Source organism: Algoriphagus algorifonticola (assembly GCF_007655305.1).
GTDB classification, from domain to species: Bacteria; Bacteroidota; Bacteroidia; order Cytophagales; family Cyclobacteriaceae; genus Algoriphagus; species Algoriphagus algorifonticola.
This window is the reverse complement of the sequence record NZ_VLOG01000020.1, coordinates 1-57,671: the sequence shown is the minus strand read 5'-3', so window position 1 is coordinate 57,671 and position 57,671 is coordinate 1. Positions and strand designations below refer to the sequence as shown.

General features: G+C 41.9%; 45 protein-coding genes (1 of these 45 running past the window's edge). 29 read left to right on the top strand and 16 right to left on the bottom strand.

The annotated features are described in order from the left end of the window. The 6 genes from FL972_RS04895 to FL972_RS04870 form a co-directional block, all read left to right on the top strand. Positions 1 to 220, top strand: the 3' end of a protein-coding gene (locus FL972_RS04895) for a hypothetical protein (RefSeq protein ID WP_144603971.1). 434 nt of this gene lie to the left of the window's left edge; only the last 220 of its 654 coding nucleotides appear in the window; its start codon lies off the left edge, out of view; the stop codon is at positions 218 to 220. Continuing rightward, the gene (locus tag FL972_RS04890; RefSeq protein WP_144603970.1) at positions 210 to 1,007 is read left to right on the top strand and encodes a sensor histidine kinase; all 798 of its coding nucleotides are present in this window, start codon (positions 210 to 212) and stop codon (positions 1,005 to 1,007) included. The genes FL972_RS04895 and FL972_RS04890 overlap by 11 nt, the downstream gene beginning before the upstream one ends. 11 nt (positions 1,008 to 1,018) lie before the next feature. Continuing rightward, positions 1,019 to 1,969 carry a helix-turn-helix domain-containing protein gene (locus FL972_RS04885; protein WP_144603969.1) on the top strand — a complete coding sequence of 317 codons (951 nt, stop codon included), beginning with the start codon at positions 1,019 to 1,021 and terminating at the stop codon, positions 1,967 to 1,969. A 109-nt stretch (positions 1,970 to 2,078) separates the two neighbouring features. Next, a complete protein-coding gene (locus FL972_RS04880; protein ID WP_144603968.1) occupies positions 2,079 to 2,519 on the top strand; it encodes a MauE/DoxX family redox-associated membrane protein in 441 nt (146 codons plus the stop codon). Between the two features lie 225 nt (positions 2,520 to 2,744). Continuing rightward, positions 2,745 to 2,960, top strand: a complete 216-nt coding sequence (locus FL972_RS04875) for a hypothetical protein (RefSeq protein ID WP_144603967.1) — start codon at positions 2,745 to 2,747, stop codon at positions 2,958 to 2,960. Positions 2,961 to 3,095: 135 nt separating this feature from the next. Continuing rightward, on the top strand, positions 3,096 to 4,055 hold the full coding sequence (locus tag FL972_RS04870) for a hypothetical protein (RefSeq protein WP_144603966.1): 960 nt from the start codon (positions 3,096 to 3,098) through the stop codon (positions 4,053 to 4,055). On the opposite strand, the gene FL972_RS04865 is transcribed toward FL972_RS04870, so the two are convergent. The 4 genes from FL972_RS04865 to FL972_RS04850 all read right to left on the bottom strand — a co-directional run bounded on the left by FL972_RS04865 (position 4,052) and on the right by FL972_RS04850 (position 11,165). After that, positions 4,052 to 4,879: a trypsin-like serine protease gene (locus FL972_RS04865; RefSeq protein ID WP_144603965.1), complete on the bottom strand. Its 828-nt coding sequence runs from the start codon at positions 4,877 to 4,879 to the stop codon at positions 4,052 to 4,054. The genes FL972_RS04870 and FL972_RS04865 overlap by 4 nt on opposite strands. An 8-nt stretch (positions 4,880 to 4,887) precedes the next feature. Continuing rightward, positions 4,888 to 6,249, bottom strand: a complete 1,362-nt coding sequence (locus tag FL972_RS04860) for a RagB/SusD family nutrient uptake outer membrane protein (protein ID WP_144603964.1) — start codon at positions 6,247 to 6,249, stop codon at positions 4,888 to 4,890. A gap of 19 nt (positions 6,250 to 6,268) precedes the next feature. Beyond that, positions 6,269 to 9,967, bottom strand: a complete 3,699-nt coding sequence (locus tag FL972_RS04855; protein ID WP_144603963.1) for a SusC/RagA family TonB-linked outer membrane protein — start codon at positions 9,965 to 9,967, stop codon at positions 6,269 to 6,271. Positions 9,968 to 10,226: 259 nt separating this feature from the next. Next, positions 10,227 to 11,165: a FecR family protein gene (locus tag FL972_RS04850; protein ID WP_144603962.1), complete on the bottom strand. Its 939-nt coding sequence runs from the start codon at positions 11,163 to 11,165 to the stop codon at positions 10,227 to 10,229. 132 nt (positions 11,166 to 11,297) lie between these two features. Here FL972_RS04850 and FL972_RS04845 point away from each other — a divergent pair, with 132 nt between their 5' ends. Further along, positions 11,298 to 12,527: a Shedu immune nuclease family protein gene (locus FL972_RS04845; RefSeq protein WP_144603961.1), complete on the top strand. Its 1,230-nt coding sequence runs from the start codon at positions 11,298 to 11,300 to the stop codon at positions 12,525 to 12,527. Here FL972_RS04845 and FL972_RS04840 read toward each other — a convergent pair. Together FL972_RS04840 and FL972_RS04835 are read right to left on the bottom strand one after the other, a co-directional pair. Further along, the gene (locus FL972_RS04840; RefSeq protein WP_144603960.1) at positions 12,514 to 13,119 is read right to left on the bottom strand and encodes an RNA polymerase sigma-70 factor; all 606 of its coding nucleotides are present in this window, start codon (positions 13,117 to 13,119) and stop codon (positions 12,514 to 12,516) included. The two genes, FL972_RS04845 and FL972_RS04840, sit on opposite strands and share 14 nt — an antisense overlap. 40 nt (positions 13,120 to 13,159) lie before the next feature. Continuing rightward, positions 13,160 to 13,549, bottom strand: a complete 390-nt coding sequence (locus FL972_RS04835) for a hypothetical protein (RefSeq protein WP_144603959.1) — start codon at positions 13,547 to 13,549, stop codon at positions 13,160 to 13,162. A 106-nt stretch (positions 13,550 to 13,655) separates the two neighbouring features. On the opposite strand from FL972_RS04835, the gene FL972_RS04830 reads away from it, so the two are divergent. Continuing rightward, positions 13,656 to 14,471: a LytR/AlgR family response regulator transcription factor gene (locus FL972_RS04830; RefSeq protein ID WP_144603958.1), complete on the top strand. Its 816-nt coding sequence runs from the start codon at positions 13,656 to 13,658 to the stop codon at positions 14,469 to 14,471. 8 nt (positions 14,472 to 14,479) lie between these two features. Here the strand turns inward: FL972_RS04830 and FL972_RS04825 are convergent, their stop codons facing one another. From FL972_RS04825 to FL972_RS04790, 8 genes are all read right to left on the bottom strand, one after another. Further along, on the bottom strand, positions 14,480 to 15,082 hold the full coding sequence (locus tag FL972_RS04825; protein WP_144603957.1) for a hypothetical protein: 603 nt from the start codon (positions 15,080 to 15,082) through the stop codon (positions 14,480 to 14,482). 110 nt (positions 15,083 to 15,192) lie between these two features. Then, positions 15,193 to 15,870, bottom strand: a complete 678-nt coding sequence (locus tag FL972_RS04820) for a DUF6904 family protein (protein WP_144603956.1) — start codon at positions 15,868 to 15,870, stop codon at positions 15,193 to 15,195. A gap of 145 nt (positions 15,871 to 16,015) precedes the next feature. Beyond that, positions 16,016 to 17,149 carry an ATP-binding protein gene (locus FL972_RS04815; protein WP_144603955.1) on the bottom strand — a complete coding sequence of 378 codons (1,134 nt, stop codon included), beginning with the start codon at positions 17,147 to 17,149 and terminating at the stop codon, positions 16,016 to 16,018. 40 nt (positions 17,150 to 17,189) lie between these two features. Next, positions 17,190 to 18,245, bottom strand: a complete 1,056-nt coding sequence (locus FL972_RS04810) for a DUF4917 family protein (RefSeq protein WP_144603954.1) — start codon at positions 18,243 to 18,245, stop codon at positions 17,190 to 17,192. A gap of 87 nt (positions 18,246 to 18,332) precedes the next feature. Further along, the gene (locus FL972_RS04805; RefSeq protein ID WP_222116003.1) at positions 18,333 to 19,352 is read right to left on the bottom strand and encodes a nucleotidyl transferase AbiEii/AbiGii toxin family protein; all 1,020 of its coding nucleotides are present in this window, start codon (positions 19,350 to 19,352) and stop codon (positions 18,333 to 18,335) included. 89 nt (positions 19,353 to 19,441) lie between these two features. Then, on the bottom strand, positions 19,442 to 20,206 hold the full coding sequence (locus FL972_RS04800) for a DUF6577 family protein (RefSeq protein ID WP_144603952.1): 765 nt from the start codon (positions 20,204 to 20,206) through the stop codon (positions 19,442 to 19,444). 502 nt (positions 20,207 to 20,708) lie between these two features. Next, positions 20,709 to 21,206, bottom strand: coding sequence for a hypothetical protein (locus FL972_RS04795; RefSeq protein ID WP_144603951.1), 498 nt, complete (start codon positions 21,204 to 21,206; stop codon positions 20,709 to 20,711). Next, a complete protein-coding gene (locus FL972_RS04790; RefSeq protein WP_144603950.1) occupies positions 21,181 to 24,693 on the bottom strand; it encodes a DEAD/DEAH box helicase in 3,513 nt (1,170 codons plus the stop codon). The genes FL972_RS04795 and FL972_RS04790 overlap by 26 nt, the downstream gene beginning before the upstream one ends. A 332-nt stretch (positions 24,694 to 25,025) precedes the next feature. On the opposite strand from FL972_RS04790, the gene FL972_RS04785 reads away from it, so the two are divergent. The 12 genes from FL972_RS04785 (at position 25,026) to FL972_RS04730 (ending at position 36,205) form a co-directional block, all read left to right on the top strand. Further along, a complete protein-coding gene (locus tag FL972_RS04785) occupies positions 25,026 to 25,601 on the top strand; it encodes a single-stranded DNA-binding protein (RefSeq protein WP_144603949.1) in 576 nt (191 codons plus the stop codon). A 47-nt stretch (positions 25,602 to 25,648) separates the two neighbouring features. Further along, entirely contained in the window at positions 25,649 to 26,716 is a 1,068-nt protein-coding gene (locus FL972_RS04780) for a DUF932 domain-containing protein (RefSeq protein ID WP_144603948.1), read from the top strand. A 65-nt stretch (positions 26,717 to 26,781) separates the two neighbouring features. Then, complete coding sequence (locus tag FL972_RS04775; RefSeq protein ID WP_144603947.1) at positions 26,782 to 27,171, top strand: hypothetical protein; 390 nt, start codon at positions 26,782 to 26,784, stop codon at positions 27,169 to 27,171. Between the two features lie 20 nt (positions 27,172 to 27,191). Continuing rightward, positions 27,192 to 27,737 carry a prtrc system protein e gene (locus tag FL972_RS04770; RefSeq protein WP_144603946.1) on the top strand — a complete coding sequence of 182 codons (546 nt, stop codon included), beginning with the start codon at positions 27,192 to 27,194 and terminating at the stop codon, positions 27,735 to 27,737. Between the two features lie 29 nt (positions 27,738 to 27,766). Beyond that, complete coding sequence (locus tag FL972_RS04765; protein ID WP_144603945.1) at positions 27,767 to 27,985, top strand: PRTRC system protein C; 219 nt, start codon at positions 27,767 to 27,769, stop codon at positions 27,983 to 27,985. A gap of 76 nt (positions 27,986 to 28,061) precedes the next feature. Further along, a complete protein-coding gene (locus FL972_RS04760) occupies positions 28,062 to 29,147 on the top strand; it encodes a hypothetical protein (protein ID WP_144603944.1) in 1,086 nt (361 codons plus the stop codon). After that, positions 29,144 to 29,857, top strand: coding sequence for a PRTRC system protein B (locus tag FL972_RS04755; RefSeq protein ID WP_144603943.1), 714 nt, complete (start codon positions 29,144 to 29,146; stop codon positions 29,855 to 29,857). Before FL972_RS04760 ends, FL972_RS04755 begins: the two co-directional genes overlap by 4 nt. Further along, the gene (locus tag FL972_RS04750; protein WP_144603942.1) at positions 29,854 to 30,657 is read left to right on the top strand and encodes a PRTRC system ThiF family protein; all 804 of its coding nucleotides are present in this window, start codon (positions 29,854 to 29,856) and stop codon (positions 30,655 to 30,657) included. The genes FL972_RS04755 and FL972_RS04750 overlap by 4 nt, the downstream gene beginning before the upstream one ends. Before the next feature lie 19 nt (positions 30,658 to 30,676). After that, entirely contained in the window at positions 30,677 to 30,964 is a 288-nt protein-coding gene (locus FL972_RS04745; RefSeq protein WP_144603941.1) for a hypothetical protein, read from the top strand. Between the two features lie 350 nt (positions 30,965 to 31,314). Continuing rightward, a complete protein-coding gene (locus FL972_RS04740) occupies positions 31,315 to 32,226 on the top strand; it encodes a HamA C-terminal domain-containing protein (protein WP_144603940.1) in 912 nt (303 codons plus the stop codon). Beyond that, positions 32,223 to 34,796, top strand: coding sequence for a DEAD/DEAH box helicase (locus FL972_RS04735; protein ID WP_144603939.1), 2,574 nt, complete (start codon positions 32,223 to 32,225; stop codon positions 34,794 to 34,796). Before FL972_RS04740 ends, FL972_RS04735 begins: the two co-directional genes overlap by 4 nt. A gap of 482 nt (positions 34,797 to 35,278) precedes the next feature. After that, positions 35,279 to 36,205: an abortive infection family protein gene (locus tag FL972_RS04730; RefSeq protein ID WP_144603938.1), complete on the top strand. Its 927-nt coding sequence runs from the start codon at positions 35,279 to 35,281 to the stop codon at positions 36,203 to 36,205. 9 nt (positions 36,206 to 36,214) lie between these two features. Here the strand turns inward: FL972_RS04730 and FL972_RS04725 are convergent, their stop codons facing one another. Further along, on the bottom strand, positions 36,215 to 36,511 hold the full coding sequence (locus FL972_RS04725) for a hypothetical protein (protein WP_144603937.1): 297 nt from the start codon (positions 36,509 to 36,511) through the stop codon (positions 36,215 to 36,217). Positions 36,512 to 36,647: 136 nt separating this feature from the next. On the opposite strand from FL972_RS04725, the gene FL972_RS04720 reads away from it, so the two are divergent. The 4 genes from FL972_RS04720 to mobC all read left to right on the top strand — a co-directional run bounded on the left by FL972_RS04720 (position 36,648) and on the right by mobC (position 42,328). Then, the gene (locus FL972_RS04720; RefSeq protein ID WP_144603936.1) at positions 36,648 to 38,318 is read left to right on the top strand and encodes a DUF6035 family protein; all 1,671 of its coding nucleotides are present in this window, start codon (positions 36,648 to 36,650) and stop codon (positions 38,316 to 38,318) included. A 347-nt stretch (positions 38,319 to 38,665) separates the two neighbouring features. Further along, positions 38,666 to 39,055: a plasmid mobilization protein gene (locus FL972_RS04715; RefSeq protein WP_144603935.1), complete on the top strand. Its 390-nt coding sequence runs from the start codon at positions 38,666 to 38,668 to the stop codon at positions 39,053 to 39,055. Beyond that, complete coding sequence (locus tag FL972_RS04710; RefSeq protein WP_144603934.1) at positions 39,040 to 40,314, top strand: relaxase/mobilization nuclease domain-containing protein; 1,275 nt, start codon at positions 39,040 to 39,042, stop codon at positions 40,312 to 40,314. Before FL972_RS04715 ends, FL972_RS04710 begins: the two co-directional genes overlap by 16 nt. Before the next feature lie 70 nt (positions 40,315 to 40,384). Continuing rightward, positions 40,385 to 42,328 carry a conjugal transfer protein MobC gene (gene mobC, locus FL972_RS04705; protein WP_250161285.1) on the top strand — a complete coding sequence of 648 codons (1,944 nt, stop codon included), beginning with the start codon at positions 40,385 to 40,387 and terminating at the stop codon, positions 42,326 to 42,328. An 80-nt stretch (positions 42,329 to 42,408) separates the two neighbouring features. Here the strand turns inward: mobC and FL972_RS04700 are convergent, their stop codons facing one another. Continuing rightward, positions 42,409 to 42,822, bottom strand: coding sequence for a helix-turn-helix domain-containing protein (locus FL972_RS04700; protein WP_144603932.1), 414 nt, complete (start codon positions 42,820 to 42,822; stop codon positions 42,409 to 42,411). A 281-nt stretch (positions 42,823 to 43,103) separates the two neighbouring features. Between FL972_RS04700 and FL972_RS04695 the strand changes: the two genes are divergently transcribed. From FL972_RS04695 to FL972_RS04675, 5 genes are all read left to right on the top strand, one after another. Further along, positions 43,104 to 44,690, top strand: a complete 1,587-nt coding sequence (locus tag FL972_RS04695) for a T9SS type A sorting domain-containing protein (RefSeq protein ID WP_144603931.1) — start codon at positions 43,104 to 43,106, stop codon at positions 44,688 to 44,690. Next, on the top strand, positions 44,690 to 46,192 hold the full coding sequence (locus tag FL972_RS04690; RefSeq protein WP_144603930.1) for a T9SS type A sorting domain-containing protein: 1,503 nt from the start codon (positions 44,690 to 44,692) through the stop codon (positions 46,190 to 46,192). The genes FL972_RS04695 and FL972_RS04690 overlap by 1 nt, the downstream gene beginning before the upstream one ends. 10 nt (positions 46,193 to 46,202) lie before the next feature. Next, a complete protein-coding gene (locus tag FL972_RS04685; RefSeq protein ID WP_186299998.1) occupies positions 46,203 to 49,952 on the top strand; it encodes a S8 family serine peptidase in 3,750 nt (1,249 codons plus the stop codon). A gap of 231 nt (positions 49,953 to 50,183) precedes the next feature. Further along, the gene (locus FL972_RS04680; RefSeq protein ID WP_144603928.1) at positions 50,184 to 51,737 is read left to right on the top strand and encodes a T9SS type A sorting domain-containing protein; all 1,554 of its coding nucleotides are present in this window, start codon (positions 50,184 to 50,186) and stop codon (positions 51,735 to 51,737) included. A gap of 24 nt (positions 51,738 to 51,761) precedes the next feature. Next, positions 51,762 to 57,035: a T9SS type A sorting domain-containing protein gene (locus FL972_RS04675; protein ID WP_144603927.1), complete on the top strand. Its 5,274-nt coding sequence runs from the start codon at positions 51,762 to 51,764 to the stop codon at positions 57,033 to 57,035. The last annotated feature ends 636 nt before the right edge of the window (positions 57,036 to 57,671 follow it).

The following is a 57,671-nucleotide window of genomic DNA, read 5'->3' as shown; positions in this document are numbered from 1 at the left end:
CACCTACAGATCAGTACATTTCTGGCTGGTGCTGATCCTGGTACTGTTTAACAGCCTGACTTTAGTCAATTTTTCCCTTTATGATTTTTTAGCAGACCTATTAAGCGGAAGCGTGTATTTGCTGGCGGTATATATATGGATATGTGGGGTGCTGGCCAACCTCGGCTTCACATTGGTATTTATTTTTTATAACCGGTTAAACCCAACTTATGGAAAGTAAAGGAATATTAGCACTTGCCGTAGGTTTAAGTATCCTCTTTACGGCATTCGTCATGATGGCTATAGGAATTGTTGTTGCTGCCCGAAAAAGGCTAAACAACTATTACCTGGAGCGAGAGCAATTATTAGCGGCCAACCTGGAGGAAGGAGAACGTACTATGAGCCAGATTGCAAAAGAAGTCCATGATAATATCGGTCAATTGACTTACCTGTTGAATATGACGATTCAAAGGGCCAGGAAAGTAACCAATGAAGTAGAACGGGAACAACTGCTCTTCTCCGCAGGCCAGCTTTCTGAAAAAGTCCTGTTCTATACCCATAATATCAGTAACTCCCTGAACAGTGAGTATATCAAGAGGCATGGCTTATACTTTAAGATCCAGGAGGATATCGAGCATATTCGGAACTCGGGAGAGATCGAAGTGAACCTGGATATTACGGGAAGCGGCAAGCCTGCGGACCCCAATAAGGAATTAGTCGTATACCGGATTGCCCAGGAAGCAGTGCATAATATATTAAAACATGCTTCAGCCAAACGGATTGATATCAGTCTTCATGTGTCGTTAGTGGAGTTTACATTAATCATTCGAGATAATGGAAAAGGGTTTGAACTCAATGAAGCTTTAGCCTTGGAGCGAAACGGGCTTAAAAATATGATGAGCAGGGCCAATTCCCTGAAAGGCGAACTTCAGATAATTACCCATATGGGTGAGGGGTGCGAAATCTTATTCAATACCCGGGAATTGAATATACAACCCACTAAAAAACTGAAAAGTCCAATGACGTAAACATCCACACTATGCTATTTTATATTGGTTCACCTGGTGAAGTGTTTGAGGCGAAGCATATGGACCTGCCCCAGGAAAGCAGGTACCTGCTACTGCCTTCGGCCAAGGCCTATATAACTAAAGGGAAGTTTGGGTGGATACTGTCCCAGTATATCGGGGAAAAGGATATCGTGGTATGGCAGCATCATTTTTTTATCCATGAAGCCTGCAATCTGATATTGGAAAATTTACGACCAACTATCCTACTGAATTTTATGATTAAAGGCAACCCATCCGGCAAAATCCCGGGGTTTCGTGGAGATCCTGTGGAAGAAGGGAATTACAGGCTTTTTTATATTTCCCGGTTGAGACATCCGGTTTCATTTATCCCCGGAACCTATCATAACATACACCTTAACTTTGATCCTGACTACCTCAAAACAATCATCGGGAACAAACTGAGATTAAAGCAATTGCTGGCTAGTATTGTTCCAAAAAAATCTCAAATATCACTTTACATAGCAGGCCAAATAACACAGGATGACCGGGCGGACCTGATGGAATTACTTTGGTCTGAAAAAGATACAGCGGCTTCTCAAAGGCACTTCAGCCATATTGCCGGAAGGCTTCTGTTAAGATACCTTCGGAAACATCATGAAATCAAAGACGATATTTCCATACTTGTAAAGTTCATAGTAAGCCATATTGACCAGCCGTTGAACATTGAATTACTGGCGAGGTACTGTCATAAAAGTAAAAGTGAAGTACACCGCCTATTTAAACAGCAATTGGGTATGAGCCCTTATCAATTTATTCAGCATAAGCGGGTGGAAATAGCAAAGGAGTATTTGTTGAAATCAAATTCCAGGATTGGCACTATAGCCTTGGCATTGGGGTTTGAGGACTTATCCGGTTTTTTAAAGGTCTTCAAAAAGCATACTGGTTCAACACCAACTGAATTCAGGAAGTCGTTTAATTGCTAAAAATGGACACATGAAAAATACAGGAATGGCCATCTGATTTTGAGAGGAATGGCAATACGGGCTGGAAAAGGCTGGATTTAGATTTGCAATAGCAACTTAAAAAAATTGTATGCCTGTCCGTAATAGAATAATTGAAGTAATCGTAGCCTTGTATATCCTTCTTTGGATCTATGCCGCTGTGAGCAAATTACTCGACTTCGAGGTTTTCAGCGTCCAGTTGACAAAATCCCCTGTACTTGGAGACAATGCAGCTTTACTTGCAGTTTTGGTTCCTGGCGTGGAAATTATCCTGGCTGTTTTACTCACGGTTCCGGTATTCAGGTTGATGGGTTTAATCGGCTCATTTCTCCTGATGTCTGCTTTCACTATATACTTATTTGTAATCACCCGGCATAGCAGTTATGTTCCTTGTAGTTGTGGAGGGATACTGGAAGGGTTATCCTGGGACAGCCATATAATATTTAACCTCTTCTTTATAGGCTTGTCCGTTTGGGGTATCCGAATGACACTTATTAACAAAGAATTTTTTTTAAACAGGAAAAAGGAATAGAAGTGCTTAGCACTATAAAAACATATTTCATCTTAATGGAAGAGTAACCCAGGGCGGGTGCTGCCCAGTAACTACGCGATCCTTCTAAAAGATGAAAACCAGTCACTGATGAACTTCCTGCCATCTTCTGACTGAAAATATAAGCAGGCATGGTTTAACCGCTCTGAAGTTTTAAAATAGAAACCAAGGGTAGTATTTATTTTCAAACATTCTAAACTTTTAAGTATGAAAAAGACTGCTTTAAAATCCCGTTTTTCTTTGATGGTATTCGCATTGCTAATGGGTATCGGAACTGCTGTGGCAACCAGCCCTGTGGTTGCAGGACCTACAGATCCTTGTACCAGTCAAACATTATGCGACTTCAATCCTGACGAAATCTGCTGTGCGGTTATAGTAGGTGGACAGGTTGTGGACTACCAACAAGGGGACCTGCGTCCTTAATTATTTTTTTCACTGCGGTGCTTCGGAAATCCGAAGCACCGCTATTATTTTTTTATGACCAGATCCACAAAATTATTTGCAATTGCTACAATAGGTTGCCTGTTGTTCTTTCTCATCTTTTATTTCCTGCTGAAAATGAAATTGAGTGCTGAGCCCGTTGAAGCTTTTACCAGGTATCCTGCAAAGGCCTACCCTGAGTTGTTGTTTCAACATGATGTAACTGAGGATATTTTTGATATTTCTGGGTGTGACAGCACGGGGATATACCTCAGGACATCGAAACCGGGTAAATTCATAAAAGCTCCCTTTCAAGGAGATTCGATAGAGATAATTGATTGCGCAACAGTGAATCCATATTTCAGTACCAATAAATTCCATTCACATTACCTCGAGGGTGAAATGTTCTTCATCGCGACTAAGGCCCATAACGACTTTAACCATGTCCTTATTAACAATGAGCCAATTTGCCATGAGGTAACTTTACCTAATGCCATTTCTCGTACCCTGTTACTCAAAAATGACATTTTGATTGCCCGGGGGATCAGCGGGGCGGGTAAAACCCAAACACTACAGAAAATTAACCTGAAGGACGGAGCCGCCCTTCAGGAATACAGTTTTCACGATGATTACCAGGATGCCGGCTTATTACAGGATGGCGTATTTTCCTATGACCCTTATACCTCGACCATAACTTATGCCTTTCTTTATCAAAATGGGTTTCTTTCCCTGGATACTAACCTGAAATTAAAATATGCAGCCAAGACAATTGACCAAAGGGAAGGTATAGGCGCCCGGGTCACTAAAACAGGAAGCGCATATACCTATGAAGGAGTGCCGGAAAGAGTAACTTCCATGACTACAGCTTTTAAAGGGACACTATATATCGGTTCCAATATTTATGCTTCTAACGACAGCCTGGCATCCGGTTCAGGAATGCTCCCAATTGACACCTATGCCCTGACTACAGGTCAATACAAAGGTAGCTTTTATCTGAAGCAGGATAAAGGTGAAAGGATCAGGAAAATATTGATCCACTCCGACCTGCTCCTGGCCTGCACCAGAACAAAGATCATCATGTATAGACTTGTACATTAAGCGCCCGGGTTAATGATACTTTGTATCCAGTCGTAATAGACGGATACCCTCATCCAGCCCGCAGATGTACCGTACCTGTCTTCAGCCCTGAGCTTGTCATATCCTGAAGAACTACAAACACCCGCCAGTAGGTACTCATCATTTTTAATAATAAACATGCCTCCGCCGCTGTCCCCTCCGGTAGGTGTGTATTCGAGAGGTAAGGGCTCTTTGTCTCCCATAATATTACAAGAATCCGGATCATGGGGACTGTCAAAATCTGTCCAGAATGCCAGAAAGGCTCCTGTATCAGGGTCCCTGTTTTCGCTAAGGGTATCAATCATGTTCATTCCGGCGATTTTCTTATCATAAAACTCAACCAGCCCTCTTGGTTTAGCAGGGCCGGACGCTCCGAACCCGACCCCGTAACCGATGTTTCCTACTTCTTGTAAACTTTGATTTAATTTTGGAATGGCGATGCCTTTCACGGGGTGGCAAAGCCTGAGTACCGCTAAATCCGTCCTGATGGAGTCTATATGAAAGTAAGGGTGTATAAAAATTTCAGCTACGGCGTATTTCTCTTCATTAAATTCTATGAAAATTTCGGTTTCACCGCTTCTGACCTTTTCATCCTTGAAAAGTGCAATATGCCCCGCTGTCAAGACATAATCTTCTTTTATCAGGGTACAGGAACCACCTCTTTTTCCTGTTGAGCTTACAATACGCCCCACACAATCGAATTGAGGCTCTTTAGCAAGTTTTAAATACTCCCGCTCATTTACATCATCTCTGAATATACCTGCCATAACCAAAGGCAGGCAAAGTAATAAAAGGTATTTTTTCATAAGTACGATTATCTTGGATTTTGAACCATATCTGTTGCTGAAATAACTTCATCGGGGATAGGTAAGGTGTACCGGAAGTCATTGGGGGGTAATTCATATACCTGATCTTCAAAATACCTGAAAATGGATACTGCAAAATCAGGCTCCTGGTTGAACCTGCGTAAATCGGAGAAACGAAGGCCTCGGAACGCCAGCTCTTTTCTTCTTTGATCTATGACCATCAGAATGGCATCTTTGACGGTTTCTGCTTTTAAAGGCTTGAATTCTTCATACCGGTAACGGTTGACAACCAAAGCGTTTAGTACAGCTATTCCGGATTCAAGGTTTCCGGTCCTTATCTCACATTCGGCTTTTACCAGGTACATTTCAGCGGTGGTGATGCCACCAAACAAGCTTCCGGGCCCTCTATTGCCATTATAAGTCCCTTTAAACATCATGCCCATCGGGCCCAATCTGAAAAAAGCCTCTTTCCTGATATCGCCATCTTCATAAGATTGATACAGTGATGTATCCACCAGGCTAAATGAGCTGGATAAAATAGAATAGTTGGCCAGTGCAGCATCAAAATAGACTTCATCATTAAATCTCGTGAAAGGAGCGTTTCCCCCACTGTTGATCAGGTTGTAATCCAGTAAGGTGCTATTAACTTCCAGGGCATTGTTCGCTGCTTCCAAGGCTGAATGATAATCCCCTAATACCAGGTAATACCTGGCCGCCAATCCATAGGCTGCGGCTTTTGAAGGCCTGGTTTTAATAGAAACACTTGTTGGTAGCAGAGCAATGGCAATTTCCAGGTCTTCACCAATCTGATCGTATGTCCTTTCCATAGTTGCCCGGCTTGAAACCTCGCTAACTTCCGGATTAAGCCTGAGCGGAATGCCGGGAGTAATTGCTGCTTCGGATGACTTATATGGAGGTGCAAATAAATCAGCGGCCTGTAGAAAGGCCCTTGCCCTATGAAAATGGGCCGCACCTTTTATCTGGTTCCAGTTTTCGGCCTCGGATTCTGTGAAATTTTCTTCCACACCTCCAATAATTGTATTGGCGACAAAAACCGTTCTGTACAGCACGTACCAGTCATTTGAAGGCCTGCCGGCATATACATCTTCTTTTACCCAGAGATATAGATTTCTTTCAAATTGGTTACTCACTGAAGAAAAAGCCTCGTCCGGTATGTAATAATCGTCAGAAGATATTTGTCCGAAGGAAGGAAATAAATTAAAGTTGTTCGGATTGTTTAGCAGTAATTCATAATCTGCTATATCCTCAGGTACCACCAATGCCTTGTTGGGGCGTTCCTCCAGCCATTCCCCGGAACAGGAGAACAGAATGATAACCGTCATGTATATTAGGATTCTGTGAGTTTTCATGATATTAGGTTTAAGTTGATCAGAAAGCTATTCTAAAGCCTGCTGCGATAGTGCGTGGTAATGGTAATGCTGTAGCATTGTTTACAGGCACATAGTCCGGGTCAATCTTTTCCCGGTTCGCCCTCCATATAATACCGACATTGTTCATATAGAGGTATAATTCCACAGGCATTTGCCCGGTTCCGGCGGTTAAACCAGACGGGAAGCGATAGCTAATGCGAATGTCTTGTAACCTGGCGTGAGAGGCATTAAGAACTGTAATGTCTGTGTACTGGTAAAAATCATTCCTGGCAGTGTTAGCCAACATGGGAAGGGAAGGTATATTAGTGGTCGTTTCATCGCCGGGTTGAAGCCAACGACGCTCAAAATCTACATGTCCATTCCAGTTTCTGCTGATTGCTGTGAAATCAACTGTACCCTTTCGGAAGAAATATCCCAGCTTATAAATTACATTCATAGATAGACTGAATTGTTTCCAACTGACATCATTCATGATAGAGCCGAAATAGGTGGGCCTGGCGCTGCCGTGGAAAATAAGGTTGGAAAGGTCCGTTGTGCTCCTGAGTGCACTGTAATTATCCGTTATCATACCATCCAGGTAGCCAAGCGGGTTGCCGTTTTCGGCGTCAAGCCCCGCGAATTGATAACTATACATCCCGTACACGGGTCGTCCCTGGACAGGAATAATATTAATTGGAGAACCGGCAAATGCCGCCTGTTGCTGTGTGATAGTATTGCCTCTGAGGATGCTGCCGAGATTGATATCCGTTACCTCGTCTTTTACGTAACTGAATAGGAGCCTGGTATTCCATTGCACGCTTTTATTGATGTTCACCGTTTGCACCTGGACGTCCCATCCATTTCCTTTGATTGAAGCCACATTTCCCTTATACCGCAATACACCGGTGGTTGGGTCCGCTTCAATAAACCCGAGCAGGTCACTACCCTTTTTTTGGTACCATTCCAGGCTGCCTGAAATCCTACCATTAAAAATACTAAAATCAGTTCCTATGTTGAAGATCGCTATCCGTTCCCATTTGAGATCGGGGTTGGGTGGATTAATGATATCGGAAGTGGGCAATAAGGTACTAAAATCAATAGAGCTGTTGGCTGTTGTATATGCGGTTACTGATTTGTCAATATTGCCGTTGATCCCGTAGGTGCTTCGCAATACTAATTGATCTATTACATCTGAATTCAGAAATGGTTCTCCTGTGATAAGCCATTTAAATCCCGAAGACCAGAGCGGAACCCTTCTCTGGTTGGCTGCAACCCCGAATAAATTGGATTCATCCATTCTGGCACTGGCGGAGAAAGTGTATTTTCCAAGGTAGGTGTAAGAAGCATTACTGTAATAAGACCTGAACCTGTCAGTGAGATCAGTAATCGTCCGTAGACTGGGAATATTGTCGGTAAAAATGGTTGAATTGTATAACTTATAAAGAGTATTATGGTTAACAGCCTGGCTGGTCAGCCTGGAAGGATTGTAACCGTAAAGAGTGAATGTATCTCCGTTTCTTTGAGTTTCCTTAACTTCAAAACCTCCTAACGCCGTTATTTCATGGCGCTGATTGATGTTTTTATAAAAATCCAATTGAACCCGGCTTGTATGTCCCATCAAGGTGTTTGTAAAAGTGGACAATATTTCCCCTTCCGGAACAGGCCTGGACAATGTGCCATCTTCATTGGTTTGGGTAAACCTGTTGATCAGGTTCCTGGTTTCATACATCTGTTGGTTCCTGAGATCAGTATTACGGTCAACACTACTCTCCATTTGGTAACTGGCCATAATTTTCAGCCCGGGAAGAATCTGGTAATTGAGCCCGGTATTAACCCTGATGTAATCAGCTTTCTGCCTATTATTGGATTGTTGTAAATCACCTAGAGGATAATAGGACCAGTCGAGTAAACCCGCGCTTTCCGCTTCTTCGGTAAAAGGGGTTCTGTATCCCCATGCCACAGGCAATGCCTGGCCGTCATTATCGGCTAATCTCGCATATGGATATAAACCCTTTGTCCCGGTAGAAGAATTGAGCATTCCGTAACCAGGGTTATTAATCGCCCCTTTGTTCTGAATATACATCAGTCCTGTTTGCAGGGATAATCCCTTGAATAAGGAAAAGGTATTTTGGGAGCTGAGTGTCAACCTTTCCGAATGATTGCCAACAAGGTTTGACAGGTTCCGGTCGTATCCCGCTGAAAAGTAGTAACGCACGGCAGCACTGCCCCCCGACGCATTAAAAGCATATTGCTGTGATAAACTGTTTCTCTGGAAGTACCTGTCGAACTCTTCCCGGACATCAATTTCCTGGAACTGGCTCAATTGTGTATTCACCTCACTCTCGCTTATTAGCCCATCTCTTTGAGCAATTAATAATTCTACAACAGGAGAAAGCGGCGGCCGGGTGAACGTATTTGTTTCTTCACCACGATAGAAACTGCTTTGAAATAACTCCCGCTCCATTTCGATAAAAGCTGATGAGGATACCATGGGTTTATAATTTAAATCCGGACGCGCCCCAACTGTGACATTACTATTAATCTCAATTCTTAAAGGTTGGTGTAGTTTGCCTTTCCTGGTATTGATGACGATGACGCCGTTACCTGACCTTGTTCCCCAAAGCGATGCGGCGGCGGCATCTTTTAATACTGTGACCTGATCAATGTCATTGGGATTAATATCTTCCAACCTCCCGTCAAAAGGAAACCCGTCCAGGATGATCAACGGTGATGCGTTACCATAAATAGTACTGTTCCCCCTGATGGAAATGCTGGGGGCTCCTGTACTGCTTCGATTAAACAGCACACCATTTGTCACCCCTTCAATCCTGCTGAGGACATCAGGAGAAACCCGCCTGTTGAACAATTCCTGATCTACAATTGAGAATGAACCTGTCGCTCTTTCCAATGGAATTGTCTCGTAGCCGGTACTTACAGTTACACCCTGCAATTGTGAGATGCTTTCCTTAAGTGTGATTTTCAATTGAGTACTATTTCCTACTTCTACCTCCTGGGTTTGGTACCCTACCATCCGAAAAACAAGTATTGAATTATCAGGGATTTCCCGCAGAATAAAATAACCATCTGCATCTGTAACTGTCCCTGAGCTACTACCTTTCACTTGAACAGTAACTCCAATTAACGCCTGCCCAAGACTGTCTGTCACGGTTCCTGAAACCTCTGTTTGAAAGTCATTGATATCAGGGGCTTCAGGTATTGGCTTAGCAAGCGGGATTTTCTGCTGAGGACTATAAGTGACCAGGATCTCCCCGTCAGACTCTTTATAATTAAAGGGTAATTCTTTAAAGAAATGATCAAGTACTTTTCTTACAGGCCAATCCCGGGCTGATATACTAAGGACATAATTTCCTGAATACACCTCGCCTCCGTACACCAGGGGAATTCCGCTGCTTGTTTCAAGCTCCTTTAGTGCTGTGGCCAATGGGGCTTTTGCCAGGGAAAGCGTTACCTTTTTATCAAGGGGGGATTGTCCGTTGGAAGGTATGGCCATCAACGTGGCTGCTGAACAGCAGATAATTCCGAGTATGACGGTTGACCATCTCATAAACCTGAGGATTAACCAAATGAGCGACTGCATTATTCGCTGTAGCGAAGTGTGTTGCTCATACTTTCCGGGTACTTCGGGTAGCCCCGCATTGGGGATATGCCCGGTCCCGGTCCATGCACCTATTGCATGGGGGAGTAGATTTTTTTTCATACTTTTATTGCGTTAAGTGATGTGGAGGTATCGCTGATTTCTAGGTTGGAAATACCGCCACGGTAAATACTGCTTAATGTCACTCCCTTGCCATGCCCGTGGTAAGGGAGTTTCTTTTTCTGGGGGAAAATCCTTGCTTGTTTCCCACCTTAGAAACTGCCAGGACAGTATCCTGACAGTTAATGAGCTGTTGACTGATATCAACTAAACAGTCTATTTAACCATATGAAGAAGGTTCTATTTGGGTTTATTCATGTGCTTAATTGGGTTTGATAATGTATTGGTTGCCACTTTGTTCCCATTTGGTATTGGTTACCATGGCAAGTTTGTCCAGGAAAATTTCAATTTCCTGGTTGCTGTCCAATCTCCCTCTGAATCGTACGTCCGCTACCTGCTTATCAATAAATATCTGTACTCCATATTGACGAATGAGGTCATGGCTGATTTCCGAAAGTAAGGCACCCTCATACTGAAATATACCTTTCCTCCGGTCGAGAAATTTTTGTGCTTCGGGGTCCGGAAGTGTTTGTAAAGTTTGTGCCGCTTTTGAGTACACGCCTTTTTGATTGGGCGTTAAGGGAATTGTTTTCCCGCTATCCCCCACTTCCAATGCCACGGAACCTTCCAGCAGTGTCACGGTAATATTTTCTTCGTCCGGGAATGCGGTAATGTTAAAGGCCGTACCGAGTACCTTCGTCACAACATTATCGGAAAGAATAATAAAGGGATGCTCCTTATCTGATTTTACATCAAAAAAGGCTTCGCCTGTTAAATTTACAGAGCGATAATTTCCCTGGAATCTATCAGGATAGCTCAGGGTACTTCCGGGACTGAGCCAGACTTCCGTTCCATCCACAAGCAGGATATGTTTCCGCTCTCCTGGTGAGGTGTGTAGGGTTAAAGTATCGGCTGGATTAACAAATTCTGTCAATTCAGTTCTGAATAGGTAGCCAAGTGCTAAAATAAGTACTAGGGAAGCTGCCGCAGATATCCGGCCGTACATCCTTCGGGTGCCGGTTTTACCGGATACCTGCTTGGGGTGATGGGCAACTCTTTCATTGAGAAGAACTTGTTCGGATAATTGTTCATCCAGTTCTCCTTTTTCCAGGATATGGAAGAAAACGGCCAATTCTTCTTCAGTGGCTTTGTTTTCGATGTACCTTTTGACCAGCAGGTCTTTGTTGATTCGGTCTTTCATGTCCCAGGGATTCTATTGGAAGACAATTATGACTACCATACAGGGTACCCCTGAGACTGAAATTTTTTAAAAAAAAGGTGTTAAGTTTTAAACAGGCACTTTACTTTCACCTACTCTAATGAATTTCTGAAAATGATCAAATTCTATTCACTTGATTCAAAATTGATCCTGTCATATACGCCAGATCGTGCTGGTAACGAAAGATGGGCCATTGAACGCATTGAAGAAGGTGAAGATGTTTTGCTTAAACGCACTTTTAAATTCAAGCCTGAAGATGTTTATAGTAAATCTGACGAAGATGAATTCATCGAGGATGATCTTTTCAATGAGAATGAGGGTACGATTGAGTTCGTATTGGGAACAGTTGTCGAATATTCTTTGGGTGAAGATAGATGTAATTACTACGAAATTACAAAAGGGGTACTTGTTGAAGAATTTAGCATTTTCATTTCAACTGAATTGGAATTAGATGTTAAGTACTTCGTTGCGGATAACAATATCTCAGTATTCGATACCATATTTAAATTCTTATCCGAGGACCTGTATATAGGAGGGTTTCATCCCAATGCTTTGCCTTTGAAGGATTTTTTATTGCTCATCCGGAATTTCCCGAATACCTGGGAGAAGAAGTTGTACGCAAGGTCCAGGTTGACATCTATACTCCGGCAATATTTTGAGAATGTCGAAGACGCAACAAAAAAGTATGAGCGGTACCTGAATAAAAAGATTTCCGGGAAAGGTTCCGATCTCCAAAAAATGTTTAAAAAACAGGAACTCCAAAAGTATCAAACTATATTGGATAAGATAAAACAAATGCTGGCTTCGGAAAGGGGTTACTCAGAAAACCAGTGGCAAAAAGAAATTCTGCAGATTATCCTTTTGCTCTTCCCAAAGTATATTTTTTCATTTACTGAAGGACCGATCCGGACGGACGTGAATAGGAGGGTTGATTTCCTGCTTGTTGACGCAGGCGGAAATATTGATATTCTTGAGATCAAGAAACCTCATGATATTCCCATACTATCTAATAGAGAATACCGAAATAATTATATCCCGCAGAAGGAACTTTCCGGGACGATCATGCAGGTAGAAAAATATCTCTACCATTTAAACCGTTGGGCATACAAGGGGGAAAAGGAACTGACAGAAAAATATAAAAAAGAACTTCCGGTAGGGTTTTCTTTGAAAATCACTAATCCGGCAGGTATGATTATAATGGGAAGGGACAACGATCTCAATGTTGAACAAAAACTTGATTTCGAGGTCGTCAGGAGGAAATACAAAAACCTGATCGATATTCTTACCTATGATGACCTGATCAGGCGATTGGAATTCACCATAAACAGTCTTAGAAATGCATAGTTGGGGAATAAACTGCGACCACCCAGTAAATGGTCAAGGTAATTCCCAGGTCTCTTTCTAAAGTTTCACGCAGTATTTTCATCGACCTCACCATGTGTTTTTTGACCGCATCCCTGGTTATGTTCAATTCAGCAGCTACCTCATCGTAGGTTTTATATTCCTCTCTGCATTTTTTAAAGATTCGCCTCGTTTGTTCAGGCATGCGCTGAAAAGTTGCCTCAATGTATAAGAAGTAATCCTTTAAAGTTAAATCCTCATCGGGCCTCGTGTGGCTGACAGGATAGCTTCGGAGAATTTCGGATTTGGCAGCCTGGTCCACCGCGCATCTTTTCAGGAAATTAAATGCCTTATGACGGGCGCAGGTTACCAGCCATGCTTTGGGCGTGATAATAGGCCCGAGCTTGTTCCGCTCTTCCCATAATTGCAGAAATACCTCCTGGCTCAGATCTTCTGCAAGAGGTTCGGACTTGAGATAAGAAACCAATAGACGCTTGATAACCGGGCTGAATTCCAGGTAGAGTTCAGTAAAGGCGTCTTCATTTCCCTCAAGGATAAGGCGCCAAGTGTCGTTATCAGCCTGGCTTCCAGTCATTAGGGGAGTCAATTAAAACAAAATCAGCCTAAGCCGCAAATCAACTGGCGTAAATTATTTCGAAATCCAATGAACCGGTGGCACTCACACCTCCCGTTTCTGAATATTCCATGGTAATGTTTTTTCTCTTTTTTATGAGTTTACTTGCCCTTGCGGTAGTTATTGAGGTACTGCCGGTTTCTGTCAGCGTGATCGGTAACCTGAATTCCATTGCAGTAGCAGTATCACAAGCGGCTGACCCAATAAATTGGGCATCAATATTGTCAAGGTAAGTTTCCTGTGCATTGCTCAGGATAAAATTATCCTTGAGCCATGTTGGGAAATCAGCTCTTACCAAGGCTGCTTCATCGTTTAATTGGTTATCGGGCAAAGCATACAGGTCGGAAATTTTCTGTTGTACACCTGCGGAAGTGAAAGGTTCTTGCGTCATAGTACGGGTAGTTGGAGTTAGAATTGAAAATTCGTAAGTTAGTTGTACGATAATATCTGCCGATAGGTTAAACCGAAAGACATAACACCCTGAAAAGTGCGCGTCAATGGATTCCGAACGTGTTGTTACATATCAGTTCCCATCTAGAATTCTCCTTGTTCGGATGGCTGCCTCCCTTGTGGGTGCTCATTTCCTGGTTTCATTTGGAGAACAGTATCATATTTTTGAATTGCTACTGGACCCGGAATACTACACCTCTTTGGCTGGGAGTTTTTTAATTGCATTCATCCTGCTCAGCATTGTTCATTATATCAATGGGAAACTGGATGCCAACTATGATTGGTTGGAAAACCTCTACAGGCGTAGCTTATTACAATTCCTTTTTGGCCTGGTAATACCCTCCATCATCGCTTATTTGCTGGCGGCAGTCTATTTTGGCATTCACGGGATCTTTATCCTGGATACAGTTTATCTTCAGTATGATTTTCCTGTGGTGGTTATTTTACTAGGATTAGTCAATCTACTTTACATCATGCATTACATGTACCAGAGATCAAAAACATCTGGTAGGCTGGAAACCGTTGAGAAATCAGATTTTTTGGTTCATAAAGCGGGAAAGAATATTTTACTTCCCATTGGATCCATCGCCTACTTTTTCCACCATGAAGGAGACAACTATGTCAGAACCTTGGAAGGAGAGCAATTCCTGGTTGCCCAATCACTGGACCAGGTACAAAGCCTGTTACCGGCTAAGAAATTTTTTCGGGCAAACCGACAAGTAATTGTGAACCGGCATGCTTGTGAATATTTTGAACCCATAGAAAATGGCAAACTACAATTGATAGTGCAGCCCGGATACGCTGACAGGATTATCATCAGCCAAAAGCGGGCAAAAGGATTTAGGGAATGGGCGGAGGGTTAAAGTGTCGATCACCATTCTATTGAAGTCCATTCTCCGGGTTCTTGATAATAATCATTTTGAAGTCTGAATAGAGCGGTGCTTGGCTTGAGCACGTTAGTTGTTTCTTTCCATGATAATCTTTCCCCCCTGTCATTGCGGAGAATTTGGTTATAATAGTACAGAATAGAAATTAAAAGGCCACCAATAGAATTGAACGTATTCTTCAGGTTAGCAAGTTCAAAGTGTGTTACCCGTTGATGCTTGATTTTATTATTTGCTTGCCACCAATCCGGATTACTTTTACCACCCCAATTTTCCCACGGCATACTGCTCATGCCGAACCTATGGATGTGAATTGATTCTCCGATGAATTCTGGAATATGATTAATGATAACTTCTTTGTAGTCATTTATGGTTTCAGCTTTCCCCTTAGGGTTTACCAATTGACATATTTGTTTCAGCACTACGTCAGTTTCTTGGGTAGCTGACATCAGGAGTCTTGCCAATTCAATCGAGAATACTTGATTGTTTGATTCTGTAAATTCAATGTAACGACTAAGTGTTTCAAAGTCCTTTTCAATGGCTAAAAAGTAATTCCAGTGAATATTCGCTTGCTTGTAATGAATGCCCATAATCTTTAGTTTTCTTAATTTGATTTTTCACGAATCACGCGTATCGTATTGCTTTTTACACAAACTTTACAGACGATTTGGGGAACAACCGAATGACAGACTTATGTTTTTTACCATTTAATACCTTCATAGTCAAACTCCTCGTCACTTAATTCAAGGTCATCAATTTTACAATTCAATCTTTTGGCTTCTCCGGTTAGAAAAGAGAGGTACTCATTATACTCCTCAGTCAGATATACACTTCTCTGCATCAATTGCGGGAGTTTTCTGAAGGCGATTTTCCCTCCTCCAAGCTTGAAAAAATCCAGGTTGATACTTCTCATGAACTGGTACAGATATGGATTGCCAGCATAAATTCCGTCTGAAATATAACCGGCAAGTTTTTCTCCACCTGTTTGGTCAAAGCTCACCATGGCACGTTCAAGCCAAAACTCTAATTGAAGAATGGTGGATACATCAAATTTATTGGTTTCATAAATTCTCATATTGAACTTAATGGCGGTAAGCGAAAAGAGAAAATGAACCCAGGAAATCTGAACCCCAAAATAGGGAATAGACTCATGGAAGAAATGGCTATGGGTTCTGGTTAAACGACTTCCATCTTTTGCTTTTCTGATCTCATAGGAGAACCCACTAATTAATTGATCCCTGTTTTCCAGGCCTTTTATGTTCGCCTGGTTTTGATCGTTCCAAAATTTACCAATTACTTCGTATAAATTAAACAGGTCTTCATAAGTGCCCCATAACTCACAGCCTACGCCTCTTTTTGTCGGTATTATATAAATCATAACTCAAATTTGTGATCAAAAATAATTGAATTCAATTTAAGGGAGCCTTGATTGTCAAAACAGGTAGTTATAGGTTTAACCTTATCCATCAATTTCATAACGATGGCAAATAAGAATTTTGCCCATTCTCCCAGTACTTTTGTGCCTACATTAGCTTTGTTTTCCACCTAATAAATACCTGGTATGCTTTATCCGCGAAAGCTGGGTCAACACCAAATTCTTTCCCTACCCTCTTGATGTTTTTTGAGGCAAATTCTCCGGCAAATCCAACAACAGTTTGTTCTAGAAGGGGTTGGTTGTCAGTTAAAAAAACTTCGAAATGCTGCTTTTCTGCCTCATCCTTGAAAATGATAAAGGGTGCGGACATTCCTCTCGACTCCAGGGAAAGCTCACCCTTCGTCAAAAGATATAAAAACTGCCCATTCAAGGAATCCAATATGTAGTGATAGTACCATTGGTCTCCCATCTCTAAATCAAGGTAGCCGGTTTTTGGCACAGGAAGCATGATCCGCATTTCATCGCAATACATATACTCCAATTCCGCAATAGGTGTGGTATGGTACATGAATTTGGCTGTTCCCAGAAATGAGGATTCATTGGTGTAGAAGTAGCTATAGGGCTCATAAAACCTTTCCGGTTCGCTCAGGATGATGGAGTATTCAGGATATATCAGGTGGTAAAAATGATTACTATTGCCAATATCCATAGACCAGTTTCCAGGCTCCCTGAGCAAGGCCTTCAACCTGTCAAGCGAGTTAAGATCAATTCCGAACTTTTCCCGCCACATTTTCTCCACAATCCATAGGTCTGCGGAGGCGTTAAGCGGGGTATTAGTATCATTTATTCTGGTATAGATATGATGGGCTTTGACTGTTATTCCTCTGTCCTTGTAATCCTCAGTCAGTGTATAGGGCTTAAATGGCCGGTCAAGAATTATCAGTACATCTATTTCGCTGCCTTCAATTTTGAGTGTCTGTAGTTCAATCTCAGGCCGTATGCCTCCCGAAAAACTTTTGCTTCTAAGGAAATCAATGTAGTTGGATTGCTTTTTCCTGTTGGGCTGATTTTGGGCCAATCCTTTTACCAAGGTTCCTTCTTGACTTTCCTCTATACCGATGATAAGGTATTTGTCTCCTTTATGGAGCGAATTAGCCAGGCAAAGGATGTCATGGAGGAGGGAAGCATTATTGTCGTGCGGTTCAGATTTAAAGTCCCAGAAACTCCCTTCCCTGTTTTTGCTGATCAATTCCCTGATGATAAATTCAAGCTGTTGAGCCATGTTTTGTTTTTTTGGCAATTACTGCAGTCGAGTATAAAGCCTAACCCCAAACTTTTACCGTTTTAGCGTCGAAATACCGGACATAACACTTAAACTTATTTTCAATAGTTTTCAGGCGTTTCAAGTCTGAATCGGAATAAACTCCGATGTATATGCTATTCAACATATGCCATTTACCATCACCGTCTTTCTTTTTCTTTGCCGCTTTATTGATAGCGGCGATGATGTGTTCATCATAGAGGCCAAAACCAAAGCCAAAGCAAATCAGGGAGCCTTCAAGATTTGAGAGCGTGTCGTAGCAGAAAGACAGGTACCTGTTATGCCGGATATGACTTAGTTTTTCTTCTCCGTTCCCGGCCGTTACAAAGATTGGGTATTCCTTTCTTGCCATTCTGGCTTTGACATTTTCCAATAAAACATGTTCATTGCTGTATTCCTCTTTAACGATATCTATCCCGGCATCGAAAATATGGAGTGCTCCGTGAACGTAAAAAATTGATTGTGTATCCTTGTTTTTGCCCCACCGGAGTTCAGACCACATTCTGTCTTCAGGAGCTATGAATTCGCCTGTCTCGTCGGTTTCTCTTCCAAAACCGTCTCCAATCCGATCAAACTGGTTTCTCATTAAAACCCAATAGAGCAGCAAATCATAATTGGTAGTAAAAATATTGCCCTCTTGAGAAAGATACTCATTAAGAAAATCCGCGCAAGCCTGGCTTTTCTCTTCTGAAATGGAAAAGACATGTTCAGGATGGAGCTCTTTGATGGCTTCAATCAAGCTTTCTTTTAATGTTGTGGTAGCCTGGTGAATCTTGTCGACTACTCCTTTTTCGGCGCCAAAAACCTCGGCGATTTTAGCAACATTTTCGAGCTGCTCCATCAGCAACTCAAAATTACTTGTCTTAATTATCCCGAAAAGCTTTTGAAGAGTATCGTTCTCTAAATTCTCCAAAAACTTACTTAGGGCATTATACGAAAATATCCCGGAATCATAGGACATGCTAAAGCCGTTGCCCAGCAATAAATGTTTCTTCCGTTTTTTTTTCCTGAGCGAGGTAATGACTTGCTCGTAGGTCAATAAGTCAGTGTCTCCCATTAAGCTTTATTTGAGTCAAAGAATTTCAATTTTTGCATGTCAAAATAGTTACACTATGCTTATTCATCTCTATTGTGTCTACTCCACTTAAGGATTGTTTTTTGAGCCTGTAAGCAGCCTGATTGTATGGTACCAGTAATAGAAAGAGGATTTGTCAGGCTGACGTTTAAGACGATTTAAGAAATTCCAATCCGGGTCTTCAATAGTCAGTTTACTTACATCCTGCCCGTTGTAATAATCAATTGGGGTCAGGTCACTAACCTTTAGTTTAGCAGCGAGGTAAGCAATCCTTGCCGATGCGGGAATGGCATCGTCAATACGGAATGTTCCTGACATTAAGAATCCTGTGCCAAAGGCCCGGATACCTCTTTGTAATTCAACAAATTTTTCCTGCTCCCCAGTTGAACCTGTTCCACGCTTTGCCAGGATCAGGCAGGTATCCAGAGTGTCTTGTAATACGTCTTCCGGAGTCAAGTCAAATTGTTCCTGGCCATTTTTTCGATAGGCTATTTCCTGTTCCGAAAAAGCTTTGAAACTTGCAGCCACCGTCTCCATGTTCCGGATTTGCTCAAATAATCTACTCAAGTCAAAGAGCTGTTTGCATATTTCCATGGAAAATGGCTGGCGGTCCCTGCCTTTAAAATAGGGAATGCCAATTGTATTTGGCGCAAAAGCAGTGAGTTTATCGCCTGTTATAGAGTCAACCGATGGCAGTGCGACAGAATGTTCATCTTCTACTTCTATCCATTTTGTGTTTATAGGTTTTTCAATAAGTTCCGGATAGAGTTGTTTTTCAAAGAGGATGTCTAATAGAATTGTGCCTGAACCCTGTTGATTAGTTTCAAATGAAAATTTATAATGTGCTTTGGGTACACCGGGTAAGTAACTTCGGTGTGTATCTATTTCAAAGCCGGTAAACCTGGATACCTCTACAATTTTTCCGAATATGGATTCCAATTCTTCCCTGCCTGCTGTGCAGATGATATCAATGTCAATAGAAAAACGATTGTCCTGTTCCAATAACAGGACCAGGCTGGTGCCTCCCTTAAAAACGAATTCAAGCCCATGGGCCCGAAGTTCCTCCAGCAGGTGGAGCGCATAAATCATTTTTTCAAGAATGATTTTGTCAATGCGGCTGTGATTTTTTTGCTTCCGAAAGGCCTCAAGCCATTCTTCTGTGAAACAGTGGTCCTTGATCATTCTATGATTTCATTTACAAGGTGAGACATGTGGTTAATCATAAACTGCTTTATTTCTGGTTCTTTGTCCCTTCGCTTGGCATAACTGAAGAGTTTTGTGAAATTGATGGTGTAGTGGTTTATTGCATGCTCATAAATATGCGTTAGTTCAGCTCCCTGGAGATGGTAAAAGATTTTATCGTCAGCAAACAAGTCCACCAGGATTTTTTCAAGGAGGGGGGTGTAAAGTTTTACTTTTTCCTTTGTCCTGGTGGTAATAGGAGAGCGGCTGGTAAGCTTCTTTATGACAACCGGATAATTACTTTCAGCAATATAAAAGTCAATAGTATTGCTGTCAGGGTTTAAAAATATCTCCCGTTTTGAGGAGGTTTTCAACTCGAAATAGAGTGATTCCGTAAAGTCCTTCTCTATTTCAACCAGGATCATTCGTTTGCCTGATTGGTGTTGGGAAAATTCATTGAGCCATCCTGTTTCCCAAATACAATATCTAATCTCCTTAAACACATCGTTGATTCGATGTGCAATTTTTAATAGATCACGGGAAAGTTCAGGTTTATAAGGAGGCTTATATGAAATTACATACAATCCTCTTTTAAGTGGCTTGATAATGTTTTTGTTTTTCAGGTCATAGATTCGCCAACCTAGTGTTCCTTCCTTCAGGTCAGGTTCGAATGAGCGGTAGAAATCGAAAAGTTCCTCGCGGCTGAAGGACTCTTTGTTCTTAAACTCTTCTATAAGCTTATTCTCTATGATTTTAGGCATTTTATCCAATTTTTACCAAAGTTAAGAAAATGTGGTGAATATTAGAAATCAAATAAATGCCAGTAATCTCAAAAACTGGTAAATATTGGATTCTAAAAATTAATCTTGTTTGGGGTAGATGAGCTTAGGTGATTACGAGTAAAGTGTTGATAATAAATAATTTAACAAGTAATTGGGATGATTGTCAAGGCATTTTATATCGTAATTGAAAATCAAATGATAAAAACATGAAATCAGATTGGCCGTTCCTGTGGCCGGGCTTTTCACTTCAATCTCCTTCAGAGGATTTTCGTTTCAATCCCTAACGGGTTTAGTAGCTGGTAAAATTTTATTTTTCCTCAATTTCGAAATGATTTTACTTTATTCAAACTATATTAAGTTTACAGGCCCTGAACTTTCATTGGCTCATATCACAATTACAGAGTGGGCTAATCTTCTCTCATACACCCTGCCAAGTTTTTGGCTTGAGCTCTCCAAGCCAATATGTGACTGCTTGGGCTGGTTATTTTATTACAAAGAATCCGACTGCCAACCCAATTGAAATAGCAATCAGGATAAAAGTCAATATTCTCAACGTATTTAGCTGTTTTGTCTGTCGTTCAAAAGCTTCCTTCACCTTGAGTTCCAATTGATTGAAACTAGAATTTAATGTCGTTTCGAAGGCTCGTTGTATCTGAGTGCCCTCATTTCGAATCTCAACCTGAATGTCTGATTTGTGCTTGTCAAGGCGGGAAGCTATAGACGAGTCCAGTTCTTTCTGAAATGCCTTGTTGTCTTTATAGATTTCATCAATCTTCTTCTGGGATTCTTCAAGCCGCTTTTCTACCTCCTTTGAAATATCCGACAACCCCTTGTTGTTCTCCTGTAGTAACTTCAGATTTTCCAATAAGTCCTGTTTTAGCTGGGCGATTTCAGCGTAAACTGAATTGAAGTCTTTCAAGTCGTTTGACTGCTTTTCAAGTTCTTTGATAGCATTATCCAACTTTTCTAAGTCCGCCATATATTCTTTTGTTAATTGTCTTTAGTTTTTTATTCGCATCCTCAATTATTACTGCCATTGAAAAGGTATCCCCAAGTTCTTTTTGAATTCGATAAAGGAACGATTCATCATTGAAGAACTTGTAAAGTGATTCAGCCAAAAAATTCTTGTTCTTGCTTGTTAGTTCCTTTCCAATTTTAAGTATTTGAGTAACTATAAAGGCAATCTGTCTTTCCTCAAAATGCTGTATTTCGTCTAAAGAGCTTTCAAGTCGTTTTCTTCCATCAATATTTTCATAGTCGTCTAACCACAAACGTAATAGTCCGCTAATCAAATCAAGGCCAGGATTGTACATGTAGCTTTCAAGAAAGCGGCTTAGGTTATCTCGCAGAGCTTCTCTTTGTCTACCCGTGAGTAACTTGTCCGTAACAATATTCTTATCTACCTGATAAAATACCTCAAACCATCTTTCAATGTCCTTCGGGTTTTCTGCAATATGTTGAAGTACGTAGCTGGATTGATTGAATTTGAAGTAATTCTCCAAACGGGCTTTGAATTCTTGTTTCGTGATATTTCCTTCTGAAAACTCACAGCAGTTTTCATAGATGTTCTTCAGCGATTGCCTTCTGTTATAGGCAAAATTGTCGTATGACCACTGAAGAAGTATGAGTATGTTCTTATCAAAGTCGGAATATCCCTCGGGTGCATTGAGTATTTTTCGATACGTAGAATATTTCGATTCTGAATTAATGCTGTCAAAAGAGAAATCAGGGTCGTACTTGTTAACTGTTTTGAGAAGTGCATTTTTGATAGAAGCAGCATCAAATTCGGAGTAATCAACTTCAAATTCACCACCACCGAAAAAATTATTGATTGTCCAGTCCTCAATTATTCTAAGCTGACTAAGTCGATAGATAGCTTTTTCCGCTTTCGCTTTATTGACACCAATTTCATTCCCCTCAACTCGTACATTCTTTTCGTTGGAAACAGAATATCGCTCGTGCAATTTTTTTATCGTTTCAAATTCATCCTTGATAACATCCAGCCCCAATGAGAAAAGAAAAAAGTTAGTGTACAGGTCTCCCTCAATCTGCGTTCTTAACTCATTTAGCTTAGATAGCTGAGTTTCACGAATCCAGAACTGGTCAACAAACTGTTTGGGTTTTGTAGACTTGGAGAGTAGCACTAAACACTTAGCTTGTTGTTCATTGAATTTCACTTTATCTCTACCGGCTCGGCCACCTTCTTGATAAAGGGCTTCCATAGAACCGGGAATTCCATAATGTATGGTAAAATGAATGTTCGGCTTGTTGACGCCCATCCCAAATGCTTTTGTGGCAGTTAAGAGAGTAAACTCATTCGCTCTATACTCTTGCTGAACTTGTTTCTTATACTCATCATATTCTTTATCTCCCATTATCGGCCTGCCGTCTGTTTTGGGAACGGATCCAGAATAGTACTTGATTTCAGTTTGAAAATGCTCACTTAGGACAAGTGAAAGAGGATAACATCCTTTTTTGCCGTTTACTGTTGGCGTAAATATTATTCCGCATCTTGAATCGTTTCCTTTTGTAGCCAGTATTTCCTCTGTTTCATCCAGTTCGCCAAGTAGCTGCTTAATTGTGCCTATTTTATCATTTCCATCGTCAACTACTTCAAAGTCCAGTTCCTTTCTGGTATAGTCTACTGGTGTTTTTACATTATCTTGTTTTATGCCGAACTCCACCTGAATATCCTTAAGAACGTTTATTGAAGCTGTGGCCGTAAGCCCTAAAAAATTGAAATCGCTGCACAGTTTTTGGATTGTGTTGGAAAGATTGAGATAAGCTGTCCTGAAATCATGGCCCCACTCTGATAGGCAATGAACTTCATCTATTACCGCATAGGCGATATTGAATTTCTTATTTACCGCACTGAAATATTGTCTGAAAGTCCTTATTTGAAAACGTTCTGGCGAAATGAAGATGAATAAGTACTTACCATTGCCAAATTCATTTTGGATTTTTTCTTTATCCTCTCCATCATCATCACTTGTGATGTGATTTACTCTCGTAAAACGGCATAAATCCAAATCTGCCTTTTGGTCGTACATCAAGGATTTTATAGGGCAAACCACAAAACTTATGGCTGGCTGCAGGATTGCCGCAAGTTGATAGCAAACAGATTTCCCGCTACCTGTGGGCAGAAGTCCGATTGTATCATTTCGTGAGAGGATATTTGCAATGATTGGTAACTGTCCTTCATTAAACGTCAAGTTTGGAACATCTTGAAGGAAAATATTTTGAAGGAGAAAGAGCAAGGGTTTTTCGTCTGAATCCGTTCCGCCAAATTGCAACTTGTATTTTACTGGTTTAGTGGCTGAAACCTTGAAATAATCATAAGGTTCGAACGAACTAAACTTCAAATTACCCCTTGAATCTCCCTTTTTGAAATAGAGGTATTCATCCAAATAGTCGGTTCTCAAGAAAAGAATATTGAGATGGGTCTGGAATTCGTCCGTGTACCTCTTTGATAGACTAAAATCCACTTTAACCGTATCGGAAGAATTGCTGAATTCTTGTAGCGAATTAACAGGCTTGATTGAATAATTCGGTTTGTTCCATTTAATTTTTTGGAGTTCAAAAATCGGCTTAAACCATTGTAATAAATCCTGAATGGCTAAATCAGCAAAATCGTTGATGTCTGAGGTATGTAATTCAAATTTCCATTCTTTATTGAAATCAAGCAATCCTCTTTCAAGCAATTCGAGTACGAGTATCTGAAATCTCATTACTGCCGTTGCCTTGTAATACGGGCTTGTTAAGTCAGCACCATTTTCGAAAGCTGACTTATAGTCATTGATTGAAATGAAAACGGAGTCGTTTTTCCGTCTTTTTTCTTGTCGGGGAATAACTTTATCGATTCGCTCTTTAATAGCTGTTATGGCTTTCTTGAAGGATTCGTTTTCAGCTTCAAGGTCGGTGGTTTTAATTCGTATTGTCTGGATACCGTACTTAGCTGTGTGCTGGTCTCTCAGTCTGTCTTGATTGACATTCCTGTCATGTTGTGAACCATCAATTTCAATAATGAGGTATGCTTGTGGTAAGTAGAAATCTACTTGTTGATTTGCAAACTCGTCAACCTCAACTTGGGTAATTTCATTTACAGGAATTTCCGGAATTAGAAGTTGTTGAATAAATAAATAATCCGATAGATATTTTGGAATCAGGTCATCAAAGAATTTTTTGGCCGGAAAATAATTGCCCTTAACATCACCTCTGATGATTCTCTCCCAGTTTGGAGTTTCATTGTCGATTAACGGATAAGATTTTTCGAACTCGTCTGTTTTGTGAATGGCCCCTATTTTTTCTTGAAGGAACTTAGAAAGCAATGTTGGTCGACCTCTTTGTAAAATGTTCTTGACAATACAAATTGCAGGCAAATATTCATTGTTAATTCTCCGTCCTGTAAGATTTTGAATGACAAAGTTGTGATTGCTATATGAATAGTTTGCCGTGTATTTATTCATTGTCTCTTTAAAAATTCTGTATTTTGTCTTTCTTTCATAATGCCAAATCCTGATATATGTCAGAAATTACTAAAACTACTCCTTTATCACATATTGTCAAATGGCAATGTGTTTTTTTATAGGTTGCAGACCATACCAGTACTCCAAGATCTGTTACAATGAGCCTGCGATTCGCTAAATTAAACCTATTCCGATTAACTGGGCGATAGGCAATTTTACAGATTTCCAGTTTTTCAATCGAAACGGACAAAAAGGGCAGCGAAGTTTGTGTCCGCATTACTCATGATTTTTTGAAGGTTGCCAAAAGACTACGGCATAATGGATAAGGCTCTGTGCCGCCGCCTTATCCACCCTGCGGGACTTATTCCGTTTCCTTTTGGCCTTTAGCGGACACACTTCCTGTGCTTTCTTTTTTTCCGTTTTTTCTTTTGAAAAACATTTGCTTTTCGGGAGCTGACGGGGTGAAAAAAGGAAGCATAAAGAACCATTTATTCATTCTAAAACGATTTGTTATGGTAATCACAGGAAGATTGACGGCAGACGCAAATGTCGCAGAACTCAAGGACGACAGGAAAGTAGTAAACTTTTCTATCGCTATCAATGACCGCTACAAAACCAAAGCGGGGGAGCAAAAGGAAGTGACCAACTATGTCAGTTGTGCCTATTGGCTCAACACAACTGTAGTCCAATGGCTGAAAAAAGGCGCATTGGTGGAACTATACGGGCGCATCGGGGTGGATGCGTATGTCAACACCGATGGCAATGCAGTCGGACGGCTGAACTTTCACACCAATAATATTAAGCTGCTGGCTACGCCCAGGCGAAATGGAGGTGCAGTGGAGGAAACAGAAGTTGTAACCCAGTGCAGTAACGGTAACGGGGATGAGAAGGACGACCTCCCTTTCTAATCAACATTTTCAAAATCTATTCTTAAACATTCAAAAATCAATATATCATGGCACATGACATTCATTTAGACGAAACGACAGGCAAGCACAGCTTTTTCAGCGTGAAGGAAAAAGCGTGGCATGGGTTGGGGCAAATCGTACAGGACTACCCCACCAGCGCCGAAGCGATACAACATGCAGGACTGGACTACGAGGTGGTCAAATCCCCCTTGTTCACGAAAGGGCAAACGCTCTTAGCCGATAACGATGGATTGGTAACGGGCGTTGCGGAACTGGCCGTACCTAACTACTACGCCACCATGCGCACTGATACCAATACGGTACTCGGTGTAGTAGGCAGGGACTACCATGTGGTACAGAACCGTGACGCCTTTTCCTTTTTTGACAGCATTGTCGGTGGGGACGGCATCATGTACGAAACCGCAGGGGCGTTGGGCAACGGTGAACGGATTTTCATCACTGCCAAACTGCCGGGCTATATCCGTGTGGGTAGTGACGACCTCATCGAACAATACCTGTTCCTGACCACTTCGCATGATGGCAGCGGGAGCATCACCGCAGCATTCACACCGATACGTATCGTTTGCGCCAACACGCTCAATGCAGCCATGCACCGCAAAAGCAATACGGTTAAAATCCGCCATACATCAGGCGCAAAGGAACGGTTGGAGGAAGCCCATAAGCTGATGGGCATGAGCAATACATTGTCCATGCAGATGGAAGGCATCTTTAACCAATGGACCAAAGTACGCATCACGGACAGCGAGGTGAAGAAACTGGTACAGCTTGCCATGATACCCAATAAAGAGGTGCTGGACAAACTGAAATCAGGCAGGGACGAGGAACTATCCACGGTATATAACAACATGGTGGACAAGGTATATGAATACGGCATGTCCAACCCCACACAGCAACTGGACACCACCAAAGGGACGTTGTTTGGCGCATATAATTCGGTAACGGGCTATTTCCAAAATGTGCGCAATTACAAAAACGATGAAGCCAAGCTGAAATCCATCCTATTGGGAGGCACGGCGCAAATCCGCACACAAGCTGCATTTAACCTTTGCACCGATTTCGCCAAATCAGGAGCGGTTGTACTCAACTGGAATTAGGATAAACAACGGGTAGCCCTGTTACGGGCAGGGCTGCCCATTTAAAATCATCAAAACACAAAGACATGAAACCCATAGATAAAATGACCAACAGGGACAAGGCGGAATTGCTGCACGGGCTGTTCCCCGAAGAAATACCTGCATTCACGGACTATGTAAAACGGGTATGCCTGACCATAAAAGAGAACGAAGCGGAAGAACGGGCAAAGGGAGAACATGGGATAATCGGGTTTGACTTCTGGTTGCAAATGGTGAACAACACCGAGCGCAGGATTGACCGCTACGGGGAGCAACTGCACACTTGGGCAAGGTTGTTCGCAGACCAGTTGTTTGACGGGCAGAACGCCTTATTGATGCAGTATTGCCTCAAATTATATACAGGTGTTCGGAAGCACGATAACCAAACATTCACAGATATGGTAGGGGTACTGTTCAAAACGGATAAAATTCAATGACTAATCAAATTCATAAGACAATGGAAACTAATTTTTTCAAACAGGTAGCCCAAATGGGCATAGCGGGTGATTTGCAAATTACCATCAGGACAGGGGCGGACGGTAACTGGATTGTATCGGTACTGCTCAATAACAAAGGTTGCGGGGACAACGCCAAACAGGTAATTCCGCCATTGGTATTGAAAGGCAATGCAGAAGAACTGGACAACGGTTTTTTCAGCAGCATTACCCCACCCCTGCAACAGACCTCCGAACTCATGCTGAACATGGAAGCCTACCTCCAGGCGCAGGAGGAAGCGAAAAAGCAATCGGCTATGGAAAAGGAAAAAGCCGATAAAGAGAAAAAAGAAAAGGAGGCGAAGGAGAAGAAATATGCCGACGCGATGAAGAAAGCGGAAGAACTCGAAAAGGAGGGAAAGCACCGTGAAGCGTGGATGAAAGTCCCCGATGTATCGGAGTATCCCGAACACGAAGAAACCATTCGCAAGCGCAAGTCGGAACTTTCGGCGCAGTTCGCACCCGACCTGTTCAGGGCGGATGCACCCGACACCCAGACGGCACAATGATAATTACTCACCTTAAAAAACTTTAGAAAATGTTACTGGCGACACAATTAGAACGGAAATTCAGGATGGAGGACAAAGGGCAGGAAATCATACTTACCGACCCCGATGGCGGGTTAAGCCCCGAAGCGGTGCTGAATTTTTACAGCAATTCATACCCCCTGCTGACAACGGCCACCATAGCGGGGCCCACCATACAGGACGATGCGGTATGGTTTGAATTTAAAACCACCATCGGCACAAAGGGATAGTCATGGCAGGGAAACAAAAACGCCCAACCCCGAAAGGGGCGAGGCGAATCAGGGAAACGGAAAACTATTCAAAGCAATGGCATATACACCAGTACATAGGGCAATTCGCAAAGGAACTGGACAGGCTGCCCGATGCGGCACAGCTAAGAAAGGACAGGCAAAAGTCCGCACCCCTGAATATGGTGGACATGGTTTTTTAAGCCACCGCTTTCAGCCGCTTCGGGGCGAGAACTCTTTGCCTTACAGCAAGGAGGGCGAAGCCTTCCTGCTGTCCTCGTTTCAAAATCTTGCAACGCTGTATGGTTATGAGCCAATAGACGTATCGGGGGAGGTATTCCCGCTGAACCTCTCTGCCCTATACCGACAGGCAGCGGGAATACTTGCTCAAAAGGACAAGTGGGTGGAACTGCTATTGGTTGAAGACAGGGGACGGATAAGGCTGGCGACCACCAAGTCAGCATCCACGGGCAGCACCCTGTTCTTCCTGCCCGTCTATCCGTTGTGGAAATGGATGCACGGGAAGAGGCGCAAACAGGAGATTAACCTCCTGCTGTCCGTCTTCACTTACCTGCACAACGTAGTGGGCATACCATTTTTCAATGGGTGGACTTACACGGGCAGCCGTTATCAAACTATGCTGGAATGGCTGGCCGAGGATGACGGCTGGACGGATTATGAAGAACATGCGGCTTGCCTCTCTTCGGTAAAGGCTGCCATTTATTTTGGGGACAGGCTGCACAAAATAGTTAAGCACCCTTACCACCTCCATGCGTGGGAGGAAAGATTAGAACAACTTCCTATAAGTTGTGAACAATCTTTAGCCATCCATGATATAGCGGAACAACTGTATAAGCTGTACCGGGATTATCCGACAAGAAGCCTTGCGGATAACATCCATCCTGAACTGCTGCGCCCCAACGAGGAATACCGCATGACAATGGAGCAGGTCTTTTCCTTCATTTGGGATGAACGGGGCTGGCTTGGTCAAAACCTGATGGAAATGGTCTGTAGCGAACTGAATGAATGCTGTGCAGCGGATGAACCTATGGCCATACAGTATTTCGATACACCTCAAAGCGAGGCGACGCACGACCTTGATTTTGAAACAAGGCTATATGACCTGCTACATGAATTATCGGACGTTTTAAGAATGATGCTATGAAGAATATAACGGACAAACTGGATGCTGTTTACTTGCCGAAAAAGGCATTGGTGATTTACCAGTCCCAAACAGAACGGGAAGAGGTGTACGTGGAAGCCTGGGACATGGACAGGCGGGGGTGCCCCATTAACGCCCACCCATTGAGTGTCAGGGAAACGATAGCCCTTGCTGATTGCCTGAACAGCGCGAGGGAAGTACGGACGGACTACCTCGGATGTGCGGGGCTGTTCCCCGACAAGCTGTTGCACGTCAACCACTATCGGGGCTATGCGGTTTGGTACACGCCTCCACAACTGGTGAACCTACTGTTCACCGAAGGTCTGACCGTCCCCTGCGGGATAGCATCCGTACCCGCATTGTTGTGGAAAGCAGACAGGGGCAGTCTGTCACTATTTGCATTGAAAAGCAAAGGCAAACCGAAATTGGAAACTGCATTATACCATGCACCATTTTTCAATGTATATGATAATGGCGGGGTGTGTATGGGTACGGTGGAAACGGATTTTTCCGAAGCGGAAAACGTGGAGCAATTCATACAGCTATGGGAACAGGCGTTCTGGAACAGCTACTTCAGCCACCTCAACGGGGACATCTCTCCTGTAAACTGCAATATCGTGCAGTTGTGGCAAGGGCTGGTAGGAACGGACAAGCCGTTTCCGACTGACGTGTTAATCAAACAGAGTAAAACCATCAAAGACATTTTAGGATGAAGCATAGCATGACAAAGACGGTAAAACAGGCGGCGCATTTCACGCACCCATACCTGCTGAACCCCACCAATCCAGTAACATTGAACCTCATAGGCTGCGGGGGGACAGGCTCACAGGTATTGACATGCCTCGCACGTATGCACGTTTCCCTGCTGGCGCTCGGTCATACGGGGCTACAGGTAAACGTATTCGATGATGATACCGTGACAGAAGCCAACAAGGGGAGGCAGTTGTTTGCTGATGCGGAAATCGGCAGGAACAAAGCCGTCGTACTGGTAAACCGCATTAACCGTTTTTTCGGGACAGACTGGAAAGCCATATCGTCACGGTATGGAAGGGACACGCACTGTGACTCCTCTATTACCCTGAGTTGTGTGGATAGTGTGGAAACCAGATACAAGGTTGCGGAAGTATTGAAGTCAAGGACGACAGGTGAGAACAGGCAGGTTCACCAGCCCATATACTGGATGGATTTCGGGAACCGGCAATATACAGGGCAGGTAATACTATCCACTATCGGTAAAGTGGAACAGCCTCCCTCCAAAAAGTACAGTCCCGTTAGTGAACTGCCGTTGGTTACAGAGGAATTTAAGCAATTACTGGACGAAGCCGATGGCGATGATATGCCAAGCTGTTCTATGGCAGAGGCGTTGGCGAAGCAGGATTTGTTTATCAACTCTACATTGGCGCAGATGGGGGCTTCACTGCTGTGGCAACTATTCCGTGAAGGGATGATTTTCAACAGAGGATTTTTCCTAAATTTAAAGGACTTCAGGTCGCAACCGCTTAAGATAACCTAGCTTAATTAATTTTTGAACTATGGAAAGAATGAAGCTTTATGCCTGGATACTGATAGTCGCAGCTTTGGTCATCCAGTACTTTATAGCCAGGAGAAGGTTTAACCGCAGGGGTGTGGGTGGATTGCAGCATTACAATAGCTTTGAAAAGGCAGTAGTAACGGGAAGCCTTGAAAAAGCAGGTAAATGGATCAGCATCCTGATGCTGGTCTCAGGGCTGGTGATTTTACTCATGCTTTGGACCGATAAGAAACTGGTAGAAAGAAACAGGGACAAAGTACCCATAGAACAAACTGGGGACAGCCGATAAAATCGGCGGCTCGCAGCCCCTTCCTCATTCTTCGGAACAGGCTGCTCGCATTCAGCGGTTCAGCCACATGCGGGAAAATGAAATCAATATTCATGATGCTGCCAGGCATTTTCCAGCAAGAGGCTGGAGTTGATAGTCAAGTTTTCCTTTGATAATGTATGTTCCTTTAGAGTTTTTAACCGCCTGCGCTTTCCTCTTCAATAGGAACAGGAAGGCGTAGAAATTTCAGGATAAATCTCTCGTTTGGGAGAAGGGAAACGCTATTGCTCATGAAAGGCTTGAAACTTCGACTGTTAACAAGACAATATTTTTTTATATCTTGACATGGTCTAAATAGCAAATTCATCATTGTGGATTTTAAACCGAGCATTAACGAAAAATTCTTAGAACTTTTTTACCAGGAGATTGAATGTGAAATCCCAGATACTCATTCTAAACTCAATTTGCATATTCTTAAAATAGAGAACAACCAGTTTTGTTATCCCGAGTTAGTTAATAATTTACGAAATCATTTTATTTCATTTTCTTTATCAAGAAAGGAGATTTGCGATTTCGAAAAGGATAAAAGATATGGTGAGTTATATGCCAAAGCAGCGTCAAAGTTCAGAGATTATAGTCAGAATGATGGTGAGGCAGGCGAATTACTTTTATTTTGCTTCCTTGAATCGCATCTGAAAGCACCTAAAATCCTAACTAAATTAGAAATCAAGCTTTCATCAAACGATTATGCCAAAGGTTCAGACGGAATACACCTGCTTGAATTAGCACCTAAAAACTACCAACTAATTTTTGGCGAATCCAAACTGGAACAAAATTTAACTACATCTATTTCCCATGCTTTTAAATCAATACACGATTTTTTGACGAGGAAAAAGAATAACCTTCAAGATGAAATCGGCTTAATTAATTCGCAGTTGTGCAAAGAAGCGTTTGACGAAGACCTGTACCAATTCTTGAAATCGGTTATAATGCCAAAGGCAAACGATACAGACCCTGTTATTAAGAACAACGCCTTTGCCATTTTCGCAGGATTTGAGATTGACCCAACGGATGAAGTAAAGCGATTGAACAACCAGGAGTTTTTGGCTCTGCTCAGATCCCAAATAAAAGCAGAAGTAGAAGGCAAAATGAAACACATTAAAAAGAAGATTGAAGAGTACGAGCTATACAGCTACACGTTTTATGTTTATGTTTTTCCCTTTATGAAATTGGATGAAACACGAAAAGAAATCATCAAGAAAATTACACGAGCAGAAGAATGATAGAACGTTTAGCCAATGAAGTTTTACAGGATGAATACTTTATTTCACTCAATAATAAAGCTGCTAAATTATTGGCCAATAACTTGTTTTCAGAAAACGGAAGAAGCATAAAGTTGACTGAAAAAGAACTAAATGACACTTTGCGCTTTGCCGATATACTTTCTAATTCCAAAAATCCAAAAGCGAGAAATAAAGCCTACCAACTGATTACACTGCTGAATGAAGATTATAATACAAATCCTTACTTTCAGACATTTTCTCATTCGGTATTAGCAAAATTGGGCAACTTTCCCGGAATTGATTTTTTAAGAAATGAAAACAATAGTTCTGAATTACCCTTTGACAGAGAACTTGAAAAGAAAGTGAAGGAATTTATTCAAGCTGTTCCCGATACTGAGGATTTAATTTTTACTGACTCTCAATTTGAGCTTTACAAGAAGATAAGCGGTTCGAAGCATTTTAGCTTTTCAGGCCCTACCTCAATGGGTAAATCGTTCATCATTAAGTCGTTTATTAGAAAGGTAGTTGGTAATAAACCACCTGAAAATATTGTCATCATGGTTCCGACCAGGGCATTGATTAATCAGTTTTCAATAGACTTGAACAAAGAATTGAAAGATGTATTGGAACATTACCAATACTCCGTAATTACCAATTCCAATGTCTCAGAATTACCTTCAACACAACAGCACTACATTTTTGTGCTTACACCTGAACGGCTTTTGAGCTATTTGTCGCAAAAGAAAAATCCTTCTATTGCCTATTTATTTGTAGATGAAGCCCATAAACTTGCAGCAGAAAAGGACGCTCGGGCAGTAACAGCTTATTCAGCCATTTCTAAAGCATTAAGGAGAAACCCTAACTTGAATTTATACTTTTCATCTCCTAATGTTTCAAATCCTGAAGTTTTCCTTAAACTTTTCAAGAAAGATGAAAAGATGTTTTTCAGAACGATTGAAACACCCGTTTCTCAAAATCTGTTCTTTGTAGACTTGGTTGAAAAGAAGGTCACACATTATTTAGATAATGGCAACTATTTATTTGAACCTAAAATAGTAACAAAGGCAGAAACGATTTATGATTTACTTGTTGAAATTGGCTGGAAAGAAAGCAACATTGTGTATTGCAGTTCAAGATTTGATGCCGTTGATAAAGCAGCCAAACTTTTTGAGCAAAATCAGAATAAACAGGTTGCTGTTTCCAAAAATGTAAAAAAGGTAATTCGACAAATCAGAGCTTATATTCACAAGGATTACTACTTGGGAGAATTTCTGGATAGAGGAATTGGCTATCACTTTGGCAATTTACCTCAAATTATCAGAAACAAAGTTGAAGGGCTTTTTAAGGAAAGAGAGATCAATTATGTTTTTTGCACATCAACACTGTTGGAAGGCGTGAATTTACCAGCCAAGAATGTATTCATTCTGAACAATAAAAACGGAAGAAATACCTTTCAACCAATAGACTTTTGGAATCTTGCAGGGCGTGCTGGGCGACTTAAACATGAACTTTCGGGAAATATTATTTGCCTAAAAGAAACAGACAAAGACTGGAAGAAACATGAAGCCTTGTTAGAAGGTGATGCAGAAATAAAACTCAATCCTTCCGTTGAAAACTACATTGACAATAAGTTAAAGAAGATTGAGCAAATCCTGAATGAAAACCCTGATATAAAAGGCGAAACGGAAACCATGAAAGAGATATTGGAATACATAGCCAATATCATAAGCATTGACACACTTGAAATTGAACGAGCCAGTTACAACAGTGAAATTATAAAAAAGCTGATTGCCGACAATAAGGAGTCAATAATTGAATTAGCAAAAAAGAAAAACGGAGAAATTGAAGTTCCTTCAACGGTCCTAAATACCAACAATTCAATCAAACTCAAAATACAGAATGAGATTTTCATTGCTTTAAAAAAGCAGGCCAAGAATCCAGCAGCAATAAAATTGCCAAGTCGGGTGACATACGAAATATGCCAAGAGTGGCTTCATAAATTCTACACAATGTTCCATTGGGCAACAGAGGAAAAGAAGTTTAAATCTCAACACCAACTTGACTATTATGCTGTTCTCATGAACCAATGGATAAATGGCATTCCGTTAAGCCAAATCATCAATGAATCTATCGCTTATTGCAATCGCAAAGGAAGCAAATTAATGGTAGGTTATAAAAACGGCAAACCGTCTTATGAAGTATTCGACAATAGTAAACATCATATTAATGTCCTGATAGGAAACATCATTGATGACATTGAAAGTGTTTTAAGATTCCTATTTGAAAAGTACTTCAATAACTACTATGCAATGCTTGTCGAAATATTAGGAGAGGAAAATGCAGGTGTCAACTGGGCAACATTTTTAGAGTATGGGACTCAAAACTCAATTGTAATTGCATTGCAAAATTATGGTTTATCAAGGCACTCAGCAGACTATATATTCAAAAAATTTAAAGACTGCTTAAAGATTGATGGTGATAAACTGATTGAAATCAACATTATAAAACTAAAAGGCAGGCTTAGTAAAGAAGAGATAGAATTTGATGAAATAAGTTCTATTCTGTTCTAAATCACAGATTAACAATTGGCTTAAATAATAATTCAAATCAACCTCAAAGTTGAAACTGAAATTCGCAATGGAAAGCAGCCCCTTCCTCATCCTTCGGAACAGGCTGCTCGCATTCAACGGTTCAGCCACATGCGGGAAAATGAAATCAATATTCATGATGCTGCCAGGCATTTCCAGCAAGAGGCTGGAGTTTATTGTTTGGTTTTCTCCAGATGAAATAATTATTCCAGAAATTTTGAAACGCCTGCCCCTTCCGCGTGCCGCAGGAACAGGCAGGTGGGAAACCATCGGTTCAGCCACTTGCTCAAAATGCTGCTCCCATCCTTTCTGAAACCCGAATGGCATTTTGAGCAACAGGCTGCGTTTTTTAGTAATTCGCCCTTAACTCTCCAATTTTTTTGAAGCTTACAGTACTAATCAATACCAATGACTGAGTAAAACGAAATAAATTGCACTTTAGTAAATAAAAATCTACCAATTGAATGAGTAAGAATAAAATCACCACAATTACCAGACGAAATATTGCGGATGAATTAACATCAACCAAGCTTTGGTACCATGGCCGTTTAAAGGAATCGGATTTTTTGAACAGGCTTTATAATTTGTCAAAAATGCCGTCTACTGATTATAGGTCTGAATACAATAATGCTTATAAAGATATTCAGCAACATGTAGACAGAAATTCGGATTGGGAGCCGGACTGGGTCTTCACGGATAACCGATTTAATTTAATGCATTGCGATGACTTGACCTATCTCAGGTTTCTAAGGGAAACGCTCAACCCGGCAGTAAGGCCACAGGATGGGAGAACCGAAGAAATGGTTGCCATTTATAATCAATACCTGGCTAAGGATGGCTATGAGTTTTATAAAGCTGATGAAAAGTCGGGAGTGCCCATCTTTGAAGCAAGACTGGTTACACAGGGTCAATCTGATCTCGCCGCTAAAGCCATTGCTATAAAAAAGTACCTGGACACAGAATATGTGAACGGGAAAATCAAACAAATGAATCAAGCTGTTCATTCGGATACTGATCTTGCATTGGGAACCGGTAAGGAGTTACTCGAAACTATTTGTAAGTCTATACTTCAAAACAAGTCTGTTCCTATAGATAAATGCTGGACATTACCCCAGCTTTTAAAAGCAACTACAGCAGCACTGGATTTTAAACCCAAAGCAGCCAGTGACCCCGCAGGAGCCGAAAAATCAATAAAACAAATACTTGGCGGTATCTCCACTATAGTCCAGGGCGTGGCAGAACTCAGAAACGCTTATGGTACCGGACATGGGAAAGCCGCGGACTTTCAAAAACTGGAGTCCGCCTATGCTCAATTATACGTGGGAGTTGTAGCCGAAATTGCGCTCATTTACCTTGCAACCAATGGTGAAATTGAAATAGCAACAAGCTGATACCCCGGATCATTTTGACTGTACGTTTCGGGAATAGTCAAGTAGTTTTGCGCTCAGAGCAGTTAGCCCTGCTTTTTCAAGGCTGTCAGTGATGATGGTTTTGATTTCCTCATTTCCTTCTTCCTTTAGTACCGATGCCAGACAATAAGTGTCGCTGTTGCCCAGGTGGTTCAGGCCTTCACGTAAAACTTCCGTAAATAGCAAGACAGTCTTCCTGGGGATTCTCAAGTCAATTTTCACGTTGTCGTTCATACCCGGTACACTGAGCAGGGTTTCATAGATGGTGTTTAAATTCGAATTGTTCATCATTACATGTTTTTTATTAAGCAAGGAATCTTATCTTCAAATGTAACGAAGGGTGTGAAAAACAGCCTATTTAGAAAATAAACAGGATGTTCACAGGGATAGAAAGCAGACTGTTTTTAAATCCTAAATCCAGGTCATGGTCAAGCTGAACAGGTCAATCAACATAGCTAAAATTAAAGAGACTGGTGAAGTAATAATTGCTGATGAATGTTTCAAAGAAGCAAAGGAGGGTTTCAGGTACCGGAAATTATTTCATGAGAAAGAAATAAGTTTTGAATGTCTTGAATGTGGACAGGACCTGAATATTTCCCGTAGCAGTTTAGACAGGGTTTACCTCAGGCATAAGGCTAATCATGAACCCTGTTTTCTCTCCGACAATGAGTTGGAAGATTATCAGCTGGAAGAATATGAAAGAGCTGTGGCGGCAAAAGAAAGTGACCGTCACAAAGAACTGAAATGGAAAATTGGAAACCGGTTAATGCCTGTACCCGGAGTTGAATCGGGTTCCGTTGCAGTTGACAACAAATTTATCGTAAAGGAGGACGGTCGTCGTAAACCTGACGTGTATTGCCGGTTTAAGGGAAAAGAACTGGTATTTGAAATCCAGTTATCCGAACTTTCTTTAGCGTATATTCTAAGCAGGCACAATTTTTATCGAAAACATGGTATCTATCTCATCTGGATATTGGATACCTATGATGTCAAGAAACAGGGGACGAAAGAAAAAGACCTGAAATACCTATCCAGCCACCAGAATTTTTTCAAACTGGATGAATCGGTCCAGGAGTTCAGGTTGATATGCGATTATAAGTTCTCTTTCCTGACTGATGACAATGAACTGTTATCCAAATGGCTGGACAAATCTATATCCCTGCACCAGTTAAAGTTTGAGGAGGTTTCCTGGCAGTCCTATTATTTCGATTTTTCCCGCCAGTTAGCTGAACTGGAAGAGCAACAAAAAATCAAAAGAGACGAAGCTCGGCTTGAAAGAGAGAAAAAGTTATTGGAGCAGCGTGAGAATAATACCAAGGTTAAGATTACCGGCATAGTCCAGGAAATTAAAAGACTAAAAAAGGCCCGGGCTATTGATTTTAGCGAAGTCACAAATGAGATAGAAGGCCTGGACCTACATGAGCTCAAAGCTTTGAATGTTTACCTTGGTTTTAATAACCCTGAGAGATACAAGGTTCCACCGCTTTTTAGTTGGGTTGATGAAGCTGCTTCCATCGGGCCATTTTTTTTGATCTTCATTTTAAGGTGCGCTGAGATTGAATTGGATGTACAAGGTTCAGCTTCCTCCGGAGAATCTTTGTTTACAAAAGTGATTTCTACTTTAAATACGTATAGAGATACTGTGGTAAAGCTTTTGTTTAAACGTGGATATAACCTTACTGAAGCTGACAGGGAAATATACAAGGCGAAAATGGGTATTCAGGGTTCTGACGGACTGATGTCGTACGAGTTTTGCAACAGGCTCACTAACAGGTTACTGGTAGATGATGTTAGCAAACATTTTAAACTGCTTCTTATCTTTGAATCCATTCATCTCGGGCGGGTTACCGGATTTCATTTCGGTGATGATAACTGGGTAGCTTTCGCCAATAACGCCATCGAGTATTATCCAAAATATTGGGCAAGGATCGAATCTGCTTTAAAGCAGTCAGAATTATGGGAAACTTTGCACCAAAAGGATAAAAAGAAGACTTTCCTGAAAAAACTGGAGTCGTGGGAAGCCAGCTCCCCCGTGCAGGCGGAAGATGCTTTTGACGTGGTTTTCGACCTCTTCCCTCATTTTTGTTTTGGGTAAAATCTGAACAGAACTGTCATCTTGTTCCCCTATCAGCAGCCTGTTTAGAATTTATACAGGATAGGTTTATCACACCCTGCCTGCCTATTTTTGTGACACAGGCTCAAACTTCCCCCTTTACTTCCAACAATTGCCACCCCTGTAAATGCCTGCATGGACATTGGGAAAGCTCCCGTGACTTTAAAATGCCTCCCTGGAATTCTTAAAACAGTGGGGATTTCCTGTGTCCTCTGAAATCGGCAAGATGTACGGTTGTATCACAACCGGGACTTTAGCCCTGCACTCCGAAGTCGTGGGCTTTGATGCTGTAAAATGTTGAGATTGTTGAATTGTGAAAATGAACTGTGATGAAGGAGAAGAACAACAATAGAAATAAGTGGCTGCACCTGCGCCTGAACGGTAAAGAATATGAGCAGATCCAAAAGGGATTTGCCACTACCATCTATGATAAAATAAGCGACTACGCCAGGTGCCTGTTGCTGAAAAAACCTGTGATTGCCGGTTATAAGGATACCACCATGCAGGACATACTGGCAGGGCTGACCGCACTGAGAAAAGACCTGCATGGCGTGGCGGTGAACTACAACCAGGCGGTGAAAAAACTGAATGCACTGGGGAACCTGGAAGCAACTTCTTACTTGCCACAACTGGAAAAAGAGCATAAAAAAGTCTTGGTTACACTGCAGTCTGTTGATGCGCTCATCCATAAAATAACCGAGAAATGGTTGCGGTCATAAAGACAAGCGGTGCGCTCAGGAGGCCTTTCCATTACAATGAAAACAAGGTAAAAGAAGGGCTGGCGGAGTGCCTGATGGTTCAGAATTACCCTATAGGAAAGGATAATATTACCGAGGAAATGCGGTTAAAAATGCTGCTGAAAATGGCGGAACTCAATACCCGCACTACAGTGAATGCCGTCCATATTTCTTTGAATTTCGCTCCCGGAGAAACTATAGAAAAGGTAAGGTTACAGGAGATTACCAAGGAGTATATGCAGGGTATCGGCTTCGGAAACCAGCCTTACTTAGTCTATAAACATAACGATGCCGGGCACCCGCACCTGCATATTGTCACCACCAATATAGAGCTGGATGGTAAGCGGATCCCTTTGCATAATATCGGTAAACTGAAGTCTGAACCAGCCCGTAAAGCGATTGAAAAAAAGTATGGTTTAGTCCCTGCGGAAGCCCATAAAAAGCAGTTGTTTACGCCCAAGCCTGTTTCGGTTTCTAAGGTGAATTATGGTAAAACAGAGACTAAACGTGCCATTGGAAATGTATTGCAGCATGTACTGAACAACTATAAATTCACTTCCCTGCCGGAATTAAATGCGGTCCTAAAACTCTACAATATAACTGCGGACAGGGGCGGTGAAGGTTCCCGGATCTTTAAGCATAAAGGCCTTGTTTACCGTGTCCTGGACGAGTCCGGGAATAAGACAGGCGTACCTATAAAAGCCAGCAGTTTTCATTTTAAACCCACTCTACCGGCAGTTGAATCGAAGTTTGTGAAGAATGAATTGGGCAGGCAAAAATACCTGGCAGGCATCAGGTCAGCCATTGATATTGCCCTTTTGAAGCGCCACGGAATCACACTGGATGAACTCGTAGCAACCATTGAAAAACAGGGGATCAGCACCATAATCCGCAGAAATAATGAAGGGAGGTTATACGGGATCACCTACATAGACCACCGGACAAGGAGCGTGTTCAACGGGAGTGTTGTGGGTAAAAAATACAGTGCCAAAGGTATCACGGAACGGTGTGGGACATCACTAAACGACACTGCACAACAAGTAGCTCCATTGTCCTTTAAGTCGCAGGCTACAAAGGAATTGGAGCAGGATAACCCTGATAGCAACAAGGGAACGGGAGGCTCCCAGGCATCAACTGAAGGCATGATTGACGAGGTAATTACCCCTGAAGAAACGTACAGCCACGTCCCATACGAGTGGCGCAAAAAGAAGAAAAAGAAGGGTAAAAGGATTTCTAAATAAGCTATAAAACAAGGAGGAGACGGGTATGCAGACAGGAGAAAACGAACAGGCTTTAAGGAAGATACTGGATATGACCAGGCTGATGGGGATAGTGGTACTGGCCTTACATTTCTATTATTACTGCTATGCGGCATTTGCCGAATGGGGATTAGTTTCGGGTTTTTCAGATGGGTTACTGGCTAATATTTCAGGTACGGGGCTGTACCGGGATTTCCATACATCCAAGCTGATTGCATTGGGTATGCTGGCCATTTCCCTGTTGGGTGCCAGGGGCAGGAAGGATGATAAACTGGGTTATAAGACAGCCTTTGCTTATGCCATTACAGGCCTGTTATTATACTTCTTTAGCTACTTCTGCCTGTTCTTAGAAGCGGATAGGAAGCTGGTGGCATTGGTCTATATGACGGTTACTTCCATTGGCTTTTTATTGGTGCTTTCAGGCGGCACTTTGCTTTCACGCATCATCAAAAACAACCTGGGTGCTGGCGATATTTTCAATAAAGAAAATGAAACATTTCCCCAGGAAGAACGGCACCTTGAGAATGAATATTCTATCAACCTGCCCGCCCGGTATAACCTGAAAGGGAAGCTCAGAAAGAGCTGGATCAATATCATCAACCCCTTCCGTGCCCTGATGGTGTTAGGTACACCAGGGGCGGGAAAGAGCTATTTCGTCATCCGGCACATCATTACACAACACATCCGAAAGGGCTTTTCCATGTTTGTATATGATTTCAAATTCGATGATCTGTCGGTAATAGTTTACAATACATGGCTGCAAAACAAGCACCGTTACAAAGTTGTCCCGGAGTTTTATGTCATCAATTTTGACGACCTGACCAGGAGCCACAGATGCAACCCTTTGGCACCTTCGTCTATGACGGATATTACCGATGCGGCGGAATCAGCACGCACTATCCTGATGGGTTTGAACAGGGAATGGATCAAGCGGCAGGGGGATTTTTTTGTGGAATCGCCTATCAATTTCCTAACGGCGATCATCTGGTTTTTGCGTAAGTATAAGAACGGGGAATACTGCACCCTACCCCATGTCATTGAGCTGATGCAGGCTGATTATGATAGCCTATTCACCATTTTAAGAGTGGAAAAAGAGATTGATGTGTTGATCAATCCATTTGTCAACGCTTACCTCAATGATGTCATGGAGCAGTTGGAAGGTCAGATAGCTTCAGCCAAAATATCCATGGCCAGGCTGTCTTCCCCGCAGTTGTATTATGTGCTTTCCGGTAATGATTTTACATTGGATATTAATAATCCTGATGAACCCAAACTTGTCTGTATGGGCAATAATCCCCAAAAGATACAGATATACGGGGCGGTACTTTCACTGTATGTAAACCGTCTTGTAAAGCTGGTCAACCAGAAAGGAAAGCTGAAAAGCAGTTTGATTTTTGATGAATTCCCTACCATATACCTGAATGGTATAGACAGCTTAATTGCTACAGCCAGGAGCAACAAAGTAGCAACAACATTGGGTATTCAGGACCTGAGCCAGCTAAGAAAAGACTACGGAAGAGAGCAGGCGGATGTCATTATGGGTATAGTCGGCAACATAGTTTCAGGGCAGGTAATAGGCGAAACGGCACGGCTTTTATCCGACAGAATAGGTAAAATCATGCAGGACAGGCAAAGCCTGTCAATCAACAGCGGGGACACTTCCGTTAGCAAATCCAGGCAATTGGAATCCGCCGTACCCCCTTCTAAAATATCGGCATTGTCATCGGGAGAATTTGTCGGGATGATAGCGGATAATCCCGATTGTAAGATAGATCTGAAAGCGTTTCATTGCGAAATTATCAACGACCATGAGTCTCTGAAATCAGAGCAGGACAAGTACCAGTCCATACCTGTAATCAGGAAAATTGACCAGTCCATGGTTAATAGGAATTACATGCAGGTACGCCAGGATATACAGGATATACTGCGTTCCGAATATGAGCGCATGGCTGATGACCCGGAGCTGAAATACCTGATATTGAAGAAACAAAAATGATAAAAGCCCGGCTGATTGTCGGGCTTTATAAATTAATTTTGATAAGGTGTTTGTGTATTGGACTATAACGAATCGGGTTGTTATTTTTTAAGAGACTTCAACTGGTCTTCCAGCAATTTTATCTTGCTGCGCTCGGTTTCCAGCATACGTTCATAGAGGTTTTTGTTTTCTTCAAACAATTCTATCAATTTGTCTACTGGGTTGAATGAAGGATTAAACAACAATCCATTCAATGTAGAGTTGTCATGAAATGCGTTGGATATTATATTGACCGCAGCTTCTTCATTGAAGTTTCTTATCAGTTCTGTACTTACACCAAGTACCTCTGCGATACGATTTAGCTTTTCATCGTCAATATCTTCACTTTGTTCCATTCTTGAAATAGCACCTTGGGTAACACCGAGTTCTGCAGCTACCGTTTCCTGCTTAATACCTTTCAATATGCGAATGCGTTCAATTTTCTTTCCTATATGCTGTTTATTTGCAACGGCCATAACTTAAAATGTATGTGAAAAGTCATAAAATATGATCGTTTGGTAATAAAACATGAGTGAAAATAGTACTTTTTTCACATTTAACATGCTATCTTCGTTTTGATAATGCCATTTTTTGAGGATAATTCAATTCAAACCAACAACACCTCATAAACCTACTATCAATACTTCCTATCTCTCCAGTACTTTAGGCAAAGTACATTATGGAGGAATGTTATAAAAGCCAACCATCCCGGTTGCCGGGATGTCAATATTTATAAGCTATTAACATTTGGCAATCCATGAAGTCGAATTTATTATATATAATATTGCTGATATTTTTTCATGAAGGGGTATATGCCCAGGTGCTCGACAGTAGTTTTGGAACAAACGGCGTAGTTCTAATGCCATACGATATAAATGTCAGAGATGGCAATTCAGAGATTATTTCAATAGCACAACAATCTGACGGCAAACTCATTGCCGGCGGTAATTCTTTCGATTATGTAAGCTCATTCGTCATTGTTAGGTATTACGAAACAGGGATTGTTGACAGCAGTTTTTATATAAACGGCAGGGTTTCAAAGGATTTTGATAGTTGTAATTGGAATGATTTAAAGAAAATATTAATACAACCAGATGATAAAATAATTGCAGTTGGTACTGTGTCTGATTTATATGCCACAAACCGATATAATCAACTCGGAGTTGCACGGTTTACAGCAGATGGTTATCCTGATAGTACTTTTAACGGAAACGGTGAATTAAAAATTGATATTCAGACTTCAGCAGGCCACGGAGCTAAATGTAACAATGCAGCGTTACAAAATGATGGAAAAATTGTCTTGTGCGGAGTTGTTGAGAGTGGGAGTGTATTTGTCATAAGATTAAATAGCGATGGTAGCTTTGACAGCACATTTAATGATAGCGGCAAGATTATAGTGCAGAATAGTGCATTTACTAATTTATTAGATGTGACTGAGCTTACTCATGTGTTGGTAACGCCAAATGATAAGATACTCACAAGTGGATACATCTTTCGACAGACATCTCCAAAAGAAACAATATTGTTGCAATTTAATAAGGATGGAACACCTGATTCAACATTTGGGATAGATGGGAAAATGCAATCAGGTTTTGGTAATTATGTTGGCAGTATCAATGGAATAGATTTACAACCTGATGGGAAGATTATTGTTGCTGGTCGAGGGTCTTATTGGGGAAATTCAACATTTGCACCATATTTCGCTCGTTGTCATGCTTATGGTGCAATAGATAGTAGTTTCTACTATAATGGAAAAAACAATACAACAATACAAAACTTGTGGACAGAATTGGGAGCCATGACAATAGATACTTCAGGCAAAATATATGCAGCGGGATGGACTACGGACTTCGATCAAGTAAACAGCGTAATACTAATGCGTTATACCAACGATGGGCAAATTGATAACGTATATACATCGAAAGGAATTTTAACAGATATTGGTACACTCCGAATACGGAGTATGCTTATTCAACCTGACGGAAAATTAATAGCAGCAGGATTTTTATTTGTGAATTCATCTGTTTCTAACTTCATTTTGCTCCGATACCTACAATCGCCGCTACACATAAATAAAAGTGTAGTCACTCAAAAGGCTATTGACATTTACCCCAACCCAGCTACTGATAAACTTTATATCGCAGTCAGAAATCTCACGAGCAATAAATCATTACAATATACCATCATTAACACCTTAGGTAAAATAGTCCAAAAGGGACGATTGTCGCAAGACATTGAAAATAAACCTATCGATATCTCATGTTTGAATGCAGGTACATATATGTTTTGTCTTGAAATTTCAGGAGATATCACCGTTTCCAGGTTTATAAAAATTGATAATTAATGACCGGTAAAAGGAATGCCATATTGGCGAATTTGGTCGTGTTTTTAACATCCGTAAGTAGTCTGTCTCTACATGCCCAGGTCCTCGACAGCAGTTTTGGTACAAATGGTATTGTTGTTATGCCATTCGACCAAAGTAGTGGGGGAGGTATAACAAGTGTTGTTCAACAAGCTGATGGAAAAATCATTGCAGCCGGCGGTGCAAAAAGTTCTTTTGCAATGATACGTTATCATCTTAATGGAACAGTTGACAGCAGTTTCGCTTCTAATGGTAGGTTAATCAAACAGTTTAATGGACATTTTGGTGGAGCCAATAATGTATTAATACAACCTGACAACAAAATAATTGTTTCAGGAACAGCACTGGGTAGTAATGAAAATTTCGCGATTGCCCGATTCGATCAGGATGGCACACCAGACCTTGATTTTAATGGAACAGGCGATGCCGTCATTGACATATCGAGTAGTGACTACTGTTACGGAATGGCGCTTCAGCCCGATGGTAAGATTATTTTATGTGGTGAGAGGAGCCTTATGCCGAATAATGCAATTGTTGTAATAAGGTTAAATCCTGACGGAACAGTAGATTCGGCTTTTAACAATGGTCAGGGCATCTTCTATGGTCAGTATGGCATCTGGTCAAGCAGGTTAAATGAAGTTATTGTGAAACCTGACGGTAAAATAATTGCCTGCGGCAATGCGAACAATAACAATACTGATTTTCTCTTGATACAGTTACTGCCCAATGGACAATTAGATTCATCCTTTGGTACTAATGGGGTTGTTGTTACACCCAACACTGGATTTGGTCATGATTTTGCTTTGCAGCCGGACGGAAAGATTGTAATAGTAGGCCGGGATGTGGCCACAGGTGGGCATATGGTACGCTATATGGCCGATGGCAGCATTGATAATAGTTTTGGCACTAACGGGCATGTGTTAATTACCCATCCCTTAGGGCGTCCCGGTCCGGAACAGGTAGAGATAGATAAGGATGGGAAAATATATGCGGCGGGATACATCGACACTGGAAATGAAGAAATCTACCTGGTGCGGTTTAATGCCGATGGAAGTATAGATAACACGTACGCCCACTACGGTATAATTACTTCGTTAAGCCCACAACAAGAACGTACGCATGCCATGCTTATACAGCAGGACGGCAAGATATTGATGGCAGGTTCTGTTTCGGTCAACTTCTCTGGAAACTTTGGAATGCTTCGTTTCTGGCCTTTTCCATTATCAGTAAATGAGACTAACAACAAACAAGATTTTAAAATTTTTCCCAATCCTGCAACCGACGTATTATATCTTGATGATGCCAGATTTGTAGAGGATAGATATATATATACCATTTTTAGCAGTACAGGAGAGGTACTGCAGGCAGGGGTATTATTAAGCCCTCAAATAAACATTACAAATATTCCCAAAGGAGTATACATAATTCAAATAATTGACCGCAAAAGCGGTTCTACAACCTATGCCCGTTTTTGTAAACTATAAAAATTTAAGCATGTACAAAATCTCATTATGGATTACGGGGCTTTTCGCTTGCCTCTGCTTAAGCGTATGCGGCTTTGCCCAGGGCGGCTCAAGTTTCTCAACATTTTTCGTTACTATTACTGATCCCAGCTACGAGCCTACGGTACAAACTGCACATGGTGGAAGCGGCGTAACGGTTACCTTCAGCGATGCAACATTGGGTGGTGTTGCTGACAATTATACATTTAGGCAATTTCACAGAGCATTTCCCAACACGCAAAACTCCAACCTCCAGGATGTGTTTATTGTTGAGGTCAATTCAATACATTTTATGTATGAATTAATGGATTACAGCGAAGCTTATTTTGCCAATGCGCATCAGGCAAGTTTCGTGAAATACTTTATTGATATAACAGATCCCAATTTTGTACCTGATTTTCAGGTTAATAACTATGTGTCAACAGTGACATTTACTCAGCCAGACCTGAATGATATAGCGGCAGATTATAGTTTTACAGCCTTTCACCAGGCGTTTCCCAATTCGGCAGACCCGCTACAGGCCAACCGCTATTTTGTAAGCGTACATTCAGCTGATTTTATACAGGACTTATTAAACTACCCTGGTGGCATTTTCGCCGTAGCGGAAGAATACCGTCCTGTAAAATTCAGGGTGTCCATCACGGACGAGGATTATTTACCCATGTTATCCATGAGTTTTACCGGCCAGTTACAACTTTCGTTTCAACAGCCTGCATTACAAGCCATATTCAATAAATACACTGTTTCGGATTTCAGCCAGTTTTATCCTGAATCATATTTTAAAGATATGCGGGAGGTGTATTACATAAAATGCAATTCTATGGCCTTGCTCGATGAATTGATTTCTTACAACAGTACTGTTTTCCCCAGTGGCGGCCAGCAGCCGGATATAGAACCGTTGCTGACTCCGAATGAGTATAATGGACAGTACCTGACCACGTTCACTACACAAAATAGGCATCATAATTACCTGGAATTGATTAATGCGCGGGATGCCTGGGACATTGTTGACAATTGGGGCATTAGCGGCGACTCAGTGCGGATAGGTGTCAGCGATTGGTATGTGCATACTCAACATCGTGAAATAAAACGGTATGGACAACCGGGTTCAAAAATCAGGGAGTACGGTAACAATTCATCCAAATGGGTATTTCCTGGTAAAGAAAACCATGGTACGGCTATTACCGGTGTACTGGCAGGGGCAACGGATAATAATCTTGGTTTGGCAAGTATAGGTTATCATAGCCAGGTGGGCATCCGCCCGCACGATTCCGCAGAACATGCGGAGCCCAATTTGAGGCTCTTTGCAAAAGAGGGCTACCGTGCTGTAAACTGTAGTTGGACATATCCCTGGTGTAAGCTGGCAACAGACAATCAGGATCATAATACCTTTCATAGCGTTGTATATAAAGATGAAGAGTTTTATAATGAAATGTACGAGCGCGGTATGTCAATGGTATTCGGGGCCGGCAATGGCGGAGATAGCGTTTTAAATCCTGGCACTTGTAACTACACTAGTTTCAAATTTCCCGCTTCGTACGACCATAATATTTCCGTTACTTCAGTCGGCAGCGATTTGGATGCAACCTACGTTGATACAGTCATGCCACCACAAAACCCCGGCTATCATAGATCTATAAAAGATGTGCATGACCATGTAATTTATGATACATCAGGCACGGTTTACCCCGGCGACTACGGCAAACCTCATACCCATAACAACAATACCCGTGTAGACATATGCGCACCTGGTTATACAGTACATGTGCTGGATTACGACCACACAAGACCTAACGATACCAACCTCTACAAAGCCAATTTATCAGGCACTTCCCTGGCCGCACCATTGGTTACCGGCACTATCGGATTATTACTAGCAAAAAATCCATGTTTGACGCCATTTCAAGTAGAATGGATACTGAAAACAACCGCAGTTGATACTATTTACAATATTTCACATAATCTAAAGTATGCTAATCCAAAACAATTAGGGGCCGGTAGATTAAATGCCGGTAAAGCTGTTTTAAATGCACAGGAAAATAGTTTTGATTGTAACAACCCTCCACAAGGCGCGGAAGTTATGTATATCGAAGAAATAAAGATCAACCATCGATGCTGGAGTAGCCATTCCGCTACGTTAACCCCGGTTATAATAAATGGTAACGGCAATTATAAATACAGATGGAAACCTATATCTAACAATACTGTTTCATTAAGTAATGAGTACGTAGCCAATCCCACCATACCAGTGCAAAGCGATTCTGTGTTGTACTATATGCTTACAGTGACTGAACAGGGCACAGACATACCTCGCGTCGCTAAGAAAAGAATACGAGTTAAATTAAAATCAAGCGGTTGGGACTTGGCTATACGCGATGGGTATGGCGATAAGTATAATGAACCCAATGATATGGCGGACCTAGATACCAGAGATTGGAATATCTGGAATAGCCCCGATATTTGGAACAATACCTTTAGTACTGGCCAGGAGCATGAGAATCCCGATTATTCAACTACAAACGATAACCACCTGCGCATACGTATCAGGAATGTCGGTTGTCAATTTTCACCTGCTAATACAGCCATACTGAAAACCTACTGGACGATAGCTAGTACCGGAGAAAAATGGCCCGGAGACTGGACTACAAATATGATGATGGGAACAATCGACAGTGTACCTACAGGCCGGGAAATTCAACCAACATCCACAATTTACATACCCTCATTGAACGTTGGCCAAGACACAGTATTAACAATAGCGTGGAATCCTCCAAATCCAGCAGACTATACAACAAATCCTGATAATCAGGTTCCGCTATGCATACTTGCAAGAATATTAGATAATGCCACTCCTCCACATGGGTTGAATGAAAAAACACACCCTGATGCATCCCATTTAAAATACAACATATTACAGAACAATAGCATCGCCACAAGAAATATGATGCTAGTGGATTATAATTATATTGTTCGTTCTCATACTCTTACGCCTTTCATAGCAAACCCCCAGCCCGATGCCGGTGTTTTCAGTTTGCAGTTTATGACCTACCGTGATGTAAGCAGGCACTTGTCCGGCGACCTTTCAGCCTATATGTATGGAGTTATTCATTTGGGTTCTTTGTACGACATCTGGATGGATGGAGGTGCGATGGGTAATGCAGTTATCCTTGACTCCTCGGCTAAGACTGTATTATACGACCCTTCTGTACCATTGCGGCTTGATAATCTGTTTTTAGGTACCAACGCAATGATACCCATCGATGTAGAGCTAAAATTACGCGACGGAATAGATGTACCGAAAAGAATTGAAAATGCTGAAATTTATATGAGGCAAACACAAACAATTATTCATGATGATGTCGAAGGTTTTGAAGAAGTTGAAGAAGTTTTAGGCGGCATTATATTCTCGGTAACAATTGATACTATGACGGATTCACAAAATAAGCCGGGCAAGTCAGCTACTACCCCCATTTTGGAATCTTCAGAGAAGTATGTAAAAGTTTACCCTAACCCCGCTAAGGATTATGTTATATTCGAGTACAGCGTACCAGAAAATAGCACTATCCTGACATTGTCCATAGCCAATATTGCAGGACAGGAAATTCAAACAATTAAACTATCTAATAACAACAATGGGTATACTCGTTGGACGACTGGTGATAACCCGCCCGGCGTATATATATACAAATTGTATAGTGGAAATACTGCTATTGATGTAGGACGGATAGTAATTGCCAAATAGGTTTTTCATCGCAATACCATGTTAGCCCCGCCTTTTTAGGCGGGGTCTTTTAACTATTTCTAGCCATACTAGAATCTAAAGCCTACAAATTATTATTAAATAACCAAAGGGGAAAAACACCCATTTTTCGTATATGCATATTCAGTATCTTTAGTATGCTTTAAACCTTATTCTTGTACAACCCTTCCGTAGCAATTATTATTTGTTTGATTCTTAATATAAAACTAAAGAATGAAAAAGATTTATGTTTTTCTGCTATTACTAATTGCGAACGGTATCTATGCACAAATACCTGAACCCGTAATCCTATACATGGAACCTAAACACGGGGAAGGAACTGAACAGATTCATAACAGGGCATATCCAACTTTTGATGGTAATTTTTTTATAGGAATAGGAACAGCATCCCAAACAGGCGATTTTCAAAATTTTTGCCTGGGCCAAAAAAATAAGGTGGTTTACACCAAATATAAAGCAGATGGATATTCCATCGAATGGACCGACTGCTATAGTGACGGATTTGGGATAATTGACCGCCTACCAAATGGGGAGAAGATTTTATTCGGGAATATGGGTAATGATTTCCAATTACGTAAAGACGATGCAAACGGAAGTACAATCTGGACAAAACAGTACGGGGGAAGCGCAGGAGAACTTTTTAAGGATATCATATCTACAGATGACGGAGGCTACATAGCGGTATTTCAAACCAATTCAAACGATGGGGATGTGGGCTCACACTATGGTAACCAATTTACAATGGATATTTGGGTAATGAAGGTGGATAGCAATGGAGATAAGGTATGGAGTACAGTATTAGGTGGTAGCCAGGATGAACGACCTACATGCATCGTCCCTGTACCAGGCGGAGGATGTTATGTGCTAGCCTATACATTATCAAATGATAATGATTGCATCACCAATCATGGTAATGCTGATGTGTTTGTTGCACGTCTGGACAAGAACGGTAATAAGAGTTGGGCAAAATGTTTTGGCGGCACCGGTGATGACGGTGCAAGAAGCACAGGCATACCCTCTGCGTGGGGCGTACCTGATGGAAAGGGAGGTGTATTAATTGCAACAACAACATATTCTGCTGATGGTGATATTACGGATCACTTAGGGAAGGCGGATTTCTGGCTGCTAAATATTGACAGCAGCAACAATATTCTTATGAATGTCTGTTATGGCGGCCTAAATTCTGATGAGCATGCACAAACTATATGCAAGGCATCAGACGGTAGTCTTTGGATGGGTGGCACATCCATTGGCAATAGTGGAGGTCAAGTTGATAAAAACTATGGTGGTTATGACGGTTGGCTGGTGCATACAGACGGCATAGGTAATTTTTTAAGTGCTAAGGTATTTGGAGGACCAAATACTGATGAAATAACAATGCTGCAACCGTTGAATAACGGATTAGTATTAGTGGGGGGAACATACTGGGCTGCCGGAGGTACGGTACCGGATACTTTTGCCGGAGGGGCGACAGATGTATTTCTTGCTCGTATTGCGCCTTGGACTACACACATACATGAAGAAGGGCAAATCGTTAACGGCAAGCTCTTTGTCTACCCTAACCCGACCAACACAATTGTACACATCCAGTTGAATGGCACCACGAAGGTGCGGAATGTAAGTATTTACGACATCTCAGGTAAACGTATTTATAGAAGCAACTCCATGCCTGACAGTATTGATGTTAAAGATTGGTCAAGTGGAATTTATACAGTCGAGGCAAAAACTACCGAAGAAATTTTTTCAACTAAAATCATCATTAATTAATTTTTTCAATAAACACTTTAGCTTATGAAGAAACTACTATTGCTGTTATTGTCGATAGTACCGATTATAACTTATGCACAGGGCGAGGCGCTCATCGTCAGTTCGTCAAATATTTCCTTTGACTCTGCGGCAACCTTTACAGTTTCGCAGATGCTGGAGGCCAATCCCAACGATACAACTGAAGGCGGCGATCTTAGAGCCTTTAACAGGTGGGTAAGTTTCTATCGAAATCGTGTTCCTCTGAACGCCCCCGCGAATGTGAATATCATGGAAGAATTAAGCAGTGCTTTATTCTACTATATGAATAACTTGGATGCATATTGTAATAGCGACCCTAATATGTATACAGGCGACTGGTCACTGCTTGGGCCAAACAACAATTATTATGGTGTACTCGAGCGTCAGGGGCGAATTGATGCAGTATGGGTGGACCCCAATGACATGGGGTATATTCTGGCAGGCAGTAATATGGGCGGCTTGTGGAAGAGTACAGATACCGGTCATACATGGGTGAATATTACCGATCCTTCACCCACGAATAATTCGGTTATACCAGGTACTATGGGAGCCACCAGAATAGCCGTCAACCCTTTAGGGAGGGATACAATATATATTTCCCTCGGTATAATGGGTACGCTCAGGAAACACGGTGGCTATGCTATGGGACTGATGTACACACATGATGGTGGCCAGACGTGGCAGGTAGACGCAAATTTTCTAAACGCAAACCAGCAATCAGATATAGCCTATTATGAAAAATGGGTGCGACAGGTGAAATATATGCCCGGTACAGGGGAACTATTTGCTATATCCAACAACAAGGTACTGCACAAACCCACCGGTATTTCGGGCTGGTATGATATCACGCCTTCAGGATTGAGATCAGGTTGTCTGTTTACGGATATAGAGTTTTCTAAACAATCTCCTGGAAAGATAATTGTGAGTACCGACGCGAAAGATGATACATGTAGCCTTTGGGTCATAAACAGCACCGACCAAAGCCCCCAATGGCAGGAATTGAAAATTACTATGCCTGCACCGTCTGTACAATTAGACGGGGACATGATCGTTGATCTCTCCATTTCAGCTACAGATATAGCCTATTTAAATATAGAGCGAAGAAGGAGCAGTACAAATAAAACCCTTGTTATGGCGCTTGCAACTACTCCCATAAATACGGTCAATCTTAATATTATCAATAATGAGTTTAATCTCATTAGTGTAAACCCTTTCACTGGTGACACGTCACGAGTTCCTTTTGAATTTATTGAGGTCTCGGAGGCCAATGACGATGTTATTTACGCAGCTAACCACGATGGTTTCAACAGTTTTTATCGTTCAGTCACTGGTGGCACTTTTAACTCATTTACCAGTATCAGGGGTGCTACTCATGCTGATGGGCGATGTATATTTATATACCATGCTGATACAGCAGCTAATGGAATTAACGATATCATATTCGGTGGCAGCGATGGAGGCGTAGTGATGAAAAGGTCCGGCAATACAAATTTTGGAAGTATCACCGGCTCAGGTCTTGCTGTCACACAACTGTATGGGTTAAGCAATACTGAAGCCCACGAAGGGTTGGTTATTGGCGGTGCACAGGACAATGGGGCTGTTACTTATATCCGTGACCGAGCTATTCCCTGGGCTGCAAGTGTCGTTGGAGGTGATAACTTTATGACCAAATTCGCCAACGGTAGCGTAACACATGCTTATACAGAAGGTAATCCTTACGATGATATCTATAGGGTGGAATTTTATCCAGGCACCAATTCAACTTCAGGTGGCATCGGCGAAGGGAATCCTACGGACTTTGGCAATCCAACCTGCGAATATTGTCCGCAGAATACAGTTCAAAGGCCGTTATATTTCGATCCTGACAATGAGGCGTTTGCGGGATATCGGCAAGTATGGACAAAGCCATTGGGAAGCGGCACATGGGGTGAGGCTTTTGCTTCATTTCCAAGGCTCGATAAGACCCGCAGTTTTGCTATAAGCGAGCCTAATAAAGATACTGTATATATTGCTTTTGAAGATGGGGCTGATGGTGATCCAAGCCCACCCAATGGTAACAGCATAGGCAAATTATTCAGGTCAGTTGATGCTCATCTTGCTCCTCCAAATGGCGTACCCACATGGCAGAACATCACACCGTCCCATGTACAATGGAGTGGCATCACTAGTATAGTTACTGATCCTCGTACAATGAAACGCTTATGGATTTCATTAGGGAATGTAAACTACGGAACTACCTCTTATAGCCCTGCGAACTCCGCACATAGAGTTCTGTATAACGGTAATTACGGCGATGCAAATTCATGGGTTGATATATCACGAGGGCTCCCCCCGGTGCCAGTTAATAAACTTCTGTATTTGGAGGGCTCAGACGATATTTTGTTCGCAGGCACAGATGCTGGTGTATTCCGCTGGAATAAAACAGACTCCACCTGGTATTGTTTTAATACAGGCCTGCCGCCTGTTGTAGTGAATGACATGGAGTTCAACTACTGCGCAGGCAAGCTCCGTATTGCCACTTTTGGGCGCGGTGTTTGGGAAACACCAGCATTTGATAATAGTTATGTTTCCAGTCCTTCAAACATTATAACGTCAAACACAACCTGGGTCAGCACACGCTACCTAAAATCAGGTATCAAGGTAGCTAATGGTGCAACACTCACCATCCAAAATACAGGACAAGACCAGACCGTTATTTTCATGCCTAAAAACGCCAGCATCATTGTAGAACCCGGTGCACAGCTTGTGGTTAATGGTGCTCGTCTTACCAACGGCTGCGAAGACTGTATGTGGAACGGCATACGTATTGTCGGCCAAACTAATCAAATGCAAACTACAACCAACCAGGATAAAGTGTCGTTGCTCAATGGAACTATAATAGAACATGCACGGATAGCTGTTGCCAACTATGGCCCAACCACTGCAACTAATACCAATACAGGAGGGATTATTGTAGCTGCTAAAACTACTTTCCTCAATAATGCTTGTGCAGTGTCCCTGCAACGGTATGTGCATCAAAGTTGGAATAGCTGGTCAGCCCTACTGAAAAACTACCAGGCTTCATTTTCGGAATGTGACTTTATCATCAACGATGATTTCAAGGGAGGCACCACCGATAGGTTTTTGACGCATGTCGCCATGAACGAGGTAGATGGCGTCCGTTTCAGCGCATGCGGCTTCTATAACCGCAATACTTCTACTTTATATAGTAATGAAGGAGACGGTATCCGTGCCGGCAATAGTGGCTTCAGGCTAACTAGCGTTTGTACGGGTCTTACATTCCCGTGCAGTTCCTTTAAAAGAAACCAGTTTACGGGACTGCGTACCGGTGTGTGGACGCAACATGACCAAATGCGTGCCATGTATGGCGTTTCTGTTGACATGTCCAATTTCGATAGCTGTACTGTTGGCATTCACTCTAAAGGCCAGCATTTGATGACAGCTATACGTGATAGCTTCCGCCTGGGCTATGGCAAAACAACCTTCCTTGATGATTTCGACTGTCACAAGAACATAGGTATCTGGACGGAACATAGCTATTACCCCCATATAGAGGATAACCATTTCGAGGGCTTTACGCATGGCGGGCAGCATATGTGGCACGAAAATATCGGAACAATTACAGACAATAGTCAGGAATATAACAAACAAATATACCGCAATACTTTCCTTAATCTTGGTAAGGCGTGCTTCGCCAGGGGGGTCAACAGAGACCCATTTACATACGGGGCCAACATTCCCACGGGGTTACGCTATTACTGCAATACATTTAACAATAATGCATTTGATATTGCGGTAAGTAAAATGAGCATGCACCCAAGTACTACTGTACAGAGCATTGCATATAACCAAGGGTCTTCGGGTCAATCGGCAGGTAATGAGTTCCTGGACAGGATCTCGGTAAACCACCTTATCAATAGCGGGAATGGGTTATTCAGCTATTATCAAACTACCGGCAATTATGTGCCCATCGCTAATCCTAATTGGCCATATAATTTCTGGGCACCGATTAGCACCAGCAACGCACACTCCTGCTTCCCAACCGGTGTTGTTCCCACTGAAGGCGGCGTTGGAAATAATTTTCCGGTGAGCAATAGTCACCTTAATGACATCAAGGCAAGCTTTCGTATCGCAAAAGACAATAAAGAAACACTGGCAGGAACATTAGCTTCGTTGATGGACGGGGGTGATACGGACGCACTACTCAGCTACATCAGTAGCAGCACACAGGCGGACACTCCAGCGTTGCGCACCACATTATTGAGCTACTCGCCATATCTGACCGCTGAAGCACTTACCGCAGTAGCCGATGTCAACATCTTGCCCCAGGAAAACCTGATACAAGTGCTAGAGGCCAATCCTGAAATGCTACTGAACGAAGAATTGCTCGAACACCTGGAGTACAATATACCCAATCCACTTTCCGGTGCCCAGATAACTCAACTTCGTACAGCATCGGAAACCACCACAGCACGTTCGGAAACACATGCTGAGCTAGGAGACTATGCCATGCACATGGATTGGTATGGCAACATGGTACTGATGCACTATCTGTTTGATACGACCTCAGATGACAGGGATAGCATCCCTGTATGGCTGGACAACATCAACACGGTGCGCGCTATGTATCTAAAGGCAGCCTTCTATACTTCCGAAGGCGATTATACTACTGCCCAGGAAATACTGGGTAATATCCAGGAAACATTTGAACTTGATACTGAAGAAAGCGATGAGCATCTGCTGTATATGGATGTTTGGGATTTAGTGAAGTCTGTTTATGATGATAATAGGCTTCTAGCACAGATGGACCTGAGTGAAATTGCCGAACTGGAAAGCATCGGAAGCAATCCATTGTCGACTGCCAGATTAATCGGTACAACTGTAACAGTACTCCTGGATGAGCCACAGCCCCAATTCAGGTTACCATGTACTATTATGTATGAGGAGCCTGGCAGCAAGCCGGGAAAAAGAACTGATGAGCAGGAGCTAGCTAAGAAAAAGTACCACAAACAGATGGCAGCGGGTAAGAATAATATGATAAAGGCGTATCCTAACCCCGCTAAAGACTTCGTGGTGTTTGAATATAAACTGCAAGAGAAGTCTGGTAATACATTGCATATTACCAACACTACCGGGCAGAAGGTCAAGGAAATAAAACTTGACAATTTCAGCAATAAAGTGGAGTGGGAAACACAATCTATTCCGGCAGGTGTATATATCTACGAGTTGAAAAACGGTAATATGTCTATTGATGTGGGTAGAATAGTAATTACAAAATAGGGTGTTCATTTTTAACACCATGACAGCCCCGCCTTTTCAGGCGGGTTTTTTTAAAATTATCTTAACAATTTGCCAAAACAGGAGTTTGTAGGTTTGGATAAGCGCTAAGGTGTTTTCATGAATATCAATATTGGTTTAAGGCTGGTCCGTTCCCGGGCCGGCGTTTTTCATTCCATTTATAGGCACTGAAATTATAGGCACTGAAATGTTTATAATGGAAATGTCAGTAATACGTTTCAACCATTTCATAAAAACAACGTTATTTTTAATTACGCATAGGGGCAAATGAGGGGTGACCCTCAAAAGAAACACCCAGCATGGAAACGTGCGGGGTGTTTTCTAATCTGTTGAAACTGCATCATATATCAAGCTTTGATCTCTACACTTAGAATACTGCCGACCTTTTAAAACCTTGCTGCTTCCATCAAGAAAATCGCAACTATAGGAAATAGCTACATCCCCTTGCCTACTTTTCAATGAGATACTTCGCATCCAGAACAGCTTTTAAATCTTCATTAAGGTTCGACTTTATGCCGCTCCACCCTACTACGAAGCCGGTCAGAAATGATCGGCTTTTTTTCTGAAAGAGAAAAACCAGAAAGTGGCCTATTTAGCCATTTTCAGAACTGATAGGGC

Bases quoted from the DNA above. Each gene is read 5' to 3' on its own strand.
- FL972_RS04890 (WP_144603970.1), top strand. From the start codon at position 210: ATGGAAAGTAAAGGAATATTAGCACTTGCCGTAGGTTTAAGTATCCTC.
- FL972_RS04885 (WP_144603969.1), top strand. From the start codon at position 1,019: ATGCTATTTTATATTGGTTCACCTGGTGAAGTGTTTGAGGCGAAGCAT.
- FL972_RS04880 (WP_144603968.1), top strand. From the start codon at position 2,079: ATGCCTGTCCGTAATAGAATAATTGAAGTAATCGTAGCCTTGTATATC.
- FL972_RS04875 (WP_144603967.1), top strand. From the start codon at position 2,745: ATGAAAAAGACTGCTTTAAAATCCCGTTTTTCTTTGATGGTATTCGCA.
- FL972_RS04870 (WP_144603966.1), top strand. From the start codon at position 3,096: ATGAAATTGAGTGCTGAGCCCGTTGAAGCTTTTACCAGGTATCCTGCA.
- FL972_RS04865 (WP_144603965.1), bottom strand. From the start codon at position 4,879: ATGAAAAAATACCTTTTATTACTTTGCCTGCCTTTGGTTATGGCAGGT.
- FL972_RS04860 (WP_144603964.1), bottom strand. From the start codon at position 6,249: ATGAAAACTCACAGAATCCTAATATACATGACGGTTATCATTCTGTTC.
- FL972_RS04855 (WP_144603963.1), bottom strand. From the start codon at position 9,967: ATGAAAAAAAATCTACTCCCCCATGCAATAGGTGCATGGACCGGGACC.
- FL972_RS04850 (WP_144603962.1), bottom strand. From the start codon at position 11,165: ATGAAAGACCGAATCAACAAAGACCTGCTGGTCAAAAGGTACATCGAA.
- FL972_RS04845 (WP_144603961.1), top strand. From the start codon at position 11,298: ATGATCAAATTCTATTCACTTGATTCAAAATTGATCCTGTCATATACG.
- FL972_RS04840 (WP_144603960.1), bottom strand. From the start codon at position 13,119: ATGACTGGAAGCCAGGCTGATAACGACACTTGGCGCCTTATCCTTGAG.
- FL972_RS04835 (WP_144603959.1), bottom strand. From the start codon at position 13,549: ATGACGCAAGAACCTTTCACTTCCGCAGGTGTACAACAGAAAATTTCC.
- FL972_RS04830 (WP_144603958.1), top strand. From the start codon at position 13,656: ATGGATTCCGAACGTGTTGTTACATATCAGTTCCCATCTAGAATTCTC.
- FL972_RS04825 (WP_144603957.1), bottom strand. From the start codon at position 15,082: ATGGGCATTCATTACAAGCAAGCGAATATTCACTGGAATTACTTTTTA.
- FL972_RS04820 (WP_144603956.1), bottom strand. From the start codon at position 15,870: ATGATTTATATAATACCGACAAAAAGAGGCGTAGGCTGTGAGTTATGG.
- FL972_RS04815 (WP_144603955.1), bottom strand. From the start codon at position 17,149: ATGGCTCAACAGCTTGAATTTATCATCAGGGAATTGATCAGCAAAAAC.
- FL972_RS04810 (WP_144603954.1), bottom strand. From the start codon at position 18,245: ATGGGAGACACTGACTTATTGACCTACGAGCAAGTCATTACCTCGCTC.
- FL972_RS04805 (WP_222116003.1), bottom strand. From the start codon at position 19,352: ATGATTTATGCGCTCCACCTGCTGGAGGAACTTCGGGCCCATGGGCTT.
- FL972_RS04800 (WP_144603952.1), bottom strand. From the start codon at position 20,206: ATGCCTAAAATCATAGAGAATAAGCTTATAGAAGAGTTTAAGAACAAA.
- FL972_RS04795 (WP_144603951.1), bottom strand. From the start codon at position 21,206: ATGGCGGACTTAGAAAAGTTGGATAATGCTATCAAAGAACTTGAAAAG.
- FL972_RS04790 (WP_144603950.1), bottom strand. From the start codon at position 24,693: ATGAATAAATACACGGCAAACTATTCATATAGCAATCACAACTTTGTC.
- FL972_RS04780 (WP_144603948.1), top strand. From the start codon at position 25,649: ATGGCACATGACATTCATTTAGACGAAACGACAGGCAAGCACAGCTTT.
- FL972_RS04775 (WP_144603947.1), top strand. From the start codon at position 26,782: ATGAAACCCATAGATAAAATGACCAACAGGGACAAGGCGGAATTGCTG.
- FL972_RS04770 (WP_144603946.1), top strand. From the start codon at position 27,192: ATGGAAACTAATTTTTTCAAACAGGTAGCCCAAATGGGCATAGCGGGT.
- FL972_RS04765 (WP_144603945.1), top strand. From the start codon at position 27,767: ATGTTACTGGCGACACAATTAGAACGGAAATTCAGGATGGAGGACAAA.
- FL972_RS04760 (WP_144603944.1), top strand. From the start codon at position 28,062: ATGGCATATACACCAGTACATAGGGCAATTCGCAAAGGAACTGGACAG.
- FL972_RS04755 (WP_144603943.1), top strand. From the start codon at position 29,144: ATGAAGAATATAACGGACAAACTGGATGCTGTTTACTTGCCGAAAAAG.
- FL972_RS04750 (WP_144603942.1), top strand. From the start codon at position 29,854: ATGAAGCATAGCATGACAAAGACGGTAAAACAGGCGGCGCATTTCACG.
- FL972_RS04745 (WP_144603941.1), top strand. From the start codon at position 30,677: ATGGAAAGAATGAAGCTTTATGCCTGGATACTGATAGTCGCAGCTTTG.
- FL972_RS04735 (WP_144603939.1), top strand. From the start codon at position 32,223: ATGATAGAACGTTTAGCCAATGAAGTTTTACAGGATGAATACTTTATT.
- FL972_RS04730 (WP_144603938.1), top strand. From the start codon at position 35,279: ATGAGTAAGAATAAAATCACCACAATTACCAGACGAAATATTGCGGAT.
- FL972_RS04725 (WP_144603937.1), bottom strand. From the start codon at position 36,511: ATGAACAATTCGAATTTAAACACCATCTATGAAACCCTGCTCAGTGTA.
- FL972_RS04720 (WP_144603936.1), top strand. From the start codon at position 36,648: ATGGTCAAGCTGAACAGGTCAATCAACATAGCTAAAATTAAAGAGACT.
- FL972_RS04715 (WP_144603935.1), top strand. From the start codon at position 38,666: ATGAAGGAGAAGAACAACAATAGAAATAAGTGGCTGCACCTGCGCCTG.
- FL972_RS04710 (WP_144603934.1), top strand. From the start codon at position 39,040: ATGGTTGCGGTCATAAAGACAAGCGGTGCGCTCAGGAGGCCTTTCCAT.
- mobC (WP_250161285.1), top strand. From the start codon at position 40,385: ATGACCAGGCTGATGGGGATAGTGGTACTGGCCTTACATTTCTATTAT.
- FL972_RS04700 (WP_144603932.1), bottom strand. From the start codon at position 42,822: ATGGCCGTTGCAAATAAACAGCATATAGGAAAGAAAATTGAACGCATT.
- FL972_RS04695 (WP_144603931.1), top strand. From the start codon at position 43,104: ATGAAGTCGAATTTATTATATATAATATTGCTGATATTTTTTCATGAA.
- FL972_RS04690 (WP_144603930.1), top strand. From the start codon at position 44,690: ATGACCGGTAAAAGGAATGCCATATTGGCGAATTTGGTCGTGTTTTTA.
- FL972_RS04685 (WP_186299998.1), top strand. From the start codon at position 46,203: ATGTACAAAATCTCATTATGGATTACGGGGCTTTTCGCTTGCCTCTGC.
- FL972_RS04680 (WP_144603928.1), top strand. From the start codon at position 50,184: ATGAAAAAGATTTATGTTTTTCTGCTATTACTAATTGCGAACGGTATC.
- FL972_RS04675 (WP_144603927.1), top strand. From the start codon at position 51,762: ATGAAGAAACTACTATTGCTGTTATTGTCGATAGTACCGATTATAACT.